Below are 57,671 nucleotides of genomic sequence, written 5' to 3'. Positions count from 1 at the left end.
GCCTGAACATCGCCTGGATCGCCTTCTTCCTGTTTTGCGGTGCCGCCAACCTGTTTGTCGCGTTCACCTTCCAGAGCTACTGGGTCGACTTCAAGGTCTTCGGCAGCCTGGGCATGACTTTGCTGTTCCTGATCGGCCAGGGCATCTACCTGTCCCGTCATCTGCACGATGCCGACACCACAACGCCAAAAACCGAGGACTGACATGCTTTACGCAATCATTGCCACAGACGTCGCCAATTCCCTGGAAGCCCGCCTGGCCGCTCGGCCTGCACACCTCGAGCGCCTGCAAGTGCTCAAGGGCGAAGGTCGCATCGTACTGGCCGGCCCACATCCGGCGATCGACAGCAATGATCCGGGCGCGGCGGGTTTCACCGGCAGCCTGATCGTCGCCGAATTCGATTCCCTGAGCGCCGCCCAGGCCTGGGCCGACGCTGATCCGTACATCGCCGCAGGCGTCTACGCCAACGTTCTGGTGAAGCCGTTCAAGCAAGTCCTGCCGTAACTTTCTTCTCGCAATGCCCCACGCGGTGAACCATATCGGTTCATCGCGTTCTCAATCGCTCATTATTCTCGTTTGCCGGCCGACAACTTTCCCAATACTCGTATTGGAACCAGGAGTCGCCATGCGCAAGGGTCCGTTGTGCCTGATGTTGGTCACGTTGTCGATCGTGGCGCCCGCCCACGGTGAAGAAAACGCCGAGGGGGGCAACTCGACGCCGCTTTCCTTGAGCGCCGGAAGCCAGATCACCGAGCTGCAGCAACGCTTGAAAGAAAGCGAACGGCAACGGGAAGAACTGAACAAACAATTGCAAACTGCCGATGGCGAACGCGAAAGCCCGCTCCTGGCCCGGTTGCGCCAGGAGAACCAGCGTTTGAAGCTGCAACTCAAGGAAGCCCAGGCCAGCAGTCCGCTGCCGCGCCTGCTGACCGACCAGCAACAATGGTTCGTCATTGGCGCCGGGGTAGCGCTATTGGCCCTGCTCTGCGGTATCTTCGCCAGTGGAGCAAGTCGAAAACGTCGACAATGGCTAAATTGAGTGAGTCATGAGCGAGCTGTTACTTATTGATGATGACCAGGAGCTGTGTGAGCTCCTGAGCAGTTGGCTGAGCCAGGAAGGGTTTCAGGTTCGGGCCTGTCACGACGGCCAGAGCGCACGCCGCGCGCTGGCTGAAACCGCCCCGGCGGCCGTGGTGCTGGATGTGATGTTGCCCGATGGCAGCGGCCTGGAACTGCTCAAGCAGTTGCGCAGCGATCACCCGGACTTGCCCGTACTGATGCTCTCGGCCCGGGGCGAACCGCTGGACCGTATCCTCGGCCTGGAACTCGGCGCCGACGATTACCTGGCCAAGCCCTGCGACCCACGGGAACTGACCGCCCGCCTGCGCGCAGTCCTGCGCCGTAGCCACCCGGCGGCGGTGTCCAGCCAGATGGAACTGGGCGACCTGTGTTTCAGCCCGGTGCGCGGCGTGGTCAGCATCGACGAACAGGAGTTCACCCTCACCGTCTCCGAAAGCCGCCTGCTGGAAGCCTTGCTCAAGCAACCGGGCGAACCCCTGGACAAACAGGAACTGGCGCAGATCGCCCTCGGCCGCAAGCTGACCCTGTACGACCGCAGCCTGGACATGCACGTCAGCAACCTGCGCAAGAAGATCGGCCCACACCCCGATGGTCGCCCCCGCATCGTGGCCCTGCGCAGCCGCGGTTACTACTACAGCCTGTAGGAGCAGCCGGTCGACGCTCGATTGCTCGCGATGGTCTCACAGTCAACGCGCTTTTCCAGACAGCACGCGTAATCGTTCAACTCCATCGCGAGCGAGCTCGCTCCTACAGCAAGGCACCTGGACGTTTTGTCAGGTCGGCGCAAAATCATCTTTACCCAAGCTTTACGTACCGCTGACCGCCGCTGACCTTGATCTGCGTAATCTGTACTCATCCGGAACGTACCGGGAACGAGACAAGGAGATACACCATGCGCAAGACTCTTATCGCTCTGATGTTCGCTGCTGCCCTGCCGACCGTTGCCATGGCCATGCCTGAAGGCACGGGCCCCATGGGTGGGTCGATGGACGGTTCGCGCCACGGCGGTCAGATGCACGGCATGCACGGCAAAGGCCCGTACAGTGAACTGGACCTGAGCCGCGAACAGCGCGAGCAGATCCGCAAGATCATGGGCGAGCAGATGCACGAGCGTAAGCAACTGGTCGACAAGTACCTGGAGAAACTCTCGCCAGCCGACCAGAAAGCCATGAAGGACGAGATGGCCGCCAACCACAAGAAAGCGGAAGCGGATGTGCGCGCCTTGCTGAAACCGGATCAACAGAAGAAATTCGACGAGATCCAGAAAAAACAGGCTGAACGTCGCGCCGAATGGGCCGAGTTCAAGGCCTGGAAAGCGCAACAACCGCAAAAGGCGCAATAATGCGCTGACCACGGACCCGACGGCTGAACACCGTTGGGTCTGACACCACACAATTTAAATGTGGGAGCGAGCTTGCTCGCGATAGCGTCAGCACGTTCAACATCAACGTGACTGAAAGACCGCCATCGCGAGCAAGCTCGCTCCCACATGGATTTGTGATCGTTTGAGGATTTCCTGTGCGTTCATTGTTCTGGCGTATCCTGGCCAGCTTCTGGCTGGCCATCGCCCTGGTTGCAGGGCTTTCCATCCTGCTCGGGCACATGCTCAACCAGGACGCATGGATTCTCAGCCGCCACCCGGGCCTCAACACGCTGGCCGAAGAGTGGACGCAAACCTACGAAAGCCAGGGTGAAGACGCCGCCCAGGACATTCTCCAGCAACGCAAACGCCAGTATCACATCGACGTTCAGGTGCTTAACGAAAGCGGCGATCCGCTGGTGCGCGGCACTTTCCCCAAACGTGCGGCGGCCTTTGAGGCGCGCCAGAACAATGAGGACCGGCGCCTGCCGTGGCGGCGTCTGACCGATGAGTTCACCAGCGAAAAAACCGGCGACACCTACCTGTTCATCTACCGCATCGCGCACCCGGAACTGGACGCCTGGCACCGCGAGAGCCTGCTCTGGCCGCTCAGTGCGCTGGGAATCGCCCTGGTGGTGCTGACCCTGTTCAGCCTGCTTGTGACCTTCTCCATCACTCGCCCGCTCAGCCGTCTGCGCGGCGCGGTGCATGACCTGGGACAAACCACGTATCAACAGAACAGCCTGGTCAAGCTGGCCAACCGTCGCGATGAGTTCGGCGTCCTGGCCAATGACTTCAACCGCATGGGCGCGCGCCTGCAAAGCCTGATTGGCAGTCAGCGGCAACTGCTGCGGGATGTGTCCCATGAACTGCGCTCGCCCCTCGCCCGCCTGCGTATCGCGCTGGCACTGGCCGAACGGGCCACCCCGCAAGAACGGGAACAGCTGTGGCCGCGCCTGACCCGCGAGTGCGACCGACTGGAAGCGCTGATCAGCGAAATCCTGGTACTGGCGCGGGTCGACTCCGATAACGCCAGTGCGGAAGAGGTGGACCTGAACGCCTTGCTCTATACCCTGCAAAAGGATGCGCAACTCGGTTCACCCGAGCAACTGGTCCACCTCGAAGCCGAATCGCAACTGAATCTGAAGGGCTGGCCGACCATGATCGAACGGGCCGTCGACAATCTGCTGCGCAATGCACAGCGTTTCAATCCGGTGGGTGGCCTACCGATCGAAATGCAGGCGCTGCGTCAGGGTGAGCGGATCGTCGTGACTGTGCGCGATCATGGGCCCGGTGTCAGTGCCGAATACATGAGCCAGCTCGGTGAGCCGTTCTATCGGGCGCCGGGGCAGACTGCGGCCGGACACGGCCTGGGCCTGGCCATCGCCCGGCGCGCGGCGGAGCGACATGGCGGCAGCCTGGTGCTGGCCAATCACCCGGAAGGCGGGTTCATTGCCAGCCTGGAATTGCCGTTGGTGCCGGGGGCTGTCGTACAGCCCTGAAACGAACACCCTTTGATGTGAGCTACCTGGATCTACTGTGGGAGCGAGCTTGCTCGCGATGACGCAGGCACTCTCAACAATCAAATTGACTGACCGGCCGCTATCGCGAGCAAGCTCGCTCCCACAGGTTTTGCGGTGTCAGACTTTGCCCGGCCAGGCGCTGACGAATTCGGCCAGGTCGACTTTCTCGGCCACACGCGGTTCTTTCTGCGGCGTACCGAGGTACAGGAAAGCAATCACCTCTTCCCCTTCCGCCAGGCCCAAACCCTTGGCCACATGGGGCGAGTAAGCCAGGTCACCGGTACGCCACACCGCGCCAATGCCCTGCGCATACGCCGCGAGCAAAATCCCGTGGGCCGCACAGCCTGCCGCCAGCAATTGCTCGGACTTCGGATATTTGACGTGATCCTGCAACCGCGCAATCACCACCACCACCAGTGGTGCACGCAGTGGATTATTGCGCGCCTTGTCGATGGCCGCTTCGCCGACTTCGCTGTCTTGCAGTTTCGCCGCCTCGGCCAGCAACTCGCCCATCTGCTCACGCGCCGCGCCTTCCACCGTCAGGAAACGCCAAGGCTGCAAGTGACCGTGATCCGGAGCGCGCATGGCGGCGCCAAACAGCACCTCGCGCTGCTCGGCAGTGGGTGCAGGGTCAATCAGTCGTGGAACGGAAACACGGTTGAGCAAAGCGTCGAGAGCCTGCATCGGCCACCTCCTGAAAAATTTGTGCGGCTATTCTAGCTGTAACTGTCGCAGCAGTGCCGGTTTACATGCCCTGCCCCGCAGGTAGAATGGCGCCCTTTCCACTATCAGCCGAGCGGACCTCATGGCGTTGCCGACCTTACGGATCATTGGTTTCATCATCGGCATCTTCCTGATCACGCTGGCGATCTCCATGGTCGTGCCCATGGCCACGCTGGTCATTTTCGAGCGCACCAGCGATCTGCCGTCGTTCCTCTGGGCCAGCATGATCACCTTTGTCGCCGGTTTGGCGCTGGTGATTCCAGGGCGCCCCGAACATGTTCACCTGCGCCCCCGGGACATGTACCTGCTGACCGTCAGCAGTTGGCTGGTGGTGTGCATCTTCGCCGCGCTGCCATTCCTGCTGACCCAGCACATCAGCTACACCGACTCATTCTTCGAAAGCATGTCCGGCATCACCGCCACTGGCGCAACCGTGCTCAACGGCCTGGACAACATGTCCCCCGGCATCCTGATGTGGCGCTCGTTGCTGCACTGGATCGGCGGCATCGGCTTCATCGGCATGGCGGTGGCGATCCTGCCGCTGTTGCGCATCGGTGGCATGCGGCTGTTCCAGACCGAATCGTCGGACCGCTCGGAAAAGGTCATGCCCCGCTCACACATGGTGGCGCGGCTGATCGTGGCGGCCTACGTCGGCATTACCATTGTCGGCAGCCTGGCGTTCTGGTGGGCCGGGATGAGCCCGTTCGACGCCATCAACCATGCGATGTCGGCCATTTCCACCGGCGGCTTCTCGACCTCCGACCAGTCTTTGGCCAAGTGGCCGCAACCGGCGGTGCATTGGGTAGCGATCGTCATCATGATTCTCGGTGCCCTGCCGTTCACCCTGTATGTGGCCACGTTGCGTGGAAACCGTCGGGCACTGATCAAGGACGAACAGGTTCAAGGCCTGCTCGGCATGCTGCTGGTGACCTGGCTGGTGCTCGGCACCTGGTATTGGTGGACTACCCAGCTGCATTGGCTGGAGGCGTTGCGGCATGTGGCGCTGAACGTGACATCGGTGGTGACGACGACCGGTTTCGCGCTGGGGGACTACAGCCTCTGGGGCAATTTCTCGCTGATGCTGTTTTTCTACCTGGGGTTTATCGGCGGTTGTTCCGGCTCGACCGCGGGCGGGATCAAGATTTTCCGCTTCCAGGTGGCCTATATCCTGCTCAAGGCCAACCTTAACCAGCTGATTCACCCGCGGGCGGTGATCAAGCAGAAGTACAACGGTCACCGCCTCGACGAAGAAATCGTACGGTCGATCCTGACCTTTTCGTTCTTCTTTGCAATCACCATCTGTGTGATCGCGCTGCTGCTGTCGCTGCTCGGCGTGGACTGGATGACCGCCCTCACCGGCGCGGCCAGTACCGTGTCCGGCGTCGGCCCGGGGCTCGGCGAAACCATCGGCCCGGCGGGCAACTTCGCCACCCTGCCGGATGCCGCCAAGTGGATTCTCTCGTTCGGCATGCTGCTGGGCCGACTGGAGATCATTACGGTGTTTGTGCTGTGTATTCCGGCATTTTGGCGTCATTGACTGCATCAGGTGCTTGCATCAGCCGCATCCGGTACTCGCCGGGTGTGGCATCGAACCAGCGCCGGAAAGCACGGAAGAAGTTGCTCGGATCGGCAAACCCCAGCAAGTAGGCAATTTCCAGCAAGGTCATGTTCGGTCGTGCCAGGTACTGTTCGGCCAGTTCGCGCCGGGTATCGTCCAGCAGCGCCTGAAAACTCGTACCCTCTTCCTGCAAGCGCCGCTGCAAGGTGCGCTGGGACAGATGCAGCGTCTGCGCCACGGTATCGCGCTTGGGTTCGCCTTGGGGCAACAGGCGGCACAACACCTGCCGCGCCTTGTGGGTCACGCGGCTTTCGGAAAAACGCGCCAGGTACTCGCCGGCAAAGCGGTCATGCAGCAACGCCATGGCCTCGTTGGCCGTCGGCAGCGGCGCTTCCATATCGGCGGGTTCGAAAATCAGCGCATCGTAAGGTGCGTTGAACACCAGCGGTGCATGGAAAGCTTGTTTATAGGGTTCCAGATTGACCGGCTCGGTACCTTGCAACAACACTTTGCGCGGTTGCAACGTACGCCCGGTCAACCAGCCACACAGCGCCAAGGCACAGGCCATTGAAGCTTCGGCGCTTTGCCGGGTCGGCGGCAGATGATCGCCATGCACCGTCAGAATCAGCCCGTAGCCTTCTTCCAGCAGCTGGAAACTCAGGTCGGCACTTTCGGCGATGATCCGCTGATAGCGCACCAGACGCTGAAAGCCTTCGGCCAGGGTCCGGCTGGACATCAAGGCGTAACCGGCCACATGAAACTGCGCCGGTCGCAGCACCTTGCCCATGTTCAGGCCGATGGCCGGGTTCCCGGACAGCTCGACCGCGCGTTGCCACAACCGGGTCATGGAATCTTGGGGGAAGCGTGCGTCCGGATCATCCAGTGCCGCGTAGTCGAGCCCCAACTGCTTGAACAGAGCCCGGCAATCCAGGCCGTCCATCTCCAGCGCTTTGACAATCCCCATCGCCCAGCTTGCAGAAGTCGTTCGTTCGCTCATGGCGTTTTCTTACATGGTGGCCGCATGCTACGGCTATTGACCGAAGGATACTAAAGTGGCGCCTATTGTCAGTGGCTGATGCCATTGATCACTCTAGACTCAAATAAGCTACCCGCAGAACAACTTGCAGCAAGAACAATAACCACAGAGATCGCTGTCGTGGAAAACGTCAAACGATTCAACAGCTTCGCTGAGTTCTATCCTTACTACCTCAGTGAGCACAGCAACAGTACCTGCCGCCGTTTACACTTTATCGGCACGACCCTGGTTATCTTGATTCTGACGCTGACCATTGGTCGCGGAGCATGGATTCTGTTGTGGACCCTGCCACTGGCAGGCTACAGCTTTGCCTGGGTCGGGCATTTCTTCTTCGAGAAGAACCGCCCGGCAACGTTCCAACACCCCTTCTATAGCCTGCTCGGCGATTTTGTCATGTACCGGGACATGGTCCTGGGGCGCGTTCCGTTCTAGCTGACTTGCGTCACAAGAGAGTTACCGATGAATGCCAATGCCCGCTTCACCCACATGAAGGACGGCACACAGGAAGACTGGGCGATCATCGCCGCGGACTTCAGTGCCTATGCGCGACAATTGCCGACAAGGATCGTGGCGCACCTGAAGTTTCTGGAGGGGGATTTTGGCGGCTTCCCGGTGGATCGCCTGACCCACTCCCTGCAAACCGCCACCCGCGCCTGGCGCGATGGTCGCGACGAGGAGTACGTGGTCTGCGCCCTGCTCCACGATATCGGCGACACCCTGGGCACCTACAATCACCCGGACATCGCGGCGGCGATCCTCAAGCCGTTCGTCAGCGCCGAGAACTTGTGGATGGTGGAAAAGCACGGGATTTTCCAGGGCTACTATTTCTTCCATCACTTGGGTATGGATCGGCACTTGCGCGAGCAATTCAAGGACCATCCGCAGTACCAGGCGACCGTCGAGTTCTGCGCCAAATACGATGCGGCGGCGTTTGATCCGGCGTACGACACGCTGCCGTTGAGCTTTTTCGAGCCGATGATGGAGCGCCTGTTTGCGCACCCCAGGAATTCGATCTACAAGGCGGCGATGGAAGAACATTCGCCAGCCTGACAGATCCAGCGGGACCGCTTCGCGCTCCATTCGCGGGCAAGCCCGCTCCCACAATGGGCGAAGGTGAACGCAGCACTTGTGACCGCCAGTTAACCCTGTGGGAGCGGGCTTGCCCGCGAAGAGGCCAGTACGAACACCGAATGATTATCAGGCCAACTCCGCAACCCTGCCCGCCTTCATCTGTGCCTCGCGCGCCTGGGCATCCGCCAGGCGATACAACTCGATCGAGCCATCCCAGTGCTCGATCAGCGCGGTGCACGATTCCACCCAGTCGCCGCAATTGAGGTAGTCCACCTCGCCGACCTTGCGAATCTCGGCATGGTGAATGTGCCCGCACACCACTCCGTGCAGCTCGCGCTTGACGCATTCATGGGCGATGGCTTCTTCGAAGTCGCTGATGAAGCTGACCGCGGTTTTCACCTTGTGCTTGAGGTAGGCCGACAGCGACCAGTAGCCGTAGCCATATCGCGCGCGCCAATGATTGAGCCAGCGGTTGAGGGTCAGGGTGAATTCGTAGGCCGAGTCACCGAGAAACGCCAGCCAGCGATGGTAACGGGTGATCACATCGAACTGGTCGCCGTGTATCACCAGCAGGTGTCGGCCGTCGGCGGTGATGTGCACGGCTTCGTCGACCAACTGGATGTTGCCCAGGATCAGCTTCGAATAGCGGCGCAGGAATTCGTCGTGGTTGCCGGTGACGTAGATCACCTCGGTACCACGCTTGCTCATGGTCAGCAGGCGACGGATGACGTTGGTGTGTGCTTGCGGCCAGTACATGCCGCCGCGCAGTTTCCAACCGTCGATGATGTCGCCGACCAGGTAGATCTTGTCTGCGTGGTAGCTCTTGAGAAACTGCGACAGGTGTTCAGCCTGGCAATCCCGGGTGCCCAAATGCACGTCGGAAATCCATAAAGTCCGTACGCGTTGCTTACGGGTGGGTTTGGCGAGCTCGGCGCTGGTCATGGGCAACCCTCTGACAAGTTTTGCCAAGTCTGCCCCGGCCCGGTTAATGGTCCATGACAGCGTCAAGTCAGTCCTGTGACAGCGCTTGTCGGCCCGCTCGGTGTAGACTGACACCCTGAACCGGGAGACCCGCGATGAGACCGATCCTCACGCTTCGCCAATACAGCCACGACCTGATCGTCCATAGCCACGAACACGCGCAACTGGTGTTCGGGCTCTCGGGCGCCCTGGATTTCGAGGTCGACGGCCGTGGCAGCCAGGTGGTCCAGCAGAGTTTCGTGGTGGTGCCCTCCGGAGCGCATCACGCGTGTGGCAGCACCAATGGCAGCCGTTGCCTGGTGCTGGATGTCCCCAGCGAACAATGGGTTGCCCAGTCGTTGGGCGATCACGCCGACTCCAGCCGACGCCTGCTCGACAACGCCGGGCGCCTGCCTCTGGACGCCGGGCAAAGCCAATTGGTCAGTTGGCTGGCGAACAGTCCGGTCGATGATCCGCTGATCGCTCAACAAGGCGCGGTGCTTTTGCTGGCCAGTCTCAACAACGCCAGGCCCGAGGCCGTCGGCGGTCGGCGCCTGCCCTATGCGGCGCTGAACGCACACATCGATCAGTACGCGGCGTACCCGTTGCAAGTGGCCGACCTGGCCCGGGTCGCCGGCCTTTCCAGTGCCCGTTTGCATGCGCGGTTCGTGGCCGAATGCGGGCAGACGCCGATGGACTACATCCGCAGCCGACGCCTGCACATCGCGGTGGGCTTGCTGCGCAATTCGGCGTTGCCCATCGGCGAGATTGCCAGCCGCGTCGGCTACAGCTCCCAGAGTGCCTTTGCGGCGGCGGTGCTGCGCGAGTTCGGGGCATCCCCCGGAAAACTGCGGCGCGAGGCTGGCGACAAATAACGCGAGTTTGCCGACAGACTTGATGGGCCATTACGCGCTTCAATGAGGCCTCTGTTCGTTTGTCGTTAAGGATTGCAATGACTCCCCGTACCGCCCTTGGCGCCTTGCATATAGGCGCATTGATGTTCGGCCTGACCGGTGTGTTCGGCAAACTGGCCGCTGCGTCCCCGGCGATCATCGTTTTCGGCCGTGCCGCTTTCGCCGTGCTCGCGCTGGCGTTTTTTGCACGGTTCGCCAGCCAGACGCGCTGGCAGAAACTCGAGGCCATGGACTGGCGTCGGTTGTTGCTCAGCGGCTTGTTGCTGGCCGGACACTGGGTGAGCTTCTTCATTGCGGTAAAAGTCGCAGGCGTGGCGATTGCGACGCTCGGTTTCGCCAGTTTCCCGGCCTTTACCGTGATCCTCGAAGGGTTGATCTTTCGCGAGCGCATTCGCGCCAATGAGATCGTGTTGGTGCTGCTGGTGAGTGTCGGCCTGGTGCTGGTCACGCCCGATTTTGACCTCGCCAGCGGCGCCACCACCGGCCTGCTGTGGGCCGTGGGTTCCGGATTGCTGTTCGCCCTGCTGTCACTGACCAACCGTGCCAGCTCCGGGCGAGTTCCGCCGGTACAGGCGGCACTGTGCCAGAACGTGGTGGTTGCCCTGTGCCTGCTGCCGGTGGCGGCGCCTCAATTGAGCGAAGTGCGCGCCATCGACTGGCTGTGGATCGGTCTGCTCGGTGTGTTCTGTACCGGTGTCGCCCACAGCCTGTTCGTCGCCAGCCTCGCGGTGATCAAGGCCCGCACTGCCGCCGTGGTGTTCGCCCTGGAGCCGGTCTACGGCATCACCGTCGCCTGGCTGCTGTTCAACGAAAACCCGACCCTGCGCATGTTGCTGGGGGGTGCGCTGATCATTGTGGCGATTGTGGTCTCCAGCCGGTTCTCAAGTGGCACAAGCAAGAAAGCCATTGCAGCCGAGGCCGCGTCTCACTGAGTGCGGTCGTTGTGCCCCAGGTCGCGGTCCGGGTCGATCTGGTCGCGGACCCGCTGCTTGAGCACTTTGGCCTCGGGGAAGCCACCGTCCGCCTTGCGCTCCCAGATCTGCACGGCGTCACAGTAGATATGAAAGACCCCGCCGGTGCCTGGCACCAGGGAGACTTTGCCCAGGTCATCACCAAAGGTGCTGAGCAGTTCCTGGGCCAGCCAGGCCGCACGCAACAGCCATTGGCATTGCGTGCAGTAGGTGATGATGATTTCCGGTTTGTTGACGGTCATGGTGGGACCTGACTCCAGAGTTTGACGACGCCGCTATGATAGCCCGACCGGAGGCTGTCGAGACGGCGCAACGGGTTGCATCTCCAACTCGAACTCAGGCTCGATCATGGCCAGAGCCGCCGGCTGCGGGTTCCCGGTCAGGCTGATCACGTCCCAACTCGAAGCCATGGACAGCTCCTCCAGGTTGAGCCGGTACTCATCGTCAGTAGCGGATTCGCCGGATACCGCCAAACCCGGAACCACCGCCATGGCAACAGCAACCGGGACGGAATGATGGCTATCGACCCGCTCAAGCTCTTCGTTGGCCGGCACCCCGTCGCGATGCACAGTGGATGGTTGCATGACGGAGGGCCACATCACTGGCTCGGTAAAGAGCTCAGCCAGCGGTTCATGCTGCGACGGCAGCGCCTCTGACGCTGTGGCTTGATGCTGCTGGCGGCGAACAAACCAGCCCAGCGCCAGCAACGCTATCAGCGCCGACAAACCGGCAATCGGCAGCCAGCCAATCCCGGGGGTTTCAGCAACAACAGGGGCTGGCGTCGCCACGTCGGAAGCAACCGGTTGGGCCTTTACCTTCTGGAGCTCCGCGAGTTGGGTTTGCAGCTCGGCCAAATGTTTTTTCTGGCCGGCGATCAGCTCATCCTGGCCTTGAAGCTTCGCGTTGAGCTCATCGACAGTGGTTTGCAACTGGTGGTTTTGCAGGGCGCTGGCGGCCAGTTGTTCGACAGCGGGATCAACCAATGCGACGTCCGTTTCTGGCGTCGTCCTGGCCACGGGTGACGGCGCCACGACCGGTTTAACACGGGGGAATGCGGACACCGGGGAACCGGATGCCGCTTCATCAGCGGCGGGAACAACCCCAGGCGCACCCGGCGGATCGATCAGTAACGTGTACTCACGCAGCAATCGCCCATTAGGCTGATTGAGCTGCACGAGGAAATTCAGGAACGGCTCACTCACCGGTTTGTTGGAGGTCACCTGGATCACGCTGCGATTACCGCGCAACACCGGGGTGAACTTCAGGTTGCTGAGGAAAAACGCCCGGTCGACCCCGGCACGGCTGAACTCGTCTGCCGTTGCCAGGCTCACTGACAGCTGGTTTTCCTCCACGCCAGCAGCATCCACCAGTGCGATATCGGCACGCAGCGGTTGATTCAGCGCCGAATGCAGGGTGATTTCACCCAGGCCCAGCGCAGGTGCCCATGCCGAATAAGTGACCGCGGCCCCGGCCAGCAACCACAGAGAACCACCGCGTAAAACCAATCGCCAACACTTGAGCATGAGCATCCTTGAGATCTACAGAAACCATCCGCACGGGTTCGTACATCCGTTACGAACACGATATTGCCGAGTAGTTCTTATAGTCTGTCCAATGCGGTCTCTCAAAAACCTGGCGTTCGGTTATGCCTCAAGACTTTTCAAGGTTGCCCAGGATGTGCCCGTGAACCCGCATGCACACCTTCAAATCCGCCTCATCGACGCCTTCGAACAGTTCGTGACGCAGTTGCGTGGCAATGGTTTCAATTTGTTCGATCAGGGGACGCGCTGGCGCGCAGAGCACGATTTTCTTCGCCCGACGGTCTTCCAGCACTGCCTGGCGTTGCACCAGGCCCTGGCTTTCCAGGCTGTCGAGTAAACGGGCCAGGGTCGGACCTTCGACGCCGACGCTTTGTGCCAGCTCACGCTGGGTCGGTGCTTCTTCGAAACGGGCCAGGTGCAGCAGCACCAGCCAGCGTGCCTGGGACAAGCCCATGCCCGCCAGTCGGCGGTCCAGTTCGGCACGCCAGCCACGGGACATCTGGGCCAATTGCATGCCAAAGCGGTGTTGATCGGTTAACGGCATAAAACACTCATGATTAGACTGAAATAAATAAAAACTAATTATTAGTCAGCTAAGCATGAGCCTCGACTTGAGGCAAGGCTTGATCTGTAGTGAATCGTTACATCAGCACTACGGATGTCTCAAATCTCGAACTCCGACTGCAAGGCAGCGCGAACGCAGTACAACACCCCTTCCGGCACCCGGCCCGCGAACAGCGCGGCGATCTCGGAAACCGGCGGCAACTCGCCTTCGCCGTCGAGGAAGGCGTCCTGGACTTCACCCATCAGGTCTTCAGGCAGATCCAGCGCCTGCTCCAACGACAACTGCTGCTTGCCGATCGCTTCGGCCAGCATGGTGTAGACGTTCTTTTCCGAGCACTGCAACTGACCGGCGATCTGCACCGGCGTCATCCCGGCCCGCGCCAGCGTGATCAGTTCGTGACGTACGTCGGCCACCGGTTTCGGCGCCTCGACCTGGCCGCCGAGCACTTCGAGGAAGGCCTCGCCGTAACGCTCCAGCTTGCGCGCGCCGACGCCGCTGACCGTGGCCATTTCCGCCAGCGAGGTCGGCTGGCTGCGCAGCATCTCCAGCAAGGTCGAGTCGGGGAAGATGACATACGGCGGCACGCCATGTTCTTCGGCGAGCTTGCGACGCAGGGCGCGCAAGGCTTCCCATTGCTCGCGCTCCTCGCCACGGACCAGCTGGCTCGCCTGGCTCTTGCTGCTTTTCGCCACGGTTTGCGCCTTGAGATCGCGACGCAGTTCCAGGGTCACTTCACCCTTGAGCAGCGGCCGGCAGCTGTCGCTCAGGCGCAGGCCACCGTAGCCTTCGAGGTCGATGTCCGCCAGACCACGGGCCACCAGTTGGCGGAACAACGAGCGCCATTCGCCCTCCGCCATCGTCTTGCCAACACCATACACCGACAGGTGCTGATGGCCGAAGCTGCGGACCTTCTCGTTGTCCTTGCCCAGCAATACATCCACCAGGTGCCCGACGCCGTAGCGCTGACCGGTGCGGTAGATCGCCGACAGCGCCTGACGCGCCGGCTCCGTGGCATCCCAGGTCTGCACGCCGTCGACGCAGTTGTCGCAATGACCGCAGGGCTCGGGCATGTCTTCGTCGAAGTAGGCCAGCAGCGTTTGCCGACGGCAGCGGGTTTCTTCACAGAGCGAGAGCATGGCGTCGAGCTTGTGCTGCTCCAGACGTTTGTGGCGTTCGTCGCCTTCGGAGTTCTGCAGCATCTGCTTGAGCATCACCACGTCTTGCAGGCCGTAGGCCATCCAGGCATCCGCCGGCAGACCGTCACGGCCACCACGACCGGTTTCCTGGTAATAGGCCTCAAGGGATTTCGGCAAATCGAGGTGCGCGACAAAACGCACGTTGGGCTTGTCGATGCCCATGCCGAACGCCACCGTCGCGACCATGATCAGGCCTTCCTCATTGAGGAAGCGCTTCTGATGGTAGGCCCGCAGATCATTGGGTAGCCCGGCGTGGTACGGCAGCGCCGGGAAGCCTTGCTCGCTGAGGAACGCGGCGACTTCCTCGACTTTCTTGCGCGACAGGCAATACACGATGCCCGCATCGCTACGGCGCTCGGCGAGGAACGCCAGCAACTGCTTGCGCGGCTGTTCCTTGGGCACGATGCGATAAAAGATGTTCGGCCGGTCGAAGCTCGACAGGAAGCGCTCGGCGTCTTGCAGGTGCAGCCGGGTGACGATTTCTTCCCGGGTGCGCTTGTCGGCCGTGGCGGTCAGGGCGATGCGCGGCACGTCGGGGAACATTTCCGCCAACTGGCCCAGTTGCAGGTATTCCGGGCGGAAATCGTGGCCCCATTGCGACACGCAGTGCGCTTCGTCGATGGCGAACAGAGAGATGTCCAGGCCCTGCAGGAAGGACAACATACGCGGCTGGACCAGGCGTTCCGGCGCCAGATAGAGCATTTTCACTTCACCGCGGCGGATACGGGCGGCGAGGTCGCGTTGCTGCTCGGCACTGAGGGTGGAGTTCAACGCGGCGGCGGCCACGCCCAGTTCTTCGAGGGTAGCGACTTGATCGTCCATCAGTGCGATCAGCGGCGAGACCACCACGGCCAGGCCTTCGCGCAACAGCGCCGGAACCTGGAAGCACAGGGACTTGCCGCCGCCGGTAGGCATCAGGACCAGGGCATCGCCGCCGCTGGCCACGCGCTCAATGATTGCACCCTGGCGGCCACGGAAACTGTCGTAGCCGAAGATGTCCTTGAGGACGCGTTGAGCCTGTTCGAGCATAAAAACTCCAAAAATCACCGAAACATCCCTGCAAGGCTGGTTCAGAACCCGCGACGCTGCACCGATAAATCGTAAGTGCGCATTGCATGACGCTTCACATTTCAGCCGTGACGCCAGCAGGGCATCACAAAACGCGCGAGTATACCCGAGCCCCGTCCGGCAAAGGGCACCGCTGAGAAGACACCGGCAAACCCGATGTGCATAAAAAACTGTGGGAGCGAGCTTGCTCGCGATGAGGCCATCACAGTCAACATTGATTTCGCCTGAACCACCGCTATCGCGAGCAAGCTCGCTCCCACAGGGGTAGCGCTTGACCGAACTGTAAGGGGAGCAGCTCCCACAAACGGGCAAATATGCCGTGCGGCTGGCCCAAGTGCTCAAGAAGGCCTAGAATTCCCGCATCGAACATTCCCCAAGGTAGTCCTTTAATGTCCTTCGCTGAGCAACTAACCCGCCTGCAAGTCTTCCTCGACGCTGATGAACTGCATGACGAGGCGCTGGACTACGTGGCCGCCCACGGCTACCTCACCGCGCTGTCGATCTGTTCCGAAGTCGTTCCTGATCGTGAGTGGATCGATGCACTTTTCGCCGAGGAGCCGCATTACAGCAGCGAAGCCCAGCGCGAAGAGATCGAAGCCACCCTGATCGGCCTCAAGGCCCACATCGCTCGCCAGCTGGCCTCCGATGAAGAATTCGAACTGCCATGCGACCTGGACCTGGGCGACGAGCCGGACGATTCCGACCTGCGCGGCTGGTGCATCGGCTTCATGGAAGGCGTATTCCTGCGCGAAGCGGCCTGGTTCGAAAGCGCCGAAGACGAAGTCAGCGAAATGCTGCTGCCGATCATGGTCGGTTCGGGCCTGTTCGACGAGCAGCCGGAGTTCGAAGACATCGCCAAAGATGCCAACCTGATGGACGACATGATCGTACAGATCCCGGAAGCCCTGACCGCGCTGTACCTGCTCTGCAACGCGCCAGACGAAAAACCGGCGATTCTCAAGCCCCGCCACCACTAAGGTTCTGCCTATGGACAACCCCATAGGCAACCGCCCCCTGATGTTGCGCTACGTGCTGCTGGCCATCGGCTGGCTGAGCGTGGCGCTGGGGGTGATCGGGATTTTCCTGCCGGTATTGCCCACCACCCCTTTCCTGCTGCTGGCGGCCGCCTGCTTCGCCCGCAGTTCGCCGCGCTTTTATCAATGGCTGGTCGAGCATCCACGGCTTGGCCCGTGGATTCGCGATTACCTCAACGGCAACGGCATTCCGCTCAAGGGCAAGGTCTACGCCATTGGCCTGATGTGGCCGAGTATCCTGTTCTCCTGCTACCTGGTGCCGCTGTACTGGGCACGGTGTTTCATGCTGACTAGCGCGGTGCTGGTGACGATTTACATCCTCAAGCAGAAAACCCTGCGCAAATCCTGAAATTTCCCGCGACCATTGTGGCGAGGGGGCTTGCCCCCGTTGGGTTGCGCAGCAGCCCTAAAGCCATTCACCGCAGATCACCAGATAGATCGCGCTCACAGGTTCACGGCGGCTTCGCCACCGAACGGGGCGGTGCGGCGTTCCGACAAGCCCCCTCGCCACAAAAAACTCAGCGAGCGTCCTTCGGCCGACGACCTGACCTACCGCGCCCAAAACTCCACCTAAACTTCACAAACCTACACTCGAGCAGCCAGACATGGCCCGCAGTCTGCGTAGTCCAGGATGGCCAACGCTCCGACTTCGGCTCGGCGGCTGGTTGCTGCTGGCTGGTTTGGTACTGACTGTATGCAACGGGGTCCGGGCCGACTGGGATTTTGCGCAGATCCTGCAAACCGTTGAAAAACGCTACGGCCCCCTTGGACCGGCGCGAGGCCGGATCGAGGCCTGGAGTCAAATGCTGCAAAGTGCACGCGGCGCCCCCGAACGCGAGCAGCTCAACGCGGTGAACCGCTTCTTCGATCAACAGCTGAACTTCCAGGACGACACGCGCATCTGGCAACAGACCGATTACTGGGCCACGCCCGTCGAAGCCCTGATCAAGGGCGCCGCCGATTGCGAGGACTATGCTCTGGCGAAGTATTTCAGCCTGCGCCGGCTTGGTATTCCCAGCGAAAAACTGCGCATCACCTACGTCAAGGCCTTGAGCCAGAACCAGGCGCACATGGTGTTGACGTTCTACAGCACCCCCACGAGCGAACCACTGGTGCTGGACAACCTGATCGGCGATATCCGCCCCGCCTCCCAACGCAAAGACTTGCTGCCGGTGTACGCCTTCAATGCCGAAGGCCTGTACCTGCCGGGCAAAAACGGCGGCCAGCGCAGCAGCGACTCGAAAAAGCTGTCGCGCTGGCAGGACGTGTTGAAAAAGATGCAGGCCGAAGGGTTCGACATCGGCGACGGCTAACCGCCTTGGCAAGGAGCGAAGCATGACACTGCGAAAACAGTTGTTCCTGGCAATCTGCCTGTTCCTGCTGGTGGCGTTCAGCGGCAGTTTTTTTGCCAGCCTGGAAAGCTCCCGCGAACAAACGCTCAGCCAACTGCGCGCCCACGCCCAGGACGCGGCCACCGCGCTGGGGCTGTCGCTGACGGCACAGGTCGATGACCCGGCAATGATGGAACTGATGGTCAGCTCGATTTTCGACAGCGGCTATTTCAGCAGCATCCGCGTCATCAGGCTCAAGGATCAGCAAACCCTGGTGGAACGCACCGCACCGACAAAAATCGACGGCGTGCCTGACTGGTTCGTCAACCTGGTCGACCTGCGCCCGGAAGGCGGCGATGCCCTGATCATGCGCGGCTGGGAACAACTGGCACGGGTCGAAGTGCTGAGCAATCCGCAATTCGCCCTGGCCAAGCTCTGGGAAAGCACCCTTGGCAGCCTGATCTGGCTGCTACTGTGCGGGCTGTTCAGCGCCGTGATTGGAGGATGGATGCTGCGCCGGCAATTTCGCCCACTCGACAGCATGGTCCGACAAGCCGAGGCCATCAGCAAACGCGAATTTCTCAGTCTGCCCAAACTGCCGCGCACACCGGAATTGAAACGGGTCGTGCTGGCGATGAACCAGATGGTCGAAAAGCTCAAGGCGCTGTTCGTCGAGGAGGCTGCACGCAGCGAAAAACTGCGGGCCGAATCCTATCTGGACAGCCTCACCGGCCTGGCCAACCGACGCCTGCTCGACGAGCAACTGGCCGACCATTTACGCGTGTGCGAACAGAGCCGTGACGGCCATTTGCTGATGTTGCGAATCAACGACCTGAACGGCCTCAACCAGCGCCTGGGTGGCCAACGGACTGATGCGCTGATCACTGCCGTCGGCGAATTGCTCAAGCGCCTGACTCAATTGCCGGAGCGTCGAACCTGGCTGGCGGCGCGCAACCGTGGCGGCGAATTCAGCCTGCTGACACCGGGTCTGGATGCTGAAAGTGCCGCGCGCCTGGCCGCCGATGTCAGCGTCAGCCTGGAGAACCTGCGCCTGACCGGCGCCAGCGATTGCATGCCGGTCGCCCATCTGGGCGTTGTCGCCTACCGCCCCGGTGAGCCGATCAGCACCGTTCTCCTGCGCCTTGATCAGGCGCTGACGGAGTCCCGGCAGCATCCCGAACGCCCCTGGGTTCATTTGAGCCATCGTGACACGGCACCCAATCACTCCCAGCACGACTGGCGCACCTGGATCGACGACGCCCTGACCCATGGCAAAGTGCAGCTGTACTTTCAGCCCGTCGTGCAATGCGCCGACACCCGCCAGATGCTGCATCACAAAGTACTCGCACGCCTGCTCGACCCGCAGGGCGAAGCGATTGCCGCAGGGCATTTCCTGCCGTGGATCGAGCGTCTCGGCTGGTCGGGACGGTTCGACCTGGCGATGCTCGAAGCCACGCTGGACGAGCTGGTGGTCAACCGCAGCCCCTTGGCATTGAGCCTGTCCGGGAGCACCCTGCGCGACCCGGTGCAATGGCGAACAATTCTCGACCTGCTCGAATCCCTTCCCGAACTGGCGCCGCTGTTGACCCTGGAAATCGACGAGCGCCAGTTGCCCTCCCCCGAAGTGCTGCAGAACCTTTGCAGCACATTGCTCAAGACCGGTTATCGAGTCGGCCTGCAACACTTTGGCGGGCGCTTCAGCCAGATCGGCAACCTGACCCAATTGGGCTTGGCGTACCTGAAAATCGATGGAGCCTACATTCGCAACATCGACGAGCAGCCTGACAAACGGCTGTTCATCGACGCGATCTTTCGCGCGACCCACAGCATAGATTTGCCGCTGATTGCGGAAATGGTCGAGACGCGTGGGGAACTGGAGGTCATCAGTGAGTTGGGGATATTCGGGGCCATGGGTCGATTGATCGGGGCGCCCAGGTTTTCTAACCACTGACCGGGCATCGACCATTGTCCCGGGCAACAAAAAACCCGCCTCCCCTTCACAGGGATGGCGGGTTCTTTAGCGGGTTTCAGCTCACACGGTATCCACCTTCAACGAATGATCGTTGAGCATGCCGTTGATAATGGTCCCCGTGTCATGCCCACCCGCGATCACCCCACCCGCGCCTGGCGTTACACCGTATTGACTGGCGAGGTCGACGCCGGCCAGGTCGATGGTCTGGTTCGGCGCGGCACCGGCCATGGCGCTGACGTCGATGCTGGTCACTGTCGACGGCCCGCTGCCGGTGACGGTGAAGTGCAGGTAATCATCCAGCGAAGCCGTGGTGCCGCTTTCCCCTTGCAGCAGTTGCGACAGGTCGAGTTTGTCGGTGCCGGGCGTGAAGTCAGTGATCACGTCATGGCCACTGTTGCCCTTGAACCACTGGAAGGTATCGCCCCCCGCCCCCCCGGTCAGGGTGTTATTGCCCAGGCCACCAATCAGCAAGTCATCGCCGCTCCCGCCGCTGAGGATGTCGTTGCCAAGGCCGCCATTGATCGTGTTGTTAGTGTTGTCGCCGGTCAGGGTGTCGTTGAAGTTCGAGCCGATGAGGTTTTCGATACCGCTCAGGGTGTCAGTGCCGGCACCGAGAGTGTTTTGCCCACCTGGCAGGCTGAGACCGACCGTCACCCCAGCCGTGGCGTGGGCGTAACTGGCCGTGTCGATACCCGTGCCGCCATCAAGGATGTCATTGCCCTGGCCGCTGAAGAGCAGATCATTGCCGGCGCCACCATGCAGCTCGTTGTTGCCGGAGCCGGCAGTGAGCACATCGTTGCCGTCGCCGGCATTGATGATGTTGTTGCCCGCACCTGCGACCAGTACGTCATCCCCACTGGTGCCGGTGAGGGTATGGCCGTCCTGATAGCTGATGGTCAGGTTGGCCGAGTCGCTGCCGCCGTGGTTGTCGTTGGCGGTGTAGGTGCCGTGGTAGTCCGTAGTGACTTCGTGTGCTCCGGCGTAGTTGACGGTCATGGTCAGTTCGTAGTTTTCTGCCCCATTCTTATTGCCGCCACTGGAGTTGGCGATGTTGGTCACGTGGATCTGGTAAGTGCCATCGGCGCCTGCGGTGATGGTGTCACCATCGGCGATGCTTACGAACGCCCCACCGTTGAGCGAATACTCCATCGTGATGTGCCCGGCATCCAGGTTGTGATTGAGGTTGAGTGTCTCACCTTGATTCAGCTTGACCGTGATGAAGTCTTCATTGTTGCCATTGGAGTTGTTCGCTGCGCCAAGATAGCCACTGACCACCAGCAGCGCCGTCATGGTCGCCGCGTTGGCCGCAAAGGCGTTGCGCACGTTGGCCAGATTCTGGTTGCCGGGGTTGTTGTTTTCGCCGGCGAAGCTGATCGCGCCGGTGCCGGTGAAGTCCGCGCCTTTCACGACCCAGCCGGTGTTGAACGAGGTCGGTGTCGCCGAAAGTTGGTCGCCATTGGGGTCGGTGTCGTTGGCCAGCAACAGTTCGCCCGGCACCACGATGGTGCCCGAGAGCACGTTGGTGATGACGTGGTCGTCCACCGCCACCGGAGGCGCGTTGGGGATCACTTTCACGGTCAGCGTCGAGCTGGCGAGGTCGCCATCGTTGTCGCTGGCGGTGAAACCGATGTTCTCGGTGATCACCACCGCAGTGGTTTTCTGCGAGGTGTAGTTGTAATCGCCAGTGTCAAGGTTGATCACCAACGTGCCGCCGTTGTTGGTGGCGATGCTCACCGTGTTGTTCACGGTGTTGAAGGTGCCGTGGTTGGTGCCGCCGCTTGATGTCAACGAACCCTGGCCGCTGAGGGCGTTTGGATCGTAAGTGTAGGTAGTGCCGTCGACCACGATGGATTTGATGAAACCGCCATCAGCGCCGAACGTGCCGCCCTCACCCAGCAACGAACCGGTGACCGGTGAGCCGACCACGGTGCCGGACAGCACCGAGTTGAGTTGGTTGAGGTCAGTGACCACCACCGCATTGGTGTTGGTGTGGCTGATGCCGTCGTAGGCCAGCGGATCGAGGTTGGCGTTGCTCACGCCACTGCCCAGGCCGATCGCGTAGTTCTTGATGTTGTTGGCATCGAGGAAGGCTTTCAGCGCGGTTTCGTCGGCGGTGCCGATTTCCTGGCCGGTGGTGGGCTTGCCGTCGGAGAAGAAGTAGCCGACGTTTTGCGCACCGGTCAGTTTGCCCGAGGTGTTGAACGCGGCCTGCATGGTCACCACGGCCGCGTCGTAGTTGGTCCCGCCGTTCGCGGTGAGGCCGGCCAGCAGTGTCTTGGCGGTCGCGACATCGACCCACACAGAGGTCATGTCGGTAGCGCTGCTGCTGAAGGTGACGAGCTGCACTTTCACATCGCCGAGATCATCGTATTTATCCAGCAAGGCACTGATGGCCTGCTTGGCCAGGGCCAGGCGCGACAGGCCCGACACGCCAGATGGGTCGGCCATGCTGCCGGAGACGTCGAGCACGATCAGCAGGTTGGAATCGATCTCCACCGCCGCCACCGAGCGATCCGTTGCCACCGCCTTGGGCACGTCATCGACAATGTTGACCACGATGGTGCTGGTGCTGCTGTTGCCCAGCGCATCGGTCGCTTTGTAGGTGAAGCTTTCACTCAGGCTGTTCGGCCCGTCGTTGGCATTCGGCAAGGTTTTCGGAGCCGAGGTCAGGGTGTAGGTATAGCTGCCGTCGGGGTTGATCAGGATCTTTCCGTAGGTGCCTGTCGCGCTGCCGACCAGGGTGTAGGTGAGCGCGCCGCTGGCACCCGAGACCGAACCGACCAGGGTCCCGGACGCGGTTTCGCCAGTGTTGCCCGGGTCGCTGCCGGTGACCGTACCGGCGACCAGGTCCAGCCCGTCCTTGCTCAGGTCGAGGGCTTTTTCGTAGACCGTCACGTCGCTATCGGGGTTGGCCTTGATCGTGCTGCTGACGACGTCGATGGTGATGGTGGTGGTGCTTTCATCGCCATCGGCATCACGCACGGTGTAGGTGAACGTGTCAGTGGCGCCCGGATCGCCGACGGAATCCTGGTTGCTGTGATACACCGCGTTGCCGTTGGCATCGAGGGTCAGGTAGCCATAGGTGCCGTTGATCTGGTTACCCAGTCCGCCGATGGCCGAGGTCGAGGTGTTGCCGCCGGCACGCACGCCGACCACCGTCGCCGGACCATCGGCGCCGCTGGCGTCATTGCCCAGCACACTGATGTTGACGGTGCCGCCCTCCACTACCGACGACGAGTCAGGTTTGGCGCTCGGCAAGTCATCGATGATGTTGACGTTGATCTGCCCGGTCGCCGTGTCGCCATTGCTGTCGGTAGCGACGACGTTGAAGTTCTCGGTCAGGCTGTTGGCGCCGTTGGCGGTTGGATGGGCTTCGTTATCGTTGAGGGTATAGCTGTAGCTGATTACCCCGGTCGCCGGGTTGTAATCGGTGATGGTCAGGGTGCTGCCCAGTAGCGTAACGGCCGTTTGCGGGAAACCGGCGGCCACGCCCCCGCTGACGACAGTGATGCCGCCCACGGTCAGGGTCGTTACGCCGTCCAGTGCGGTGACGGTGAAGGTGCCGCTCTGGGTCAGGGCCGATGCGTTGGGGTTGCTGCCGTCGCCGAGATTTTTTTCGTAGACCGTCAGCTCACCGCCATACACGTTGAGGCCGTTGAGGGTCACCGGATCGTCGTTGTTGTAGACATTGAGCACCAGGTTGGCGGTGCTGCTGTCGCCGTCCGAATCGGTGATTGTGTAGGTGAAGGTTTCGGTGCCGTCGCCACCGCCGTGCAACGCCTTGAAGTCGGCATCGCTGGTGTTGAGGGTGTAGGTGTAAGTGCCATTGGCATTCAGCACCAAGGTGCCGTAGGTGCCGGTGAAGGTACCGGGGGTGATGGGTCCGGCGTTTTCGCCGATCGTCACGCGGTCGGCGCCTTGCACGTCGTTGGTCAGCACGTTGCCGTTGAGGGTCAGCAGGGTTTCCGAAGCCGTTGATGCATTGCTGTCGTACACGCCCTTCGGCAGGTCGTCGACGATATTCACGTCGAGGCTGCCCGTGGCGGTCGTGCCGTTATCATCGACCACGGTCACGGCAAACTGCTCAGGCAGGGTGTTGGCGCCGTTAGCGGTCGGGTGCGCTTCATTGTCGTTGAGGGTGTAGCTGTAACTCACCACGCCGCTCGCCGCGTTGAACCCGGTGATGGTCAGGGTGCTGCCCAGCGGGGTGGTGATCGATTGCGGGAAGCCGGCGGCCACGCCAGCGGTGACCACGGCGATGCCGCCGACGGTCAAGGTCGTTACACCGTCGAGTGCAGTGACGGTGAAGGTGCCGCTCTGGGTCAGGGCCGACGCGTTGGGGTTGCTGCCGTCGCCGAGATTTTTTTCGTAGACCGTCAGCTCACCGCCATACACGTTGAGGCCGTCGAGGGTCACCGGATTGTCGTTGTTGGAGACGTTGAGCACCAGGTAGGCGGTACGGCTGTCGCCGTCCGAATCGGTGATTGTGTAGGTGAAGGTTTCGCTGCCGTCGCCACCACCGTGCAGGGCTTTGAAGTCGGCATCGCTGGTGTTGAGGGTGTAGGTGTAAGTGCCGTTGGCATTCAGCACCAGAGTGCCGTAGGTGCCGGTAAAGGTACCGGGAGTAATCGGGCCGGCGTTTTCGCCGAGCGACACGCGGTCGGCGCCTTGCACGTCGTTGCTCAGCACGTTGCCGTTGAGGGTCAGCAGGGTTTCCGAAGCCGTTGATGCATTGCTGTCGTCCACGCCTTTCGGCAGGTCATCGACGATGTTCACGTCGAGGCTGCCCGTGGCGGTCGTGCCGTTATCATCGACCACGGTCACGGCGAACTGCTCAGGCAGGGTGTTGGCGCCGTTAGCGGTCGGGTGCGCTTCATTGTCGTTGAGGGTGTAGCTGTAACTCACCACGCCGCTCGCCGCGTTGAACCCGGTTATGGTCAGGGTGCTGCCCAGCGGGGTGGTGATTGATTGCGGGAAGCCGGCAGCCACGCCAGCGGTGACCACGGCGATACCGCCGACAGTCAGGGTCGTTACACCGTCGAGTGCAGTGACGGTGAAAGTACCGCTCTGGATCAGGGCCGACGCGTTGGGGTTGCTGCCGTCGCCGAGATTTTTTTCGTAGACCGTCAGCTCACCGCCATACACGTTGAGGCCGTCGAGGGTCACCGGATTGTCGTTGTTGGAGACGTTGAGCACCAGGTAGGCGGTACGGCTGTCGCCGTCCGAATCGGTGATTGTGTAGGTGAAGGTTTCGCTGCCGTCGCCACCGCCGTGCAATGCCTTGAAGTCCGCATCGCTGGTGTTGAGGGTGTAGGTGTAAGTGCCATTGGCATTCAGCACCAAGGTGCCGTAGGTGCCGGTGAAGGTACCGGGGGTGATGGGTCCGGCGTTTTCGCCGATCGTCACGCGGTCGGCGCCTTGCACGTCGTTGGTCAGCACGTTGCCGTTGAGGGTCAGCAGGGTTTCCGAAGCCGTTGATGCATTGCTGTCGTCCACGCCCTTCGGCAAGTCATCGACGATGTTGACGTTGATCTGCCCGGTTGCACTGTCGCCATCGCTGTCGGTAGCGACGACGTTGAAGTTCTCGGTCAGGCTGTTGGCGCCGTTGGCGGTCGGGTGCGCTTCATTGTCGTTGAGGGTGTAGCTGTAACTCACCACGCCAGTGGCGGCGTTGAACCCGGTAATGGTCAAGGTGCTGCCCAACGGCGTGACGGCGGTTTGCGGGAAGCCTGCGGCCACACCACCGCTGACGACAGTGATGCCGCCGACGGTCAGGGTTTGCAAGCCATCGAGGGCGGTGACGGTAAACGTCCCGCTCTGGGTCAGGGCCGATGCGTTGGGGTTGCTGCCGTCGCCGAGATTTTTTTCGTAGACCGTCAGCTCACCGCCATACACGTTGAGGCCGTTGAGGGTCACCGGATCGTCGTTGTTGTAGACGTTGAGCACCAGGTTGGCGGTGCTGCTGTCGCCGTCCGAATCGGTGATTGTGTAGGTGAAGGTTTCGGTGCCGTCGCCACCACCGTGCAACGCCTTGAAGTCGGCATCGCTGGTGTTGAGGGTGTAGGTGTAAGTGCCGTTGGCATTCAGCACCAGGGTGCCGTAGGTGCCGGTGAAGGTGCCGGGGGTGATCGGTCCGCTGTTTTCACCGAGCGTCACCCGGTCCGCACCCTGCACGTCGTTGCTCAGCACGTTGCCGTTGAGGGTCAGCAGGGTTTCCGAAGCCGTTGATGCATTGCTGTCGTACACGCCTTTCGGCAGGTCGTCGACGATGTTCACGTCGAGAGAACCGGTGGCAGTGGTGCCGTTGTCGTCGACCACAGTCACCGCGAACTGCTCAGGCAGGGTGTTGGCACCGTTGGCGGTTGGGTGGGCTTCGTTATCGTTCAGGGTGTAGCTGTAGCTGACCACGCCGGTCGCCGCGTTGAACCCGGTGATGGTCAGGGTGCTGCCCAGTGGGGTGGTGATCGATTGCGGGAAGCCGGCGGCCACGCCAGCGGTGACCACGGCGATGCCGCCGACAGTCAGGGTCGTCACGCCGTCGAGTGCAGTGACGGTGAAAGTACCGCTCTGGGTCAGGGCCGGTGTATCCGGGTTGCTGCCGTCGCTGAGGTTTTTCTCGAAGACGGTCAACTCACCGCCCTCAGTATTCAAACCGCCAATCGTGATCGGGTCATCGTTGTTGTGGATCTGCAGTACCAGGTTGGCGGTACTGGTGTCGCCATCGGCGTCTGTCAGCGTATAGGCGAAGGTTTCGGTGCCATTGCCGCCACCGTGCAACGCCTTGAAGTCGGCATCGCTGGTGTTGAGGGTATAGGTGTAAGTGCCGTTGGCATTCAGCACCAGGGTGCCGTAGGTGCCGGTGAAGGTACCGGGGGTGATCGGCCCGCTGTTTTCGCCGAGCGGCACGCGGTCTGCGCCCTGCACGTCGTTGCTCAGCACGTTGCCGTTGAGCGTGAGCAGGGTTTCCGAGGCGGTGCCATTGCTGTCGCCCACGGCGTTGGGCAGGTCGTCGACGATGTTCACGTCGAGAGAACCAGTGGCAGTGGTGCCGTTGTCGTCGACCACGGTCACGGAGAACTGCTCGGGCAATGTATTGGCGCCGGCGGCGGTTGGGTGGGCTTCGTTATCGACCAGCGTGTAGCTGTAGCTGACCACGCCGGTCGCCGCGTTGAACCCGGTGATGGTCAGGGTGCTGCCCAGCGGGGTGGTGATCGATTGCGGGAAGCCGGCGGCCACGCCAGCGGTGACCACGGCGATACCGCCGACAGTCAGGGTCGTCACGCCGTCGAGGGCGGCGACGGTGAAGGTGCCGTTCTGGGTCAGGGCAGTGGCGTCCGGTGCACTGCCGTCGCTGAGGTTTTTCTCGAAGACGGTTAACTCGCCGCCCTGAGTATTCAAACCGCCAATCGTGATCGGGTCATCGTTGTTGTGGATCTGCAGCACCAGGTTGGCGGTGCTGCTGTCGCCGTCCGAATCGGTGATTGTGTAGGTGAAGGTTTCGGTGCCGTCACCACCGCCGTGCAGGGCTTTGAAATCCGCATCGCTGGTGTTGAGGGTGTAGGTGTAAGTGCCGTTGGCATTCAGCACCAGGGTGCCGTAGGTGCCGGTGAAGGTACCGGGGGTGATCGGGCCGGCGTTTTCGCCGAGCGGCACGCGGTCTGCGCCTTGCACGTCGTTGCTCAGCACGTTGCCGTTGAGCGTCAGCAGGGTTTCCGAGGCGGTGCCATTGTTGTCGCCCACGGCGCTGGGCAGGTCGTCAACGATGTTCACGTCCAGTGAACCGGTGGCAGTGGTGCCGTTGTCGTCGACCACGGTCACGGCGAACTGCTCGGGCAATGTGTTGGCGCCGTTGGCAGTTGGGTGGGCTTCGTTATCGACCAGCGTGTAGCTGTAACTGACCACGCCGGTTACCGCATTGAACCCGGTGATGGTCAGGGTGCTGCCCAATGGAGTGGTGATCGATTGCGGGAAACCGGCGGCCACGCCAGCGGTGACCACGGCAATGCCGCCGACGGTCAGGGTGGTTACACCGTCGAGGGCGGTGACGGTGAAGGTGCCGTTCTGGGTCAGGGCAGTGGCATCCGGTGCGCTGCCGTCGCCGAGGTTTTTCTCGAAAACGGTCAACTCGCCGCCCTCAGTATTCAAACCGCCAATCGTGATCGGGTCATCGTTGTTGTGGATTTGCAGCACCAGGTTGGCGGTGCTGCTGTCGCCGTCCGAATCGGTGATTGTGTAGGTGAAGGTTTCGGTGCCGTCACCACCGCCGTGCAGGGCTTTGAAATCCGCATCGCTGGTGTTGAGGGTGTAGGTGTAAGTGCCGTTGGCATTCAGCACCAGGGTGCCGTAGGTGCCGGTGAAGGTACCGGGGGTGATCGGGCCGGCGTTTTCGCCGAGCGGCACGCGGTCTGCGCCTTGCACGTCGTTGCTCAGCACGTTGCCGTTGAGCGTGAGCAGGGTTTCCGAGGCGGTGCCATTGCTGTCGCCCACGGCGTTGGGCAGATCGTCGACGATGTTCACGTCGAGTGAACCGGTGGCAGTGGTGCCGTTGTCGTCGACCACAGTCACCGCGAACTGCTCGGGCAAAGTGTTGGCGCCGCTGGCGGCCGGGTGGGCTTCGTTGTTCACCAGGGTGTAGCTGTAACTGACCACGCCGGTTACCGCATTGAACCCGGTGATGGTCAGGGTGCTACCCAGCGGGGTGGTGATCGATTGCGGGAAACCGGCGGCCACGCCAGCGGTGACCACGGCGATGCCGCCGACGGTCAGGGTCGTCACGCCGTCGAGGGCGGCGACGGTGAAGGTGCCGTTCTGGGTCAGGGCAGTGGCATCCGGTGCACTGCCGTCGCTGAGGTTTTTCTCGAAGACGGTCAACTCACCGCCCCCGGCATTCAAACCGCCAATCGTGATCGGGTCATCGTTGTTGTGGATTTGCAGCACCAGGTTGGCGGTGCTGCTGTCGCCATCGGCGTCTGTCAGCGTATAGGCGAAGGTTTCCGTGCCATTGCCGCCGCCGTGCAATGCCTGGAAGTCGGCATCGCTGGTGTTGAGGGTGTAGGTGTAAGTGCCGTTGGCATTCAGCACCAGGGTGCCGTAGGTGCCGGTGAAGGTACCGGGGGTGATCGGCCCGCTGTTTTCACCGAGCGTCACCCGGTCCGCGCCCTGCACGTCGTTGCTCAGCACGTTGCCGTTGAGGGTCAGCAGGGTTTCCGAGGCGGTGCCATTGTTGTCATCGACTGCTTGCGGCACGTCGTCGATGATGCTGATATCCAGCGTACCGGTAACGCTGTCGCCATTGCTGTCGCTGGCCACCACGGTGACGTGTTCGGCAAGACTATTGGCACCCTCGCCGCTTGCGTGGGTTTCGGCACGGTTGAGGGTGTAGCTGTAACTGACCACGCCCGTGGCCGGGTCGTAACCGGTGATGGTCAAGGTACTGCCCAGAGGTGAGGTGATCGACTGCGGAAAACCTGCCGCCACACCGCCGCTGATCAAGTTGATTGCGCCGATGCTGAGGCTGGTCAGCCCGTCTGGCGCATTGATGGTGAAGGTGCCGCTTCGCGTCAGCGAAACTTCGTTCCTCGCCGAACCGTCGGCCAGGTTGGCTTCATTGACAGTCCGCTCGCCGTTCTGCTCCGACAGGCCGACGAAGGTGACCGGATTGTTCGGCACCTGCGGCGGCACCACAGGGGCTTCGTCCGCTACAGCGATGTCCGGATTAACGTTAAGGCGCTCTTCGGGAAATTCGGGAATGCCATTGAACCCGGCAGTGGGGAAGCCGATGACCGGATCGACTCGCCCGCCCACTTCTTCGAGCATGACAAAACTATGGCCACTGCCCGGGATGCCGCCCGGTACTCCGGTAGTCATGGCAGGCCCGGCAGCGGTGGCTTCAGCGGTTTGGGTCGGGTCGTCGCCCGCCGCAATGGCTTTTTGCAGCTGTTCGACATCGGTCAGTTGCGCTTCGCTCGGAGTCACCGCTTCGGGTGAGTCGATATGGGGAATCTGATTGGCGAGCAACTGCGGCGTCATCTGCATGCTGCTGTCGCGCCCGAGGGTCAGTTCCTGGCCATTTTGCAGATGTACCGCCACCGCGCCTTCAGCGCCGGTGCTCAGTCGGTCGCCAGCGAACAGCCGGTCCCCCTCGACCAAAGCACGCCGGGTGCCGTCGCTCGCAACCGCGAACACCTGACCGATGACCTTACTGACGATTCCGATGAGCGTTGCCATGTGCACTTCCTCCGCCGCCAACCGCTGTCGGCACCTTGATTGCGCGAAGAACGTGCTCATGGCTCGAGCGGGTTGTCTGGCGGATCGTGTTCCGGGTGCCGGTTTACTTGAGTAAGCCGTGGCCCCGGCAACGATCTCGCCCAGCCAGTCGCTCACGGCGCTGTTTACGATTTCGGGAAAATCCCTCTGCAATCAATGGCATCGGATCCCTGTTCGCAACAACGTTGCCTGTGAGCGATGCGTAACGATCTCGAAGCACTCAAGTGACAAAAAACCGTCGCCACAAGATCGCTCGCATCCCTCCCCTCCAGCACTTCTCCGCTCTATTTCGATAAGTGGATTGGAACTTTCCTAAAACCCTGATGAGCGCCCTAGAGCCCATAAAACAAGGGCTTTCTAATTGAACAATGTGCTGGATTTTGCAGAGCGCATAAGTTTTTTTTGGCATATCCGTTATGAAAAAAATTTCTTGGCTACGCTCCAGAATGTTCTTAGCTCTTTTGTTAAAGATGTGAAACAACTTTACCGGTAAATTTCGTCAAATAATTGGCGACAGACAAGCACCATCAGGAATCAGGGAGATGTAAATGCGCCTATTAACCCCCCTCTGTAGCGCGGTTCTTTTGGCCATGGCCTGCTCGTCCCAGGCGCAGGCCATAACGCTGACCGAAGCGATCCAGAGCACCATTGCGACCCACCCGGAACTGGCATCCCGGGTGGACAGCCGACTGTCGGCGGATGAGGACGTGAAGGTCGCCAAAGGGGGCTTTTATCCATCGGTTGATTTGAACGCCGCCTACGGGCGCGGGTACAGCGATAACACCAATACCCGGGCGTTCGGCAATCACCACACCGAAATTCTCAATTACACCCAGTCGGAATTGCGCCTGCGGCAAATGCTCTTCGACGGGTTCAACACTTCCAATGAAGTCGAACGCACCAAAGGCGTGGTCAACTCGCGAGCCTATTACGCTCAGGGTACGGCTCAGGATCTGGCCCTGCGCACCACCGAGGTTTACCTCGAAGTCCTCAAGCGCCGCGAACTGGTGACCCTGGCCAAGAACAACCTGCAAGCGCACTTGCGGGTCAACGACCAGATCGGCCTGCGCACCCAGCGCGGCGTGGGCAGCAACGCCGATGCCGACCAGTCCAGCGCTCGCCGGGCACTGGCGGAAAACAACCTCGACACCGCCGAAGTCGATTTGGCCGATGCCGAGTCGAACTTCTATGCCGTTGTGGGGCGCATGCCCGATGAACTCGAAACCCCGCCGTCGATTCGCGGCGAAGTCCCCACTACCCTGCCCGAAGCCCAGCAGAGCATGGTGGAAAACAACCCTTACCTGAAATCCGCCCAGGCCGACGTGCAATCGGCCGAAAGCCAGTACGAAGTCGCCAAGTCGCCGTTCTACCCTCGCTTCGACGCCGAAGCGGCGGTGGGCGCGAACAACAACCTGCAGGGTGAGGAAGGTCACGACAACGAATGGCGGGTCGGCGTGGTGATGAACTACAACCTGTTCCGCGGCGGCAGCGACAAGGCGCGCCTGGCCTCCGACTCGCACAAGATCAACCAAGCCATGGACATCCGCAACAATGCCCTGCGCCAGCTCAACGAGAACATTCACCTGGCCTGGAACGCCATGGTCAACGCCAAGAAACAAACCCCGACCGCCCGTGAATACGCCGACACCAGTAAGCGCGTGCGCGTCGCCTACCAGGATCAGTTCGGCCTCGGCCAACGGACCCTGCTGGACCTGCTCGACAGCGAAAACGAGCTCTACAACGCCAACCGTCGCTACACCGAAGTGCGCTACACCGAAGAGTTCTCGATGTACCGTGTCCTGGCGAACATGGGCCAGTTGCTGAGCAAGCAACGGGTCGTACTGCCCGCCGACGCGATCGCCCAGACCGAAGTGAAAAACGAAGCTCGTCTACCTGACATGAAGTAGTGCACGGGAGGGTTCAATGACCAGCATGGAACCCGGCAACACCGGTGTCGATCCGCGCCTGAGCTTCGATGACCCGCTTCTGGACGGTCTGTTGATCCTCTGCAAACTCCACGGCGCGACGGTCAGTCGCGCCAGCCTCAGTGCCGGGCTCCCCATGGCACACCAACGCCTGAGCCTGGACCTGCTGCCCCGTGCAGCGGCCCGGGCCGGTTTGCAGGCACGTTTGCTGCGCCGTAACCTCAAAGACATCTCATCGCTCAACCTGCCCGTGCTGCTATTGCTCAACAACGGCCGCACGGCTGTGCTGCGTCGTTATGGCGAGGACGGCAAGGTGCTGATCCTGCCCAGCGAAGCCGACGGCGGCGAACAATGGCTCAGCCCAGAGGAGCTGGCCGAACACTACAGTGGCCAGGCATTGTTCGCCCGGCCACGTCACGAACTCGAAGACTTGCGATCGCCGCTGGTGCCTCGGGTCCAGGCCTGGTTTCGCGATACGCTGAAGCTGTCGAAATGGCTGTACAGCGATGCGATCCTGGCGAGCTTCCTGATCAACCTGCTGGGACTGATGGTGCCGCTGTTCGTGATGCAGACCTACGATCGCGTGGTGCCGAACCAGGCCACTTCGACCTTGTGGGTGCTGGCGATCGGTTTGCTGATCGGCACGGCTTTCGAACTGGTGCTGCGAGTTGTGCGCGCGCACTTGCTGGATACCGCCGGCAAGAAAACCGATGTGATCCTGTCCGCCACCCTGTTCGAGCGCATCACCGGCATGGCGATGAAAGCACGGCCGGCGACCATCGGTGGCTTCGCCCAAAGCATTCATGACTTCCAGGGCCTGCGGGAATTTCTCACCGCCGTGACCCTCACCAGCCTGATCGACCTGCCCTTCTGCCTGCTGATGCTGCTGGTGATCGGCCTGCTCGGTGGCTGGCTGGTGGTGATCCCGATGCTGGCGTTTCCCATCACCATCATCTTCGCCATGGTGATCCAGGTGCGCCTGCGCGATACCGTGCAAAAAAGCCTCAGCCTGGGCGCCGAACGCCAGGCACTGCTGATCGAAACCCTCAGCGGCCTGGAAACCCTCAAGGCCTGCAGCGCCGAAAGCGAACGCCAGCACAAATGGGAAAGCACCCACGGCGCCCTCACCCGCCTCGACAGCCACGCGCGCAACCTCTCGGCCCTGGCCACTAACGGCACGTTGTTCATCCAGCAACTGTCCGGCATGGCAATCATCGTCGCCGGGGTCTACAGCATCATCGCCGGCAACCTCAGCGTCGGAGCCCTGGTGGCCAGTTACATGCTCGGTAGCCGGGTACTTGCACCACTGGGTCAGATCGCCGGCCTGATCACCCGCTACCAGCAAGCGCAACTGACCATGAAAAGCACCGATGCGCTGATGGGGCTGCCCCAGGAGCGCGACGCCAGACAACGGCCACTGGAGCGCACCCAACTGCAAGGCGCACTGGATGTTGTCGGCGTAACCTTCCACTACAACGGCCAAAGTGCGCCTGCCCTGGCCAATGCCAGCTTCAGTGTGAAACCCGGCGAGCGCATCGGCATCATCGGCCGCAGCGGCTCAGGCAAAAGTACCCTGGCGCGACTGGTGATGGGCTTCTACGAACCGGATGAAGGCCAGTTGCTGCTCGATGGTCTGGACCTGCGGCAACTGGACGTCGCCGACCTGCGCCATCAAATCGGTTACGTCGCCCACGACCTGCCGCTTTTGGCCGGCAGCCTGCGCGACAACCTGACCCTCGGCGCGCGCTATATCAGCGACTCACGCATGCTCGAAGTGGCAGAGATGACCGGCGTTACCGAACTGGCCCGGCAACACCCGCAAGGCTTCGACCGGCCTGTGGGTGAACGCGGGCAACTGTTGTCCGGCGGCCAGCGCCAGGCCGTATTGATGGCCCGGGCGATGTTGCTCGACCCGCCCATCATGCTGCTCGACGAACCCACCAGCGCCATGGACAACAGCAGCGAAGACGTCCTGCGGCAAAAACTTCACGGATGGGTCCAGGGCAAAACCATCCTGCTGGTGACCCACCGCACCTCGATGCTGAGCCTGGTGGACCGGCTGGTGGTACTGGACAACGGACGGATCGTCGCCGACGGTCCGAAAGACGCGGTCATCGATGCACTGCGCAAGGGCCGTGTCGGCTCTGCGGCCGTCTAGGAGTCGCCCATGTCTGCCGATCAAGGTTCCCGTGGCTACTTCGACAGTTTCAACAAAAGTGCCGAAACCGAGTACATGCCGGAAACCGCCGGCGCCTCCTTGCAGGACTCACCGCGCTGGTCGCGGATCACCGTGTGGCTGGCGGCCACGCTGTTGGTCTGTGCACTGGTCTGGGCCAAATTCGCCGTGTTGCAGGAAGTGACCATGGGCGAAGGCAAGGCGATTCCGTCAAGCAAGGTCCAGGTGATCCAGAACCTGGAGGGCGGCATCGTCACTGAAATTTTCGTCCGTGAAGGACAGATGGTGAACAAGGGCGACACCTTGCTGCGCCTGGATGACACCCGCTACCTGTCGAACAAGGGCGAAAGCGAAGCCGATCGCTTTGCCTTGACCGCGCAGGTCGAACGGCTTTCGGCCGAAGCCGAAGGCCGGCCGTTCAAGCTGTCGGAAGAAGTGATCGCCAAAGCCCCGCAAGTGGCTGAAGACGAGCGTTCGTTGTACGAACAGCGGCAACGGCGACTGGCCAGCGAGCAGCGCACCCTGAGCGAACAACTACGGCAAAAAACCCAGGAGTTAGCGGAGTTCCGCTCGAAACAGGGTCAATTCAGTTCAAGCCTGGCGTTGTTGCAACAAGAGATGAACATGTCCGCGCCGCTGGTGGGCACGGGGGCGGTGTCACCGGTGGAAATTCTGCGGCTCAAACGCAGCGCAGTGGAGATTCGCGGCTCATTGAACGCCACCACACTGGCGATTCCCCGGGCGGAATCGGCGATCAACGAAATCAAAAGCAAGATCGACGAGTCGGAGCAAACCTTCCGCTCGGAAGCCGCCAAAGAGCTGAACGAGAAACGCACTGACCTGTCGAAAATCACGGCCTCGAGCATCGCCATCGACGACCGCGTGACCCGCACCACCGTGGTCTCGCCAGTGCACGGCATCATCAAGGTGTTGAAGGTCAACACCATCGGCGGCGTGGTCCAGCCCGGCAGTGACATGGTGGAAATCGTACCGCTGGAAGACAACCTGCTGATCGAAGCCAAGGTACGGCCACAGGACGTTGCGTTCCTGCATCCGGGCCAGAAAGCCATGGTCAAGTTCAGTGCCTACGACTACACCATTTACGGCGGCCTGAGCGCCAAGCTGGAGTTGATCGGCGCTGACACCATCACCGACGATAAGGGCAACAGCTTCTATCTGATTCAGGTGCGAACCGACAAAAACCATTTGGGCGGGGATGTGAAACCACTGCTGATCATCCCGGGGATGGTGGCGACGGTGGACATTATTACCGGGGAGAAAACGGTGCTGGATTATCTGCTCAAGCCGGTGTTGAAGGCGCGGACCGAGGCGATGCGGGAGCGGTAGGCAGTATCCAGAATCTGCAGTGACTGATCTGCCGCCATCGCGAGCAAGCTCGCTCCCACAGTGTCCGTGTCGTACAAAAAATCTGCGAATGCCACTGAACCTGTGGGAGCGAGCTTGCTCGCGATGAGGCCGGCAAGACCACCAATCATTTTTCAGAATGATTACGCTGGTAAACCTCCTCCCCCATCGCCGCAATCTGCCCCTCGATCAACGCTTCGAATGGCTTTAACAACGGCGCAAACGAAGTCGGCGCTTCCAGGGTTTCCAGCGCCTGCACAATCGCCTCCACCGTCGACAACGCCCCCGGTCCCGGTGCCTTGCGCAACCGATAGCGGGACACACCGCCCTCGGCCAGCGTCACCCTTGGCAACGCCGCCAGCAGCGGATTGAGGTGCAGCATCTTGCGTGCCTTGCGCCAGGTACCATCCGGGACCACCAGCAGCAAGGGTTCGTCTGTCGCGGCACAAGCCTGCATCGGTTGGGCATCTTCGCCGGGAAACAGCAACCGCGCCCGATATCCCGACTGATTCAACAGCGCTGGCAAATCCTCAAACACCTCGCCGACGATCAACTCGGCATTCGTCAACCCAAGCGCCGCCAGACGCGCGGTGTTCAACGCATGATTCACTTCGCTCGGATGCTGCAACAACAGTACCCGGGTGCGGCTGTCGAGGCTCGGGATCAACGGGCACAGGCAGTGGCTTTGCGGGCGCAGGCAGCGCGGACATTGAATTCTGGACATCGTCTTTACGCCTGATTCAGTTGTGCTTTGAGCAGATCACGGAATGTCTGGATCAGCGGCTCGCGGCTACGGCCCCGACGCACGATCATCGAGAACGGCGCTTGATAACCGAAGGTCGCCGGCAGCAGCACCCGCAAGTCACCCTTGTCGGCCCAGGCCTGGGCGTAATGCTCCGGCAGGTAACCGATGTAGGCGCCGGACAGCACCAGGATCAACTGGGCCTCCATACTTTCTACCGTCGCGGCACTGTGCTTGAAACCGTGGCGCGCCAGTTCGGCCTGGCTCCAGTAGCCACGACCGACCATGCGCTGCTGGGTGATGACTTGCTCGGGAATGCGCCGCTCGTTGAACAGCGGATGCCGCGTGCTGCAATACAACCAGTGTTGTTCACGGTACAGCGGCATGTACACCAGGCCGCTCATGCGCGTGGAAAACGCACCGATGGCCAGGTCGAGACGGTTGTCCTGCACGCCGAGTTGCAATTCGTAAGGGCTCATCACCGACAGGTGCAAGTGCACGGCCGGGTGTTCCTGGCTGTAGGCGCCGATGGCTTCGGCGAACGGCAGGGCCTTGTCGCTGACGGTGGAGTCGATCACCCCCAGGTTCAAGGTACCGCGCAATTCGCCCTTGAGGGCGGCGGCGTACTGCTCGAAGCCTTCGAGTTCGCCCAACAGACGCAGGGTTTCCTGATGGAACAGCTCGCCCTTGCTGGTCAGGCTGAAACCGCCACGGCCGCGATGGCACAGCACCAGGCCAAGGGCTGCTTCGAGCTGGCTCATGTAGGTGCTGATGGCCGACGTCGAGAGATTGAGCTCCTGCTGGGCGTTGGCGAACCCCTGATGGCGCACCACGCTGACGAAGATGCGCAATAGTTTCAGGTCGGGTAAAGCGTTGGCCATGGAAATGCTCCGATCTCGGGGTGACGCGCAATGCTCGATTCAATGCAAATCCTTGTGGGAGCGAGCTTGCTCGCGATGAGGGCGTAACAGCCAACATCAATGTTGACTGACCCACCGCTATCGCGAGCAAGCTCGCTCCCACCAGGTTTGTTCCCGGCATTGGGTTTTGCGTATGGGGTGAAGTCTAACGCCGCCACTTCCATTAGTTTAGAAAAATCTGAACTAAGTATTTGCCCGTAGCGATTCTTCCCGGCCACTACATTTCGCAGAATCGGCCCACAACGGTGCCCGTCCCTTCCGTGAACGGCGCAACCGACATAAATAAAACAACGACGATGAGGCCCTACCCGTGGACAAGATTCTTCACCAACCACTGGGCGGCAACGAAATGCCGCGCTTCGGCGGCATCGCCACCATGATGCGACTCCCCCATTTGAATACCGCTGCCGGCCTGGACGCTGCCTTCGTAGGCGTGCCCCTGGACATCGGTACCTCCCTGCGCCCCGGCACCCGCTTCGGGCCTCGCGAAATCCGCGCTGAATCGGTAATGATTCGCCCGTACAACATGGCCACCGGTGCTGCGCCGTTCGACTCGCTGTCGGTTGCCGACATTGGCGACATCGCGATCAACACCTTCAACCTGCTGGATGCCGTACGGATCATTGAAGAGTCCTACGACAACATCCTCGAACACGACGTGATCCCGCTGACCCTGGGCGGCGACCACACCATCACCCTGCCGATCCTGCGTGCCATCCATAAAAAGCACGGCAAGGTCGGCCTGGTGCACATCGATGCCCACGCCGATGTGAACGATCACATGTTCGGCGAGAAAATCGCCCACGGCACCACCTTCCGTCGCGCCGTTGAAGAAGGCCTGCTGGACCCGGACCGTGTCGTGCAGATCGGCCTGCGCGCCCAGGGCTACACCGCTGACGACTTCAACTGGAGCCGCAACCAGGGCTTCCGTGTGGTTCAGGCTGAAGAGTGCTGGCACAAATCGCTGGAGCCCTTGATGGCTGAAGTCCGCGAAAAAGTCGGCGGCGGTCCTGTTTACCTGAGCTTCGACATCGACGGCATCGACCCGGCCTGGGCACCTGGCACCGGTACCCCGGAAATCGGCGGTCTGACGACCATTCAGGCGATCGAGATCGTTCGTGGCTGCCAAGGCCTCGACCTGGTCGGTTGCGATCTGGTAGAAGTCTCGCCCGCTTACGACACCACCGGCAACACCTCGCTGCTGGCCGCCAACCTGCTGTACGAAATGCTCTGCGTACTGCCTGGCGTAGTCCACCGCTGAGGATCGGTCATGAGCGAACGTGATCAGGTTCTCAAGGCCGCCGCCGATCTGGTGTCCGCTTTTGCCCGTAACGATCGCGAAGCCTACTTCGGCGCGTTCAGCGCCGATGCCAGCTTCGTCTTCTACACCCTCGAACAGCCCCTGCTGTCGCGCGACGCCTATCAGGCGTTGTGGGACGGCTGGCGCTCTGAGGATGGCTTCGAGGTGCTCTCGTGCACTTCAAGCAACGCTTTCGTCAGCCTGCAGGGTGACGTGGCGATTTTCATCCATGACGTGGCCACCGAGTTGCGCATGCAAGGGGAGCAACACTTCAGCCAGGAGCGCGAGACGATTGTTTTCAAGAAACAAGCGTCTGGCCAAGAACAACAAGGCCTATGGCTGGCCTGCCACGAACATTTATCCGCGATGCCGGAAGGGCTGCCACCCCCTTAGCCAACACAGGTGACGCTCACGCACGATGAGCGCGCCTTTATGATCGGAGCTGATCATGAATAACAAAAACAACGAAAAAAGCCTTAGCAGCATCGAAACAAACGGGGTCGAACAGATCCCGGACAATGAGCGTGACGCCAAGCCCAGCGATCTGTTTCGCCTGATCTTCGGCGGCGCCAACACCTTTGCCACCGCCGTGCTCGGCAGTTTCCCGGTGCTGTTCGGCCTGTCCTTTCAGGCTGGCGTCTGGGCGATTGTGCTGGGCGTGGTACTCGGTGCGCTGATCCTGGCGCCGATGGGCCTGTTCGGCCCCATCAACGGCACCAACAACGCCGTCTCTTCCGGTGCGCACTTCGGCGTGCACGGGCGAATCGTCGGTTCGTTCCTGTCGCTGCTGACCGCTATCGCGTTTTTCTCGCTCTCCGTCTGGAGTTCGGGCGATGCGCTGGTGGGCGGTGCCAAACGCCTGATCGATCTACCGGAAACCGATCTGACCCTGGGCCTGGCCTACGGTCTGTTCGCGCTGCTGGTATTGACCGTGTGCATCTATGGTTTCCGCTTCATGCTGTGGGTCAACCGCATTGCGGTGTGGGCAGCCAGCCTGCTGTTCCTGCTGGGCGTTTTCGCTTTCGCCCCTGCATTCGACAGTCAGTACGCCGGCACCGTAGCCATGGGCCAGGCCGGATTCTGGGCTGCGTTCATCGGGGCAGCATTGGTGGCCATGAGCAACCCGATCTCCTTCGGTGCGTTCCTCGGTGACTGGTCGCGCTACATCCCTCGTGATACGCCCAAAGGCCGGATCATGGTGTCGGTGATCGCTGCGCAACTGGCCACGCTGATTCCGTTCCTGTTCGGCCTCGTCACCGCCACTATCGTAGCGGTCAAGGCACCGGACTACATCGCGGCCAACAACTATGTCGGCGGCCTGCTGGCGGTATCGCCGAGCTGGTTCTTCCTGCCGGTGTGCCTGATCGCGGTCATCGGCGGCATGTCCACCGGCACCACTTCGCTGTACGGCACAGGCCTGGACATGTCCAGCGTGTTCCCTCGGGTGCTGTCGCGAGTCAAGGCCACGTTGCTGATCGGTGTGATGTCGATTGCCTTCATCTTCATCGGGCGCTTCGCGGCCAACCTGGTGCAGAGCGTGTCGACCTTCGCCGTGCTGATCATCACCTGCACCACCCCGTGGATGGTGATCATGATCATCGGCCTGCTGGTGCGTCGCGGCTTCTACTGCCCGGATGACCTGCAAGTGTTCACCCGCGGCGAGAAAGGTGGCCGCTACTGGTTCACCCACGGCTGGAACTGGCGAGGCCTGGGTGCCTGGATCCCGAGCGCGGCCGTTGGCCTGTGCTTCGTGAACCTGCCGGGTCAGTTTGTCGGGCCGCTGGGCGAAATGGCCGGTGGTATCGACATCAGCCTGCCGGTGACCCTGGGCCTGGCATCGTTGGTGTACCTGATTCTGCTGAGCCTGTTCCCGGAATCGAGCGCAGTGTTCGGTCCGAACGACCCTCGCAGCAAGAGCACGGATTCGCTCGCTAAACCGGCGATGCGTCAAGCCGCCTGATTCAACGCACTACCTGCGGTCAACACATTACCTGTGGGAGCGTGGCTTGCCCGCGATGAACGATAACGCGGTCTGCCTGGCGGACCGCGGCGCTCCCTTCGTGGGCAAGCAACGCTCCCACAGGGATTGATTTTCAGCCTCACATAAAAAAGACAATCGGAGACACGCCACAATGGCTTTGGATTTATTCGTCGTACTCATCTACGCCGCCGCGATGCTGATACTCGGCTACTACGGCATGCGCAAGGCCAAGACCAACGAAGACTTTTTGGTCGCCGGTCGTAACCTCGGCCCAAGTCTGTACATGGGCACCATGGCTGCCACCGTTCTGGGCGGCGCGTCCACCGTGGGCACCGTGCGTCTGGGCTACGTGCATGGCATCTCCGGCTTCTGGCTGTGTGCCGCACTGGGTTGCGGGATCGTGGCGCTGAACCTGTTCCTCGCCAAACCGCTACTGAAACTGAAGATCTACACCGTTACCCAGGTCCTGGAAAAACGCTACAACCCGATGGCCCGCTCCGCGAGCGCGGTGATCATGCTGGCCTACGCGCTGATGATCGGCGTGACCTCGATCCTGGCGATCGGCACTGTGCTGCAAGTGCTGTTCGGCCTGCCGTTCTGGATCTCGGTCCTGCTCGGCGGCGGCGTCGTGGTGATCTACTCGGCCATTGGCGGCATGTGGTCCCTGACCCTGACCGACATCGTTCAGTTCGTGATCAAGACTGTCGGCCTGATGTTCATCCTGTTGCCGATCTGCCTGTACCGCGTTGGCGGTTGGGATGAGTTGGTAATGAAACTGCCGGCGGCGAGCTTCAGCTTCACCACCATCGGCTGGGACACCATCATCACCTACTTCATGATCTACTTCTTCGGCATCCTGATCGGTCAGGACATCTGGCAACGGGTGTTCACCGTCAAGACCGCCAAAGTGGCTCAGGTTGCCGGTACCGCTGCCGGTATCTACTGCATCCTCTACGGCCTGGCCTGCGCCTTGATCGGCATGGCTGCACACGTACTGATCCCGGATCTCGACAACGTCAACAACGCCTTCGCTGCGATCGTGAAACTGTCCCTGCCGGACGGTATCCGTGGTCTGGTGATCGCTGCCGCACTGGCCGCCATGATGTCCACCGCCAGCGCCGGCCTGCTGGCCGCCGCCACCACCCTGACCGAAGACCTGCTGCCGAAACTGCGTGGCGGTAAACAGTCGAGCCTGGCGATCAACCGCCTGTTCACCCTGTTGACCGGCATCGTGGTACTGGGCATCGCTCTGATCGTGAACGACGTGATCAGCGCCCTGACCCTGGCCTACAACCTGTTGGTAGGCGGCATGCTGATCCCGCTGATGGGTGCGATCTTCTGGAAACGCGCTACCACCGCCGGCGCTATCGCCAGCATGGGCATGGGCTTTGCCACCGCGCTGCTGTTCATGTTCAAGGACGGTCTGGACGCCAACACCCCGATCTACTACAGCCTCGGTGTAGGCCTGGTGAGTTTCGTGGTGGTGAGCTTGATGTCCCGCCGCACGGCAGCAGTGGCCAGCGCTGCCTAAGCTGAACATAACGACTTGATGCTTTCTTCGACGAGTGTGGCGTCGGTTGCCACACTCGTTTTTTTTCGTCTGGAGAAAACTGCTTATGAAGATCGTCAGCCGCGACCAGTGGTTTGAAGTCAAACATCTCAGCGACGGCATCCGCCTGATCCACGAGCCGTACATCCGGCCTTTCTACCGCTGCAACCTCTGGTACATCCAGGGCCGTGACAAAGACCTGCTGCTGGACAGCGGCTCGGGCCTGGTCAGTCTGCGCGAGCAACTGCCGTGGATCACCGAACGGCCGCTGGTGGCTGTTGCCAGCCACTGCCATTTCGATCACATCGCCGGTCATCACGAATTCGCTGAACGGCTGGTGCATCCGGCCGAGGCGGACATTCTCGCGGCACCCGATGGCAACAACGACCTGAGCAAAGCCTTTGTCGGCGACGACATGTTCGAGGCGCACCCCGATTGCCCGCTGTGCTACGCCGAATACCGGGTGAAGGCCGCACCGGCCACGGGGTTTGTCGAAGATGGCGATGTGCTGGACCTGGGCAATCGGGTGTTGCAGGTCGTGCACACACCGGGACACTCGCCCGGTGGCATCTGCCTGTACGAAGCCGCCACAGAGATCTTGTTCAGCGGCGACATCATCTACGACGGCCCGCTAATCGAAGACGCCTACCACTCCAATCTCGATGACTACGCCCGCAGCCTGCAACGTTTGCGCACGCTATCGATCCGCACGGTGCATGGCGGGCACTTCGGCAGTTTTTCCGGGGAGCATTTGCGTAGCATGATCGACCAATGGCAGCGCTCACACGGCTAAAGCCTGCTGTACTCAACGGCAGGAACTGCACCGGCAGGGAGAACTGAACCCACCTCCTCGAAGAACGATCATGAAAGAAGCTGCCCTTCGTGCTGTCGTACATCGCTACATCAGCCGCCTGCTGGAAGGTCGGGATGACTTCGACGACAACGCCAGCCTGGCGCAGTTGGGATTGGATAAAAATGATATCGAAGAACTGATCTTCCATCTGGAAGATGAGCTGGGTGTCACGGCGTTTACCGTGGAAGAAGACCGGATGCTCAAGACCGCCAGGACGGCGAATGATTTGAGCCGGTTCTTGCTGGAGATCGAACGGTACTAAGTCTGGTAATCAAACGTACACGAAGCGGCAAGGGAGCTTGCTCCCTCGCCACAGGAAAACCTTTCACCTGTCAGATGTTATCTGCCATTACCGGCGCCGCTGCTGGCGCCGACGTTGTTCGTCGTCAGTACGAACAGGCACGGGTTGCAGAGGCGGCTCGATCAAACCGAGAGCAACGCCCAAGTCATGCAGCCAGTTTTGGATTTTCTCTTTCATGATGCCCCCTTCAGGGTAGTGCCGAGCGGCCAAAGTACTGTAGCCCCTTCGTACAGATAATAGTCCGAAGTCCTACGCAATGCTCGCGCAAAGTCACAATGATCTGTTACTGAATCCATCAAAATCAGCCTGCGTTCAGGCAATGTCCTGCGCCCGTACATGTGCCTGTGGAAAAACCACCTGTTGCTGCTCGATCCAGGCATTCAGGTTGGCCCCGACCATGCCCTTGCGCCACATCAGCCAGGTGGTAGCACTGGCGAACGGTTCGGCCAAAGGATGTACGGCCACACTCTCACGGCCCGGCAGACTGGCGAGCATCGACTCCGACATCAGCGCCACACCGGAACCGGCAATTACACACGCCAACATTCCCGGATAGGACTCGATCTCCATCGCCCGGCCCATGGCCGCATGATCATGGGCGAACCAGGCTTCCAGGCGCATGCGGTAGGAGCAGCCCTGGCGAAAGGTGAACACCGAACGACCTTGCACATCCAGCGCGCTGCGCACGGGCGGATGGTCGGCCTCGCTGATCAGCACCAGGCGCTCGTCGCACAAGGGCACCCCGTCGAGTCCGGCCAGTTCCAGCGGGCCATCCACCAGCGCCGCATCGAGTCGACCGGTGAGCAGGCCTTCGAGCAGTTCACCGCTGGGGCCGGATTGTACTTGCAGGTTCACCGCCGGATACAAACGGTGGTAATGCGCCAATAGCCCCGGAAGGTGAATCGCCGCCGTGCTGTACATGGTGCCGAGCACGAAGTCTCCCGCCGGTTGCCCGCCCTGCACCGCCGCGCTGGCTTCGTCGCGCAAGGCAAACAGCCTGGCGGTGTAGTCCAGCAGGACTTTTCCCGCAGGCGACAACTGCAAGCGCTGACGTTCGCGCAGGAACAGTTCGACACCCAATTGCTCTTCCAGCTGTTTGAGCCGGGTCGACAGGTTCGACGGAACTCGATGTAGCCGTTCGGCGGCACGGGTTATGGATCCTTCCTCTGCCACCGCCTGGAAGATGCGCAATTGGCTGAACTCCACGACATTCTCCAAAAAAGAATAAGTTACTCACTATTATTCATTTTTAAAGAAAGTCAATCAGTCCTAGCCTGACGGTCATTGATCCTCCAGACGGACTCCAGACCATGTCTCCCCTGATCCGCTTATCCGCCAGCTTCGTTGCCCTGATGATGGCCATGGGCATCGGCCGCTTTGCCCTGACACCACAATTGCCGCACCTGCTCAGCGAAGGCCAGATCGACCTGACTGCCGCCGGGCTGATCGCCGCCGCCAACTACCTCGGTTATTTCATCGGTGCAGTGGATGCCATGTTTTCCCGGCGTCCGGCACAAGTGCGCCGACGCTTGTTCGGCGGATTGTGGCTGTGCGTGCTGCTGACCCTGGCGTCGTTCTGGGCCAATGGTTTCTGGTCGCACCTGTTGCTGCGCTTCGGCACCGGCGTGGCCAGCGCCTGGGTGTTGGTGATGATTACCGCCCTGAGCCAACCCCTCGCGGCAGCGGCCGGTCGTCCTCGGCTCGGAGCCCTGGTCTTCGCCGGACCCGGTTTGGGAATTTTTCTGACAGGTCTGTTGGCCCTGGGCTCGAATCTGCTGGGCCAGACTTCCGCCACCTTGTGGCTGGTGTACGCCGCCACGGGGCTGGCGATGCTGCTGGGGATCCTGCCGTTCCTGCCACAACCGAGTGTCACCGAGACTGCTGCACCCAGCGCCAGCGCCTCGGGCAATCAAGGCATCGCTCGCCTGGGCTGGATCTATGCCTTGTACGGATTGGGCTACATCATTCCCGCGACCTTTTTGTCGCAAATGGCCAACGCGCAATTCCATGGCCAATGGCAGGCTGACCTGTTCTGGCCGTGCTTTGGCCTGGCGGCGGCAGCCGGTGTGGTGCTGGTGAGTCTGCGTCGGCAAAAACCTGGCGCCACGAGTCACTGGCTGATGGCGACGTTATGGCTGCAAGCCGCGGGCGTGTTCGCCTGCCTGCTGGGCAACGGTCCAGGCCTGGCGTTGGGTGTGATCCTGTGCGGCACGCCGTTCCTGGCCTGTATGCAACTGGTGATGCAACGCTCCCGGGAACTGGCGCCCCATGCCACCCAGCGCAATGCCGGCCTGCTGACAGCCTGCTTTGCCGTGGGCCAGCTCAGCGGGCCATTGCTGGCGGCGCTGAGTAGTCATTTCAGTGGCGGTTTACAGCCGGCACTGGTGGTCGCCGGCTGCGGCTTGTTGATCGCCGGCGGTCTATTGCTCGCGCCGGTCAATGCTGCCCGAGGGCTTTGCGCAAACGACGGCGCAACCACTGCTCGGCGCTGACAAAAGTGATGCCCGCCAATACCAGAACGGCACCGATGACGAAGTTCAGGCTCAGCTCCTCGCCGAGCAGTACCACACCGAAGGTGACGCCGAACAACGGCGTCATGAACGAAAACACCGCAAGGTTGGCCGCCAGGTAACGGCGCAATAGCCAGAACCAGACCAGGTAACTGAAAAACGACACGACCACGCCCTGAAACAGCACACTGGCCACCGCCACATGGGTCAGGCTGACATGGGTGATCTGGCCGCTGAGCAGCGCAATCAACAACAAGCCGAAGAAGCCGACAATCAACTGATAGAACAGCGTCAGGGTCACCGGCGCTTCCGACAAGCGCGAGGCGCGCACCACCACCGTGGTCGCGCCCCAGGCGGCACCCGCCAGCACACCCAAGGCATCGCCCATCAACATGCGGTAATCAAGGTTGTCCCAGGACACCCCGCCGGCAAACGCGATGGCAATCCCGATAAACGCCAGGACAATCCCCAGCCATTGCAAAGGCCGCAATCGCTCACTGGGCAGCAACCAGTGCACCCCCAATGCGGTGAAGATCGGCGCGGTGTAGAGGAACACCGACATGTGCGCTGCCGTGGTCAGTTGCAGGCCTTCGGAAATGAAGAAGAACTCCAGGCCGAACAAGGCACCGGCCAACAGACCGCCGCGCCAGGTCGTACCCACCTGGTTCCAACCGCCCTTCCAGCAGATCAGCAGCCCGACCAGCAACGCCGACATACCGGAACGTCCGGCCGCCTGCATCACCGGCGCGATATCGGCCGCCGCCCACTTGATCATCACCTGCTGCACGCCCCAGATCAGGCACAACCCGACCATCACTTGCAGGGCAAACCCGTCGGCGCTGCGCCGGGTGGCGCTCACCGGAACACCTCGAAGACACAATCCATGGCAAAGACTCGGCAGAAAAAAAACAAAGCCCCGGCCTTCTCGTTGAAAAGAAAACACCGGGGCGAAGAATCATGTTGTCGATTATTAACCAGAAGGCCAGAAAATGCCGCCTGCCAGAGACCTCTACTTCTCTGCTTGCGCCATCCTGGCCCTCTATCTTGTCAGCGCATCAACTGAGTTCGATGCGATCGGCATGAATGACAATCTGGCCATTCTTGTACAACGCACCGATGGCCTTCTTGAAGTTGCCCTTGCTGACACCGAACAGACTGCTGATCAACGCCGGATCGCTCTTGTCGCTCACCGCCAGGCTGCCGTTGTTTTCGCGCAATTTGGCGAGGATCTTCGAGTTCAGGCTGGTGGCCGCTTCCTGGCCGACCGGTTGCAGGCTCAGGCTGATCTTGCCGTCGGTGCGAACTTCCTTGATGAAGCCCTTTTCTTCTTTACCGGCGCGCATGAACTTGAAGATTTCGTTCTTGTGGATCAGGCCCCAATGCTTGTTGTTGATGATGGCCTTGAAGCCCATGTCCGTGGCTTCGGCCACCAGCAGATCCACTTCCTGGCCCGCGGTGTAGTTGGCCGGGGTCTTGTCCAGGTAGCGGTCCAGGCGCGCGGTCGCGGTGATGCGACGGGTGTGCTTGTCGAGATAGACGTGCACCACCACATACTCGCCCGCCGTCATCTGGCGCTTCTCTTCGGAGAACGGCAGCAACAGGTCTTTCGGCAACCCCCAGTCCAGGAATACGCCGATGCTGTTGACTTCAACAACTTTCAAACTGGCGAATTCACCGACTTGAACTTTCGGTTTTTCAGTAGTTGCGATGAGTTTGTCATCGCTGTCCAGATAAACAAAAACGTTGAGCCAGTCTTCATCTTCGGTAGGAATATCTTTTGGAATATAACGATTAGGCAGAAGGATTTCGCCATCCGCGCCACCGTCCAGATATAAACCGAAGTTAGTGTGTTTAACCACTTGCAAACTGTTGTAACGCCCGACTAAAGCCATGTCCAATACCCTCATTGCGTGGGCGGCATTCTACCCGGTTTTAAGCGCCGCGTTCGGCAGCCGGCCCGGTGGCGCGAGAAAATCTCCCTGAAGCCCTTAATTTTCCCGGGTTTTCATCGCACCCCGTCCGCTCGTCAGGCCGTTCCGGGCATTTACGCCATGCCCTGGCAAGCGTGATGCGGTATTTTTCCAGGCAATGTTATTAGTTAAAACAGCGGCTTAGGTGCATATTTCGAATATTGGCCGGGGACTAATTACCCCGACCTCACGAATATGCCGAGGGGATATTTGCCAAGCAATTATCAGGCAACTCCTGTACGATGCCTGGCCAAGTTAATTTTCTACAGGTTAATGGCCGCCATGCGCGTAAAAGCATCCACCAGCAAAGCAAAGCCAGCTCCAGCCGTCGAAACCAGCGAATCGATCAACAGCCAGATCGCTGCGTTCCTCAAGTCCGGCGGTGAAATCCAGCAAATTGCCAAAGGCGTCAGCGGCCAGACGTTCGGCCCGTCCAAGCAGATCACCCTGGGCAAAAAGTAATCCCCCTCGCGTCACCTGGTCCCAAAGCGCTTTGAGCTTCGAAGCGCTTGGACTGGAACCCTCGTTACTCCTCCGGCACTCCCTCAAATCCCGTAGAAATCGACGAACGGCCTTCATTGCCGATTATTCGCCGGTATCCTTGCACACGTCTGGATCAAGCGTTTCAGCGGGTTCACCAGCCTGCCCTCGCAGTTCATGGAGTGACGCATGCTCAAATCTTTCTACCTTTCGGCATTGCTCGGCAGCCTGCTGGCATGCTCCGTAGCACAGGCACAAATCTTTCAGCGTGAGCTGGGGGGCTTCGACCTCAAGCTTGGCACCACCCCCACCCGCAGCATGGCCCAGGGCCTGGTCAAACCCTCGGCCGTCGGCTCGTTTCACGGTGGCCTGGACCTGAGCCACGACAGCGGTTTCTACGTGGGCCAATGGTCGCCCAGCATGGGCATCAGCCCGGGGAAAGACCTCGAGATCGACTCCTACATGGGTTTTAAACAACCCTTCGACCAAACCCTCGGCTACGAAGTGGGCTTGATCCGCTACAGCTACCCCGAAGTCACGACCCCTGACAGCCAGGAACTGTTCGGCGGCCTGACCTTGCTCGGCAGCCGTTTCGGCATCGCCTTCAGCAATGACCCAGACAAACAGAACAACACCCTGTTCGCTGACTTGAGCGGCAATCAACCGTTCGGTGTCGGCATCAGCCTGAAATACACCACCCACCAATTCAATACGCCAGTGGCGGTGGATGGCGGGTATGTAGGCAGTTTTACCGATTGGTCGCTGAAATTGTCCCGCCCGTTCATGGGCATCGACCTTGACCTGATCTACAGTGACTCCAGCCTGAGCGGCAGCGGTTGCTCGGCCTATGCCGGGCACAACAGCCAGTGCGATGGGCTGGTGACGCTCAAGGCCGAACACGCGTTCTATTGATCGGCTGAACTGCCGGGCTCCTCCCGGGTTCACATGAGAATCAGACCCCGAAGACTGGCTTTCGCAAGGAATCGCCCATGTCCCGCTGGTTCAAGCATTTCGCCGTTGTGCTGACCGTTACCCTCGCCCTCGGCGCGTGCAGCCGCGTGGGCCTGGCCTACCGCAATCTCGATGTGATCATCCCTTGGACGCTCAGCGACTACCTGGACATGAACGGCGAGCAGAAAATCTGGCTGGACGAGCGCCTGAAGGAACACCTGAGCTGGCACTGCACCACCCAACTGCCCGGCTATCTCGACTGGCTGGACCGCCTGCAAACCATGGTCGCTACCAACCAGGTCACCGATGCCGCCTTGCAGGCCCGCGCCCACGAAGCCGAACAAGCGATCGCCGAGACCGCGCGAGAAATCACCCCGTCGGCCATCGAGTTGCTGCAAAGGCTGGATGACAAGCAAGTCGCCGAAATGAACGACGCCTTCGCCAAGGACCGGCGCAAACGCCAGGAGGAATACCTCAAACCCTCCCTCGACCAGCAGATCAAGGAGCGCGGCGCGCGCATGGAGAAGCGCCTGAATGACTGGCTCGGGCCACTGAGCACCACCCAGCAACAGCGGGTAGCCACATGGTCCAGCGCCCTGGGCGAGCAGAACACCCAGTGGCTTGCCAACCGGGTCCATTGGCAGAAGCAGTTCAGCGCGGCCGTTGCCCAACGCCAGAGTCCACAATTCCCACAACGGATCGAGACACTTCTGGTCAATCGTGAGAAGTTGTGGACACCCGCCTATCGTCAGGCCTTTGCCAACACCGAAGCCCAGGCGCGTTCACTGTTCGTGGATCTGATGGCTGAAAGTACGCCGAGCCAGCGGGCACGTTTGCTGAAGAAAATTGAAGGTGTGAGGAAGGACTTCAACGACTTGAAGTGCCTGAAAGCGGCGAAACAAGACTGACTGCAACACAAGACGCATGTGGGAGCGAGCCTGCTCGCGATTGCGGTGCGTCGTCAACATCAATACTGAAACTGAGATCGCTATCGCGAGCAGGCTCGCTCCCACAGGGGATTACACAACATCAGGCAATCTGCGCTTTCGACGCTACCTCATCAAACGTCATCTCATCCAGCGCATCCTCCTGCTCGTCCAGCACCTGCCGCGGGTGATCATTGCCGGGAATACTGCTGTCGATCAGGCTCAACAAACGCGAACCCCGCGCCGTCAGAATGTAATTGGTGCCCGTGCCACCTTCGTCTTCAGGTCGCGGCGCGATATAGCCACGCGCCAACAGTAACTTTTCGTACTCTCCAGCCACCGTTTTCAAGTGATCAAGATTTTCAATCGGCTCGCCTTCCGCGGCCTTCTGCGCGGCATGCTGTTCGGCGTAAGGCCGCGGCGTGAAGCTGTGGCCCGCGCTGTTTTGCACTTCATGCAGCAAGCGCTCAATCAAGTCCCAGTTGTAAGTCGTCATCCTGAACCTCCGGTGTCCGTTCGATTGATGCCCGTGCAATTGAACGGGCCTTACAGGTTGTGACCGGTACGCCCGGCCACCGTTCAGCCGGGCGTTTGCAGACGACCGACCGGCGGCATGTCGAAATCCATGCAAGCCAAACGACTAGGCTGTGTAAGTCACCTCCCCGCCCCACGCAGGAGAAAACAACATGAACATTCAAAACCATCCCGTCGTATCGCGGGAAGAATGGGTCGCCGCCCGCAAAGAGCACCTGGCCCACGAAAAAGCCTTCACCAGGGAAAGGGACAGACTCAGCGCCGAACGCCGCGCCCTGCCCTGGGTGAAAATCGACAAGGACTACCACTTCCAGGGACCCGACGGCGAACTGAAACTGGCGGACCTGTTCGGGGGGCGCAGCCAGTTGGTCATCTACCACTTCATGTTCGCCGAGGGCTGGGATGAGGGCTGCCCCGGTTGCTCGTACCTGAGCGATCACATCGACGGCGCCAACCAGCACCTGGCCCACCATGACGTGGCCGTGGTAGCGGTTTCCCACGCACCGTTCGCCGAATTCCAGGCGTTCAAACGGCGCATGGGCTGGAAGTTCGACTGGGTATCGTCCGAAGGCTGCGATTTCAACTACGACTTTGGCGTCACCGCCCGAGCCGAAGACGTCGCCGCCGGAAAGGCTACATACAACTACGAAAAAACCGACGGCGCCGAGGAGGAACTCCCCGGTCTCAGCGTGTTTTATCGCAATGACGCCGGAGAAATCTTCCATACCTACTCCACCTATGCCCGGGGCCTGGACATGCTGGTCGGCGCCTACAACTACCTGGACCTGACGCCCAAGGGTCGCAACGAGGAGGAAATCATGGAGTGGGTGCGACATCACGACCGGTACGAAGAACAGGCGACCCCCAGTTGCTGCCATGGGGGGTAGCCTTGAAACAGAATCGAGGCTCTCGTCGGAGCGCCGCCCGGAGCCGGCTCGCGCCCAGATTGGACTTGTGCTCGCCACGGTCCCCCCTGTGGGAGCGAGCCCGCTCGCGAAGAGGCCAAACCCACCCGAAAATAAATAGCGCTCAACCGAAGAAATGACCGGAGAACTGTCATTTTTTTAAGCTACGCTCAAGGCTGTCCGACTGTTACAACACTAAAACAATAATTGGAGAGAATTGTGTCAGGACGACAAGACCAGAATAAAGTGACTGACGAAAGCTATTGGGACAGTGTGTGGTCCCCTGCACAGTCCTCGCTGTCCACCTTGAGCGGTTCAGACTTCTACTACGGGAAAAATGGCCTCTTCGCCAGGTTGATTCATGAGAGGCTTGGCTCGATCAAGGGCTCTCGTATTCTGGAACTGGGAGGTGGCGGCGAAAACAAACGCCTCTTGTCCATGAAAAAATGGATGGACGCAGACGTCACCGCTCTCGATTTCTCCGATGAAGGTCTGAAAGTCGTCAAGGAGCTCTTTGATATCAATCAATGTTCAGGCCACTTCCTCAACGCAGACATATGCAACTGGATACCCGATCAGCAATACGACACCGTCGTTCACTGGGGTGTCCTGGAACATTTCATTGATCCAAGGCCTATGCTTGAGAAGTCATTTTCCGCCTTGAAAAATAACGGCAGGTTACTTTTTTCGATGCCGAACATGGAAGCTGTTGGCGCACAACTGTGGAAAAACTGGTGCCCTGAAAACTGGTCAAAACACGTATTCCACTCCAAAGAACTCATCGAAAAAACATTACATGAGATCGGCTTCTCAACAATTGGAAGCTTCCATTACGGTGTGCCTTTCTTGAAAGGTGCTGAGTGGGAGATTGCTGCCATGGGCCAGCGCCCCATCGATCTGTTACAGAAAGTCTGCAGTGCCTCGGCTCGTGTAGTGCCGATTTTTCATAAATATGGAAACAAGCATATTTCAATGGAAAGAGGATTCATTGCGGTCAAGTGATCGAGGCTTGAGTAAACGGGATCGACTCTCTCACCGTTTAGTCGAGTGCAGAAAACCGGACATTGTCCGGTTTTTTGTTGGGTACCCTATACGGGATGCATCCGCCACCTCGGCTGAACTTTTCTTGCCGTTGTCCCCTCAACCGGATATCTGCCGTTACCGGAACAGAGGACACTTATGAAAATCCTGAGCAAGCTGACCCTCGCCATCACCCTCGCTTGCGCCCTGCCCGCCTGGGCCTGCACCCTCGAGGAAGCCACCGCCAAACGCGAGCAACTGGCCCGGGAAGTGGCCAGGCTCACCGAGCAGAACCCGACCAAGGCCAAGGAGATCAACGACGAGTTGCAGAAAATGGACCTGGGCACTGCCGCCAAGAACCTGCCGGACAAGTGTCAGTTAATCGATCAGCGCTTGAAGGAGTTGGACTCGGCAGAAAAGAAAACCGAGAGTTGATAATCATCAGACATAAAAAACCCGGACACTGTCCGGGTTTTTTATGCGTCGCTTGCAACGACTTACTCAGCCGCCGGCGCTTCCGGCTTGCGGCGCTTGAGCGGGGCCATGCCGTCCTTGCTGACCAGGGAATCGCTCTTCGGCCGGTTGGCGCTCTTGCGCTTGGTCGGGGTCTTGGCGGCAGTTTTCTTCTTGTCACCCTTGGCGTCAGTCTTTTTCTTCTTCACGCCGACGGCCTTGCCCGAGGCCTTGACCTTTTTCGGTCCGCCGTAGGTGCCTTTGACTTCCTTGATGGTGCGGCGCTCGAAGCTCTGCTTGAGGTAGCGTTCGATGCTCGACATCAGGTTCCAGTCGCCATGGCAGATCAGTGAAATCGCCAGACCATCGTTACCGGCGCGACCGGTACGACCGATACGGTGCACGTATTCGTCGCCGCTGCGCGGCATGTCGAAGTTGATCACCAGGTCCAGGCCATCTACGTCCAGACCGCGAGCGGCGACGTCGGTGGCCACGAGGATTTTCACGCCGCCCTGCTTAAGGCGGTCGATCGCCAGTTTGCGATCCTTCTGGTCTTTCTCGCCGTGCAGCACGAACGCTTTGTATTCCTGCGCCACCAGGCGGCCGTAGATACGGTCGGCCATGGCCCGGGTGTTGGTGAAGACGATGGCCTTCTGGTAGGTCTCGTTGGCCAGCAGCCAGTTGACGATCTGTTCTTTGTGCTGGTTGTGGTCAGCGGTGATGATCTGCTGGCGGGTGGTGTCGTTCAGCTGGCTGACCGCATTGAGCTGCAAGTGCTCAGGGTTGTTCAGGACTTTGGCGATCATCTCGCGCAGGCCAGAACCACCGGTGGTGGCAGAGAACAGCATGGTCTGCTGACGGTTGGTGCACTCGTCCACCAGACGCTGAACGTCTTCGGCGAAGCCCATGTCGAGCATGCGGTCGGCTTCGTCGAGCACCAGGACTTCAACTTCTTTCAAGTCGAGGTTGCCGGCGTTCAACTGCTCGATCATCCGGCCTGGCGTACCGATCAGGATGTCCGGCACCTTGCGCAGCATCGCGGCCTGGACCTTGAAGTCTTCGCCGCCAGTGATCAGGCCGGACTTGATGAAGGTGAACTGCGAGAAGCGTTCAACTTCTTTCAAGGTCTGCTGGGCCAGTTCGCGGGTCGGCAGCAGGATCAGGGTCTTGATGCTGACGCGGATTTTCGCCGGGCCGATCAGACGGTTGAGGATGGGCAAAACGAATGCAGCGGTTTTACCGCTACCGGTTTGCGCCGTCACCCGCAGGTCACGCCCCTGGAGCGCCAGCGGGATGGCCGCGGCTTGCACAGGCGTTGGCTCGACAAATTTCAGCTCGGCCACGGCTTTGAGCAGGCGTTCGTGCAGGGCGAATTGGGAAAACACGGGTGCTACCTCGAAGAAATGCAAAAAAATAGCTGCATAGGGTAACGGTTTCGAGCGCTCAGGCCGAGTTTCTTTGTGAAAATGTTGCCGCCATGGAGCGTAATCCTTCGTAAATCACGTGTCGAAGCTGAAATCACAAAGGTTTTCAGTGATTATCAATAGGAAAAATTTGCCATTGGGTAAGGATGAAATCCACGGGCAACCATCAAATCAGCTGCTAACACTTCTCAACTAGGAAGATTTTGCCGCTGACAAAAAATGAGGCACTCATTCAAAAAGGGGACTGCGGGTACACCCCCCTTTTTTCGAGCAAAAAATAATGCGATTATTAGCCAGCTTAAAATCGATTTATATCGCCCACTTTAAATTATCGATGAACAACGGATCAAGGTGATCATAGCCACCGAATGCAACATATTCAATTCCCCGTTCACTGCTCAGCGATACATCTTTCGGACTAAGAGGATCACCGTTTGACGGTAAAAGAATAAGGTCACTACGGGGACCATCTTTCTCTTGATAATAATAGTGGCATAGAAAACCTACCGTCTTAACATTAGCATAGGAAAAGCTGACGCTTGACACAGGATCTTTGAAATGAAAGAACACAATCCCCCCGCTTACAGCGAGACATTTTTTACCCCAGCTTGGTTCCTGAACATTGTGGTCCCATGTAAAAAATCCACGGCCATTCCCTTCTTTTAGTGCGCGCGCAGTAAGTCCATTGCCCAAATCATAACTTTCACCTGGGTTAAGGCGAAGTTCCCTTTCAAACTCCTCCCTTCCATCCCTGAAGGGTGTCTTAGCTGCGTTAGTAGTTTCAGGCACTACAAGTGTCATTGGTATAATTTTATATGCCGCTTCCATATCAACACTCCTTATGTAAAAACACAGTGGCGAATGCCAATCTGCAGATCACATTAAAAGGGTCTTACTTTTGCACTGTCTACTGTCATATTTGACAGGTTCGACGAACGGACGTGATTTCCTTTCCTAAATTTTTGTGTCGCACAAGTGCACACATGGCTCCATTGGCTATGTCTGCGCGCTGTTGTTTTCATGCTCTAATCGCTCTATCGCGACCTACAGAAGAATCGTTTTTGCACATGGATATCAAACAGCTCTGGCTCAACGCAAAAGACCTTTGGGGCACTCTCGACCAGCATCCGCTCCTGCATGCCAGCCTGGCGCTGATGGTGTTGATGATCATTGCGCTGGTCCTCGGACGAGTGGCGCGCTACTTGATCCTGCACGCCAGCAGAATGCTCGGCCGTCAACCCGCACTGCACTGGGTCAACGACTTGCGCCACAACAAGGTGTTCCAGCGCCTGGCGCAAATGACACCGTCACTGGTGATCCAGTTCGGCCTGCACCTGGTGCCGGAGCTGAGTAAAACCGCGATGGTGTTCCTAGGCAACGTCGCGCTGGCGTTCACCATCCTGTTTCTGCTGCTGGCGGTCAGCGCCCTGCTCAATGCCCTGCTGGATATCTACGCCCGCACCGAACACGCCCGCACCCGCTCGATCAAGGGCTATGTGCAACTGGCGAATTTGGTGTTGTACGTGTTTGGCGCGATCATCATCGTCGCTACGCTGATCGACCGTTCGCCGCTGTTGCTGCTGTCGGGCCTGGGTGCCATGTCGGCGGTGATTCTGTTGGTCTACAAGGACACGCTGCTATCGTTCGTCGCCAGCGTGCAGTTGACCAGCAATGACATGCTGCGGGTCGGCGACTGGATCGAGATGCCCCAGGTGGGCGCCGACGGCGATGTGGTGGACATTACCTTGCACACGGTCAAGGTGCAGAATTTCGACAAGACCATCGTCTCGATCCCGACCTGGCGCCTGATGTCCGAGTCGTTCAAGAACTGGCGCGGCATGCAGGCTTCCGGTGGCCGCCGAATCAAACGCAGCCTGTTCATCGACGCCAGCGGCGTACGCTTTCTGCGTGACGACGAAGAGCTGAAGCTGTCCCAGGTGCACTTGCTCACCGACTACATGACCCGCAAACAGGCCGAACTCAAGGCCTGGAACGAAGCCCAGGGCAACGTCGCGGCCATGTCGGCCAACCGCCGGCGGATGACCAACATCGGCACGTTCCGCGCCTATGCGCTGGCCTACCTGAAGAGTCACCCGGAGATCCAGCCGAACATGACCTGCATGGTGCGCCAGATGCAGACCACGGCCCAGGGTATTCCGCTGGAGATCTACTGTTTTACCCGCACCACGGCGTGGGCCGATTACGAGCGGATTCAGGGGGATATTTTCGACTACCTGCTGGCGGTGCTGCCGGAGTTCGGGTTGAGCCTGTATCAGCAGCCGAGTGGTACGGATTTACGGGCCGGGTTGCTGCCGGCAGTGCTGGGGGCAAGCCACATTCCCGAAGCCGAAAAACGCATGATGTAACACTACAAAAAACCTGTAGGAGCGAGCTTGCTCGCGATGAGGGCGTGTCAGTCAACATATGTGTCGTCTGACAGTCCGCAATCGCGAGCAAGCTCGCTCCTACAAGGGCAGGGGTACATCCATTTCAGCGTTTGCGGGTTACTTGACCTGCCGCTGCGGTGCCTTGTGCACCATGGTGTAGGCGTAATCCACGCCCATGCCGTACGCGCCGCTGTGCTCCAGCACCAGTTCCATCACTGCCTCGTAAGTATCCTTGTGCGCCCAGTCACGCTGGTATTCGAGCAACACTTGTTGCCAGGTCACCGGTACCGCGCCTGCCTGAATCATCCGTTGCACCGACATGTCGTGGGCTTCCTTGCTGGTGCCGCCGGAGGCGTCGGTGACGATGTACACCTCGTAGCCTTCAGCCAGGGCTTCCAGTGCCGGGAACGTCAGGCAGACCTCGGTCCACAGCGCGGCAATGATTACCTTCTTGCGACCGGTGGCCTTCACTGCGTCGACCAATGCCTTGTCTTCCCAGGAGTTCATCGACGTGCGCTCGATCGGCTTTTGATCCGGGTGCACAGCCAGCAATTCGGGCCAGATGTAACCGCTGAAGCTTTCGGTTTCGACCGAGGTGTAAATGGTCGGCACGTTGAAGATCTTCGCCGCCTTGGCCAGGCCCACGGTGTTGTTCTTCAGGGTCTGGCGATCGATGGACTGAACGCCGAATGCCATTTGCGGCTGATGGTCGATCAGGATCAGGGCGGAATTGGTTGGGTTGAGCAGTTCACGAATAGACATGGCGCGTTCCTTTTGATGTCGATACTTCGAATGGGTCAGGGGTTGGTCGACGTTGCCTTCTGCGGCGT

Annotated in this window: 50 protein-coding genes (1 of these 50 only partly in view); 32 read left to right on the top strand and 18 right to left on the bottom strand. The window is 60.4% G+C overall.

Annotation, left to right across the window (positions count from 1 at the left end; translation table 11 throughout):
• The 6 genes from KW840_RS19410 to KW840_RS19385 all read left to right on the top strand — a co-directional run.
• Positions 1-203, top strand: the final stretch of a protein-coding gene (locus KW840_RS19410) for a septation protein A (protein ID WP_218497023.1). 394 nt of this gene lie to the left of the window's left edge; 203 of the gene's 597 nt are visible here — the last part of the coding sequence; the start codon falls outside the window, past its left edge; it ends in the stop codon at positions 201-203.
• A gap of 1 nt (position 204) precedes the next feature.
• Positions 205-504: a YciI family protein gene (locus KW840_RS19405; RefSeq protein ID WP_057715934.1), complete on the top strand. Its 300-nt coding sequence runs from the start codon at positions 205-207 to the stop codon at positions 502-504.
• Between the two features lie 121 nt (positions 505-625).
• Positions 626-1,039: a hypothetical protein gene (locus tag KW840_RS19400; protein ID WP_057715935.1), complete on the top strand. Its 414-nt coding sequence runs from the start codon at positions 626-628 to the stop codon at positions 1,037-1,039.
• Positions 1,040-1,046: 7 nt separating this feature from the next.
• Positions 1,047-1,724, top strand: coding sequence for a response regulator transcription factor (locus tag KW840_RS19395; RefSeq protein ID WP_007984138.1), 678 nt, complete (start codon positions 1,047-1,049; stop codon positions 1,722-1,724).
• Positions 1,725-1,972: 248 nt separating this feature from the next.
• Positions 1,973-2,422: a Spy/CpxP family protein refolding chaperone gene (locus KW840_RS19390; protein ID WP_090453778.1), complete on the top strand. Its 450-nt coding sequence runs from the start codon at positions 1,973-1,975 to the stop codon at positions 2,420-2,422.
• Positions 2,423-2,598: 176 nt separating this feature from the next.
• Positions 2,599-3,942, top strand: coding sequence for a HAMP domain-containing sensor histidine kinase (locus tag KW840_RS19385; protein ID WP_218497013.1), 1,344 nt, complete (start codon positions 2,599-2,601; stop codon positions 3,940-3,942).
• A 138-nt stretch (positions 3,943-4,080) separates the two neighbouring features.
• Here KW840_RS19385 and KW840_RS19380 read toward each other — a convergent pair whose 3' ends face one another.
• Complete coding sequence (locus KW840_RS19380; protein WP_090453776.1) at positions 4,081-4,647, bottom strand: NAD(P)H nitroreductase; 567 nt, start codon at positions 4,645-4,647, stop codon at positions 4,081-4,083.
• A 121-nt stretch (positions 4,648-4,768) separates the two neighbouring features.
• Here KW840_RS19380 and KW840_RS19375 point away from each other — a divergent pair, with 121 nt between their 5' ends.
• On the top strand, positions 4,769-6,223 hold the full coding sequence (locus KW840_RS19375) for a TrkH family potassium uptake protein (RefSeq protein ID WP_057715939.1): 1,455 nt from the start codon (positions 4,769-4,771) through the stop codon (positions 6,221-6,223).
• On the opposite strand, the gene KW840_RS19370 is transcribed toward KW840_RS19375, so the two are convergent.
• On the bottom strand, positions 6,180-7,241 hold the full coding sequence (locus KW840_RS19370) for an AraC family transcriptional regulator (RefSeq protein ID WP_079246791.1): 1,062 nt from the start codon (positions 7,239-7,241) through the stop codon (positions 6,180-6,182). The genes KW840_RS19375 and KW840_RS19370 overlap by 44 nt on opposite strands.
• Positions 7,242-7,400: 159 nt before the next feature.
• Here KW840_RS19370 and KW840_RS19365 point away from each other — a divergent pair, with 159 nt between their 5' ends.
• Both KW840_RS19365 and KW840_RS19360 read left to right on the top strand, forming a co-directional pair.
• A complete protein-coding gene (locus KW840_RS19365; protein WP_218497011.1) occupies positions 7,401-7,712 on the top strand; it encodes a DUF962 domain-containing protein in 312 nt (103 codons plus the stop codon).
• A gap of 27 nt (positions 7,713-7,739) precedes the next feature.
• On the top strand, positions 7,740-8,330 hold the full coding sequence (locus tag KW840_RS19360) for an HD domain-containing protein (protein WP_218497008.1): 591 nt from the start codon (positions 7,740-7,742) through the stop codon (positions 8,328-8,330).
• 147 nt (positions 8,331-8,477) lie between these two features.
• Here the strand turns inward: KW840_RS19360 and KW840_RS19355 are convergent, their stop codons facing one another.
• Complete coding sequence (locus tag KW840_RS19355) at positions 8,478-9,293, bottom strand: UDP-2,3-diacylglucosamine diphosphatase (protein WP_218497006.1); 816 nt, start codon at positions 9,291-9,293, stop codon at positions 8,478-8,480.
• Between the two features lie 134 nt (positions 9,294-9,427).
• Between KW840_RS19355 and KW840_RS19350 the strand changes: the two genes are divergently transcribed.
• Both KW840_RS19350 and KW840_RS19345 read left to right on the top strand, forming a co-directional pair.
• Positions 9,428-10,186, top strand: coding sequence for an AraC family transcriptional regulator (locus tag KW840_RS19350; protein WP_090453771.1), 759 nt, complete (start codon positions 9,428-9,430; stop codon positions 10,184-10,186).
• Between the two features lie 77 nt (positions 10,187-10,263).
• Positions 10,264-11,157: a DMT family transporter gene (locus KW840_RS19345; RefSeq protein WP_154947157.1), complete on the top strand. Its 894-nt coding sequence runs from the start codon at positions 10,264-10,266 to the stop codon at positions 11,155-11,157.
• Here the strand turns inward: KW840_RS19345 and KW840_RS19340 are convergent.
• The 4 genes from KW840_RS19340 to recQ all read right to left on the bottom strand — a co-directional run bounded on the left by KW840_RS19340 (position 11,151) and on the right by recQ (position 15,527).
• Positions 11,151-11,438: a SelT/SelW/SelH family protein gene (locus KW840_RS19340; RefSeq protein ID WP_057715946.1), complete on the bottom strand. Its 288-nt coding sequence runs from the start codon at positions 11,436-11,438 to the stop codon at positions 11,151-11,153. The genes KW840_RS19345 and KW840_RS19340 overlap by 7 nt on opposite strands.
• A 33-nt stretch (positions 11,439-11,471) precedes the next feature.
• A complete protein-coding gene (locus KW840_RS19335) occupies positions 11,472-12,719 on the bottom strand; it encodes a FimV family protein (RefSeq protein WP_218497004.1) in 1,248 nt (415 codons plus the stop codon).
• Between the two features lie 127 nt (positions 12,720-12,846).
• Positions 12,847-13,281, bottom strand: coding sequence for a MarR family transcriptional regulator (locus KW840_RS19330; protein WP_007984163.1), 435 nt, complete (start codon positions 13,279-13,281; stop codon positions 12,847-12,849).
• A gap of 119 nt (positions 13,282-13,400) precedes the next feature.
• Complete coding sequence (gene recQ, locus KW840_RS19325) at positions 13,401-15,527, bottom strand: DNA helicase RecQ (RefSeq protein WP_057715948.1); 2,127 nt, start codon at positions 15,525-15,527, stop codon at positions 13,401-13,403.
• 428 nt (positions 15,528-15,955) lie between these two features.
• On the opposite strand from recQ, the gene KW840_RS19320 reads away from it, so the two are divergent.
• From KW840_RS19320 to lapD, 4 genes are all read left to right on the top strand, one after another.
• Positions 15,956-16,543: a YecA family protein gene (locus tag KW840_RS19320; protein WP_057715949.1), complete on the top strand. Its 588-nt coding sequence runs from the start codon at positions 15,956-15,958 to the stop codon at positions 16,541-16,543.
• 10 nt (positions 16,544-16,553) lie between these two features.
• Positions 16,554-16,949, top strand: coding sequence for a YbaN family protein (locus tag KW840_RS19315; RefSeq protein ID WP_057715950.1), 396 nt, complete (start codon positions 16,554-16,556; stop codon positions 16,947-16,949).
• 256 nt (positions 16,950-17,205) lie between these two features.
• Entirely contained in the window at positions 17,206-17,913 is a 708-nt protein-coding gene (gene lapG, locus KW840_RS19310; protein WP_218497002.1) for a cysteine protease LapG, read from the top strand.
• Between the two features lie 22 nt (positions 17,914-17,935).
• Entirely contained in the window at positions 17,936-19,882 is a 1,947-nt protein-coding gene (gene lapD / locus KW840_RS19305) for a cyclic di-GMP receptor LapD (RefSeq protein WP_218497000.1), read from the top strand.
• A gap of 81 nt (positions 19,883-19,963) precedes the next feature.
• On the opposite strand, the gene KW840_RS19300 is transcribed toward lapD, so the two are convergent.
• On the bottom strand, positions 19,964-30,130 hold the full coding sequence (locus KW840_RS19300; protein ID WP_218496998.1) for a retention module-containing protein: 10,167 nt from the start codon (positions 30,128-30,130) through the stop codon (positions 19,964-19,966).
• A 587-nt stretch (positions 30,131-30,717) separates the two neighbouring features.
• Between KW840_RS19300 and KW840_RS19295 the strand changes: the two genes are divergently transcribed.
• Genes KW840_RS19295 through KW840_RS19285 form a run of 3 tightly spaced genes read left to right on the top strand, consistent with a single transcriptional unit; the run spans position 30,718 to position 35,617 of the window.
• A complete protein-coding gene (locus KW840_RS19295) occupies positions 30,718-32,076 on the top strand; it encodes a TolC family outer membrane protein (protein ID WP_218496985.1) in 1,359 nt (452 codons plus the stop codon).
• 16 nt (positions 32,077-32,092) lie between these two features.
• A complete protein-coding gene (locus KW840_RS19290; RefSeq protein ID WP_218496983.1) occupies positions 32,093-34,252 on the top strand; it encodes a type I secretion system permease/ATPase in 2,160 nt (719 codons plus the stop codon).
• Between the two features lie 9 nt (positions 34,253-34,261).
• Positions 34,262-35,617, top strand: coding sequence for an HlyD family type I secretion periplasmic adaptor subunit (locus KW840_RS19285; protein ID WP_218496981.1), 1,356 nt, complete (start codon positions 34,262-34,264; stop codon positions 35,615-35,617).
• 145 nt (positions 35,618-35,762) lie between these two features.
• On the opposite strand, the gene KW840_RS19280 is transcribed toward KW840_RS19285, so the two are convergent.
• Positions 35,763-36,359, bottom strand: a complete 597-nt coding sequence (locus tag KW840_RS19280) for a tRNA-uridine aminocarboxypropyltransferase (protein ID WP_218496979.1) — start codon at positions 36,357-36,359, stop codon at positions 35,763-35,765.
• Between the two features lie 5 nt (positions 36,360-36,364).
• Positions 36,365-37,258: a LysR family transcriptional regulator gene (locus KW840_RS19275; protein ID WP_007972518.1), complete on the bottom strand. Its 894-nt coding sequence runs from the start codon at positions 37,256-37,258 to the stop codon at positions 36,365-36,367.
• A gap of 349 nt (positions 37,259-37,607) precedes the next feature.
• On the opposite strand from KW840_RS19275, the gene speB reads away from it, so the two are divergent.
• From speB to KW840_RS19245, 6 genes are all read left to right on the top strand, one after another.
• Positions 37,608-38,558 carry an agmatinase gene (gene speB, locus KW840_RS19270; RefSeq protein WP_007984912.1) on the top strand — a complete coding sequence of 317 codons (951 nt, stop codon included), beginning with the start codon at positions 37,608-37,610 and terminating at the stop codon, positions 38,556-38,558.
• 9 nt (positions 38,559-38,567) lie between these two features.
• Positions 38,568-38,990 carry a nuclear transport factor 2 family protein gene (locus KW840_RS19265; RefSeq protein WP_090453759.1) on the top strand — a complete coding sequence of 141 codons (423 nt, stop codon included), beginning with the start codon at positions 38,568-38,570 and terminating at the stop codon, positions 38,988-38,990.
• Positions 38,991-39,045: 55 nt separating this feature from the next.
• Positions 39,046-40,557, top strand: a complete 1,512-nt coding sequence (locus tag KW840_RS19260) for a cytosine permease (RefSeq protein WP_218496977.1) — start codon at positions 39,046-39,048, stop codon at positions 40,555-40,557.
• A gap of 172 nt (positions 40,558-40,729) precedes the next feature.
• Complete coding sequence (locus tag KW840_RS19255) at positions 40,730-42,109, top strand: sodium:solute symporter (RefSeq protein ID WP_057715959.1); 1,380 nt, start codon at positions 40,730-40,732, stop codon at positions 42,107-42,109.
• A gap of 85 nt (positions 42,110-42,194) precedes the next feature.
• Positions 42,195-42,920, top strand: a complete 726-nt coding sequence (locus KW840_RS19250) for an MBL fold metallo-hydrolase (protein WP_218496975.1) — start codon at positions 42,195-42,197, stop codon at positions 42,918-42,920.
• A 70-nt stretch (positions 42,921-42,990) separates the two neighbouring features.
• Positions 42,991-43,242 carry a phosphopantetheine-containing protein gene (locus tag KW840_RS19245; protein ID WP_090453753.1) on the top strand — a complete coding sequence of 84 codons (252 nt, stop codon included), beginning with the start codon at positions 42,991-42,993 and terminating at the stop codon, positions 43,240-43,242.
• An 87-nt stretch (positions 43,243-43,329) separates the two neighbouring features.
• Here KW840_RS19245 and KW840_RS28605 read toward each other — a convergent pair whose 3' ends face one another.
• Both KW840_RS28605 and KW840_RS19240 read right to left on the bottom strand, forming a co-directional pair.
• A complete protein-coding gene (locus KW840_RS28605) occupies positions 43,330-43,458 on the bottom strand; it encodes a PA1414 family protein (protein WP_007972508.1) in 129 nt (42 codons plus the stop codon).
• Positions 43,459-43,593: 135 nt separating this feature from the next.
• The gene (locus KW840_RS19240; RefSeq protein WP_150813376.1) at positions 43,594-44,487 is read right to left on the bottom strand and encodes a LysR family transcriptional regulator; all 894 of its coding nucleotides are present in this window, start codon (positions 44,485-44,487) and stop codon (positions 43,594-43,596) included.
• Positions 44,488-44,591: 104 nt separating this feature from the next.
• On the opposite strand from KW840_RS19240, the gene KW840_RS19235 reads away from it, so the two are divergent.
• Entirely contained in the window at positions 44,592-45,773 is a 1,182-nt protein-coding gene (locus tag KW840_RS19235; protein WP_218496973.1) for an MFS transporter, read from the top strand.
• Here the strand turns inward: KW840_RS19235 and KW840_RS19230 are convergent.
• Positions 45,718-46,650, bottom strand: a complete 933-nt coding sequence (locus KW840_RS19230; protein WP_057715964.1) for a DMT family transporter — start codon at positions 46,648-46,650, stop codon at positions 45,718-45,720. The two genes, KW840_RS19235 and KW840_RS19230, sit on opposite strands and share 56 nt — an antisense overlap.
• A 196-nt stretch (positions 46,651-46,846) precedes the next feature.
• Positions 46,847-47,683: a S1 RNA-binding domain-containing protein gene (locus KW840_RS19225; protein WP_218496971.1), complete on the bottom strand. Its 837-nt coding sequence runs from the start codon at positions 47,681-47,683 to the stop codon at positions 46,847-46,849.
• 351 nt (positions 47,684-48,034) lie between these two features.
• Between KW840_RS19225 and KW840_RS19220 the strand changes: the two genes are divergently transcribed.
• From KW840_RS19220 to KW840_RS19210, 3 genes are all read left to right on the top strand, one after another.
• Complete coding sequence (locus tag KW840_RS19220) at positions 48,035-48,223, top strand: hypothetical protein (RefSeq protein ID WP_015096330.1); 189 nt, start codon at positions 48,035-48,037, stop codon at positions 48,221-48,223.
• A 207-nt stretch (positions 48,224-48,430) separates the two neighbouring features.
• Positions 48,431-49,153: a TorF family putative porin gene (locus KW840_RS19215; RefSeq protein ID WP_090453748.1), complete on the top strand. Its 723-nt coding sequence runs from the start codon at positions 48,431-48,433 to the stop codon at positions 49,151-49,153.
• A gap of 77 nt (positions 49,154-49,230) precedes the next feature.
• A complete protein-coding gene (locus KW840_RS19210) occupies positions 49,231-50,100 on the top strand; it encodes a DUF6279 family lipoprotein (RefSeq protein ID WP_218496968.1) in 870 nt (289 codons plus the stop codon).
• Between the two features lie 121 nt (positions 50,101-50,221).
• Here the strand turns inward: KW840_RS19210 and KW840_RS19205 are convergent, their stop codons facing one another.
• Entirely contained in the window at positions 50,222-50,614 is a 393-nt protein-coding gene (locus tag KW840_RS19205) for a transcriptional regulator (protein ID WP_090453744.1), read from the bottom strand.
• A 190-nt stretch (positions 50,615-50,804) separates the two neighbouring features.
• Between KW840_RS19205 and KW840_RS19200 the strand changes: the two genes are divergently transcribed.
• From KW840_RS19200 to KW840_RS19190, 3 genes are all read left to right on the top strand, one after another.
• Complete coding sequence (locus tag KW840_RS19200) at positions 50,805-51,539, top strand: thioredoxin family protein (protein WP_090453742.1); 735 nt, start codon at positions 50,805-50,807, stop codon at positions 51,537-51,539.
• 264 nt (positions 51,540-51,803) lie between these two features.
• On the top strand, positions 51,804-52,559 hold the full coding sequence (locus tag KW840_RS19195; protein WP_158247453.1) for a bifunctional 2-polyprenyl-6-hydroxyphenol methylase/3-demethylubiquinol 3-O-methyltransferase UbiG: 756 nt from the start codon (positions 51,804-51,806) through the stop codon (positions 52,557-52,559).
• 177 nt (positions 52,560-52,736) lie between these two features.
• Positions 52,737-53,012 carry a hypothetical protein gene (locus KW840_RS19190; protein ID WP_218496965.1) on the top strand — a complete coding sequence of 92 codons (276 nt, stop codon included), beginning with the start codon at positions 52,737-52,739 and terminating at the stop codon, positions 53,010-53,012.
• Between the two features lie 62 nt (positions 53,013-53,074).
• Here KW840_RS19190 and KW840_RS19185 read toward each other — a convergent pair whose 3' ends face one another.
• On the bottom strand, positions 53,075-54,415 hold the full coding sequence (locus tag KW840_RS19185) for a DEAD/DEAH box helicase (RefSeq protein ID WP_007972492.1): 1,341 nt from the start codon (positions 54,413-54,415) through the stop codon (positions 53,075-53,077).
• 348 nt (positions 54,416-54,763) lie between these two features.
• Positions 54,764-55,282, bottom strand: coding sequence for a hypothetical protein (locus tag KW840_RS19180; protein ID WP_102671251.1), 519 nt, complete (start codon positions 55,280-55,282; stop codon positions 54,764-54,766).
• Positions 55,283-55,521: 239 nt separating this feature from the next.
• Here KW840_RS19180 and KW840_RS19175 point away from each other — a divergent pair, with 239 nt between their 5' ends.
• A complete protein-coding gene (locus KW840_RS19175; protein WP_218496964.1) occupies positions 55,522-56,820 on the top strand; it encodes a mechanosensitive ion channel family protein in 1,299 nt (432 codons plus the stop codon).
• Between the two features lie 138 nt (positions 56,821-56,958).
• Here the strand turns inward: KW840_RS19175 and KW840_RS19170 are convergent, their stop codons facing one another.
• Positions 56,959-57,603, bottom strand: a complete 645-nt coding sequence (locus tag KW840_RS19170; protein WP_218496961.1) for a hydrolase — start codon at positions 57,601-57,603, stop codon at positions 56,959-56,961.
• Positions 57,604-57,671 lie beyond the last annotated feature (68 nt).

The sequence above is a fragment of the Pseudomonas sp. PDM30 genome (genome assembly GCF_019218985.1).
Classification (GTDB): Bacteria; Pseudomonadota; Gammaproteobacteria; order Pseudomonadales; family Pseudomonadaceae; genus Aquipseudomonas; species Aquipseudomonas jessenii.
The sequence above is the reverse complement of the archived record's forward strand: the minus strand, read 5'-3'. Positions and strand labels throughout refer to the sequence as shown.

What these genes read in the sequence shown, in the direction of transcription:
- KW840_RS19405 (WP_057715934.1), top strand. Translation starts at nt 205, where the DNA reads ATGCTTTACGCAATCATTGCCACAGACGTCGCCAATTCCCTGGAAGCC.
- KW840_RS19400 (WP_057715935.1), top strand. Translation starts at nt 626, where the DNA reads ATGCGCAAGGGTCCGTTGTGCCTGATGTTGGTCACGTTGTCGATCGTG.
- KW840_RS19395 (WP_007984138.1), top strand. Translation starts at nt 1,047, where the DNA reads ATGAGCGAGCTGTTACTTATTGATGATGACCAGGAGCTGTGTGAGCTC.
- KW840_RS19390 (WP_090453778.1), top strand. Translation starts at nt 1,973, where the DNA reads ATGCGCAAGACTCTTATCGCTCTGATGTTCGCTGCTGCCCTGCCGACC.
- KW840_RS19380 (WP_090453776.1), bottom strand. Translation starts at nt 4,647, where the DNA reads ATGCAGGCTCTCGACGCTTTGCTCAACCGTGTTTCCGTTCCACGACTG.
- KW840_RS19375 (WP_057715939.1), top strand. Translation starts at nt 4,769, where the DNA reads ATGGCGTTGCCGACCTTACGGATCATTGGTTTCATCATCGGCATCTTC.
- KW840_RS19370 (WP_079246791.1), bottom strand. Translation starts at nt 7,241, where the DNA reads ATGAGCGAACGAACGACTTCTGCAAGCTGGGCGATGGGGATTGTCAAA.
- KW840_RS19360 (WP_218497008.1), top strand. Translation starts at nt 7,740, where the DNA reads ATGAATGCCAATGCCCGCTTCACCCACATGAAGGACGGCACACAGGAA.
- KW840_RS19355 (WP_218497006.1), bottom strand. Translation starts at nt 9,293, where the DNA reads ATGACCAGCGCCGAGCTCGCCAAACCCACCCGTAAGCAACGCGTACGG.
- KW840_RS19350 (WP_090453771.1), top strand. Translation starts at nt 9,428, where the DNA reads ATGAGACCGATCCTCACGCTTCGCCAATACAGCCACGACCTGATCGTC.
- KW840_RS19345 (WP_154947157.1), top strand. Translation starts at nt 10,264, where the DNA reads ATGACTCCCCGTACCGCCCTTGGCGCCTTGCATATAGGCGCATTGATG.
- KW840_RS19340 (WP_057715946.1), bottom strand. Translation starts at nt 11,438, where the DNA reads ATGACCGTCAACAAACCGGAAATCATCATCACCTACTGCACGCAATGC.
- KW840_RS19335 (WP_218497004.1), bottom strand. Translation starts at nt 12,719, where the DNA reads ATGCTCAAGTGTTGGCGATTGGTTTTACGCGGTGGTTCTCTGTGGTTG.
- KW840_RS19330 (WP_007984163.1), bottom strand. Translation starts at nt 13,281, where the DNA reads ATGCCGTTAACCGATCAACACCGCTTTGGCATGCAATTGGCCCAGATG.
- recQ (WP_057715948.1), bottom strand. Translation starts at nt 15,527, where the DNA reads ATGCTCGAACAGGCTCAACGCGTCCTCAAGGACATCTTCGGCTACGAC.
- KW840_RS19320 (WP_057715949.1), top strand. Translation starts at nt 15,956, where the DNA reads ATGTCCTTCGCTGAGCAACTAACCCGCCTGCAAGTCTTCCTCGACGCT.
- KW840_RS19315 (WP_057715950.1), top strand. Translation starts at nt 16,554, where the DNA reads ATGGACAACCCCATAGGCAACCGCCCCCTGATGTTGCGCTACGTGCTG.
- lapG (WP_218497002.1), top strand. Translation starts at nt 17,206, where the DNA reads ATGGCCCGCAGTCTGCGTAGTCCAGGATGGCCAACGCTCCGACTTCGG.
- lapD (WP_218497000.1), top strand. Translation starts at nt 17,936, where the DNA reads ATGACACTGCGAAAACAGTTGTTCCTGGCAATCTGCCTGTTCCTGCTG.
- KW840_RS19300 (WP_218496998.1), bottom strand. Translation starts at nt 30,130, where the DNA reads ATGGCAACGCTCATCGGAATCGTCAGTAAGGTCATCGGTCAGGTGTTC.
- KW840_RS19295 (WP_218496985.1), top strand. Translation starts at nt 30,718, where the DNA reads ATGCGCCTATTAACCCCCCTCTGTAGCGCGGTTCTTTTGGCCATGGCC.
- KW840_RS19290 (WP_218496983.1), top strand. Translation starts at nt 32,093, where the DNA reads ATGACCAGCATGGAACCCGGCAACACCGGTGTCGATCCGCGCCTGAGC.
- KW840_RS19285 (WP_218496981.1), top strand. Translation starts at nt 34,262, where the DNA reads ATGTCTGCCGATCAAGGTTCCCGTGGCTACTTCGACAGTTTCAACAAA.
- KW840_RS19280 (WP_218496979.1), bottom strand. Translation starts at nt 36,359, where the DNA reads ATGTCCAGAATTCAATGTCCGCGCTGCCTGCGCCCGCAAAGCCACTGC.
- KW840_RS19275 (WP_007972518.1), bottom strand. Translation starts at nt 37,258, where the DNA reads ATGGCCAACGCTTTACCCGACCTGAAACTATTGCGCATCTTCGTCAGC.
- KW840_RS19265 (WP_090453759.1), top strand. Translation starts at nt 38,568, where the DNA reads ATGAGCGAACGTGATCAGGTTCTCAAGGCCGCCGCCGATCTGGTGTCC.
- KW840_RS19260 (WP_218496977.1), top strand. Translation starts at nt 39,046, where the DNA reads ATGAATAACAAAAACAACGAAAAAAGCCTTAGCAGCATCGAAACAAAC.
- KW840_RS19255 (WP_057715959.1), top strand. Translation starts at nt 40,730, where the DNA reads ATGGCTTTGGATTTATTCGTCGTACTCATCTACGCCGCCGCGATGCTG.
- KW840_RS19250 (WP_218496975.1), top strand. Translation starts at nt 42,195, where the DNA reads ATGAAGATCGTCAGCCGCGACCAGTGGTTTGAAGTCAAACATCTCAGC.
- KW840_RS19245 (WP_090453753.1), top strand. Translation starts at nt 42,991, where the DNA reads ATGAAAGAAGCTGCCCTTCGTGCTGTCGTACATCGCTACATCAGCCGC.
- KW840_RS28605 (WP_007972508.1), bottom strand. Translation starts at nt 43,458, where the DNA reads ATGAAAGAGAAAATCCAAAACTGGCTGCATGACTTGGGCGTTGCTCTC.
- KW840_RS19235 (WP_218496973.1), top strand. Translation starts at nt 44,592, where the DNA reads ATGTCTCCCCTGATCCGCTTATCCGCCAGCTTCGTTGCCCTGATGATG.
- KW840_RS19225 (WP_218496971.1), bottom strand. Translation starts at nt 47,683, where the DNA reads ATGGCTTTAGTCGGGCGTTACAACAGTTTGCAAGTGGTTAAACACACT.
- KW840_RS19220 (WP_015096330.1), top strand. Translation starts at nt 48,035, where the DNA reads ATGGCCGCCATGCGCGTAAAAGCATCCACCAGCAAAGCAAAGCCAGCT.
- KW840_RS19215 (WP_090453748.1), top strand. Translation starts at nt 48,431, where the DNA reads ATGCTCAAATCTTTCTACCTTTCGGCATTGCTCGGCAGCCTGCTGGCA.
- KW840_RS19210 (WP_218496968.1), top strand. Translation starts at nt 49,231, where the DNA reads ATGTCCCGCTGGTTCAAGCATTTCGCCGTTGTGCTGACCGTTACCCTC.
- KW840_RS19205 (WP_090453744.1), bottom strand. Translation starts at nt 50,614, where the DNA reads ATGACGACTTACAACTGGGACTTGATTGAGCGCTTGCTGCATGAAGTG.
- KW840_RS19200 (WP_090453742.1), top strand. Translation starts at nt 50,805, where the DNA reads ATGAACATTCAAAACCATCCCGTCGTATCGCGGGAAGAATGGGTCGCC.
- KW840_RS19190 (WP_218496965.1), top strand. Translation starts at nt 52,737, where the DNA reads ATGAAAATCCTGAGCAAGCTGACCCTCGCCATCACCCTCGCTTGCGCC.
- KW840_RS19180 (WP_102671251.1), bottom strand. Translation starts at nt 55,282, where the DNA reads ATGGAAGCGGCATATAAAATTATACCAATGACACTTGTAGTGCCTGAA.
- KW840_RS19175 (WP_218496964.1), top strand. Translation starts at nt 55,522, where the DNA reads ATGGATATCAAACAGCTCTGGCTCAACGCAAAAGACCTTTGGGGCACT.
- KW840_RS19170 (WP_218496961.1), bottom strand. Translation starts at nt 57,603, where the DNA reads ATGTCTATTCGTGAACTGCTCAACCCAACCAATTCCGCCCTGATCCTG.